This window comes from Xanthobacter lutulentifluminis, assembly GCF_043194675.2.
GTDB lineage: Bacteria > Pseudomonadota > Alphaproteobacteria > Rhizobiales > Xanthobacteraceae > Xanthobacter.
This window is the reverse complement of the sequence record NZ_CM195525.1, coordinates 287318-342611: the sequence shown is the minus strand read 5'-3', so window position 1 is coordinate 342611 and position 55294 is coordinate 287318. Positions and strand designations below refer to the sequence as shown.

Here is a 55294-nt window from a genome sequence, read left to right as displayed (position 1 = left end):
GCGGCCGGGGAAGATGATCAGGTCCCGCCGCGCCCGGCGGTGTGGCCGCGACGTGTCGCCCGCGCCTCAGCGCAGCGCGTCGTAGCCCGGCCCGAAGCCATTGAGGCTGAGGGGCACGCCGATGCCTTCCTCGGGCGTCTGGAAGATGATGAAGGTGGCGAGCTTGCCGGACTTGAGGCGGGAGATGAGCGAATCGTCCATCACCACCTCCGCGACGCACCCGTTCGGCAGGCAGCGCACGAAGCCGGCGCGGCCCACGTCCTGGTCGTCGATCTTGAGCCCGAGCCCCGCCGGCAGCAGCACGCCGAGCGGCGCCAGCACGCGCAGCAGGCGGCTCTTCTGGTCGGCGGTCTTGAGCACGATGACGGTGAGGCCGACGTTCGTGCGATCCTCGGCCTGCACCGATTGCAGCAGCACGCACTGCTCGCTCTGCGCGCCGGGAGGCGTGTCGCAGCGGATCTGCCATTCGCCGTGCACCGACTTCACCACGCCCTGCGCGGCGGCGGGCGTGGCGGCGGCGACGAGCATGGTCAGGAGGGCACCGGCGGCGCCGGCGAGCACGCGGAGCGCGCGGCCCCCGTTCGCGCGCCACCGGCCGGCGGCGCGACCAGCGGCACGGCCTTGGGGGGCGAGACGGCGGGCAGAAGACGTCAGGACCATCGCAAGCTCCGGCAGGGACCCGGTGCGCGCCCGGGCAAATGCTGCCTTATCCGATTTTTTGAACCAATGCCTTAATGGACGGGGCATCCTGTCAACAATGCGGCAGCGGCGTGTCCTCCGGGCCGCGCGGGCAGATTCTCCTCAGGTCGCTTCCGGATGCCCGCCCGGCGGCCTTCCGGAGGTACCTGCGCGGCGATTCCGGCGCGCCATTTTGTCTCGCTTCCGTAGCGTAATTTAATCCGATCGGCCGTTGCCGGAGCGGGACCGTTCCGCCCCGAAGCCTGCCCCCGCGCGGGCTTGCCGCGCGGCACTGCGGCAGAACTCCGCAGGGGGCCCGAGTGAGCCGGCTTATTGTCGCACAGGTGGCAAACCCCGGGCGATTGCAAGGCGAACCCAATTGTGTTTGATGAAAGCTAGGGAGAGTGGCTGCCTGGAAAAACCAAGGCACATGCCGGCGGCAATGCCGAGCAGGCTGCACACTTCGTTCGTGGGCCGGTTCGGCACGCCGCGAAGCGTGCCGGGCAGTCCGAAGACGGCGGATGCGATCCGCCGGGCCAGGGAGAGCCGTTGAAGATGATGTCGTTCCTCCGCTCCGTTGCCCTTGCCGCGGGCACCTGCGCCGCAACGGCGCTCGCGAGCGTGGCCGCCCGCGCCGAGACCGGCCAGCCGAGTCCCTGGCAGATCAACCTGCAGGGCGCCGCGACGCCGGTGATGGACAAGATCCACGACTTCAACTGGCTCCTGCTCGTCATCATCACGTCCATCGTGCTGTTCGTGCTGGTGCTTCTGGCCATCGTGGTGCTGCGCTTCAACGAGCGCGCCAATCCGGTGCCCTCCAAGACCAGCCACAACACGCTGATCGAGGTGGCGTGGACCGTGGTGCCGGTGCTCATCCTGGTGCTGATCGCCATCCCGTCGTTCCGGCTGCTGCATCTGGAGCTGAACATCCCGAAGCCGGACATCACGGTGAAGGTGACGGGCCACCAGTGGTACTGGTCCTATGAATATCCGGACAACGGCGGCTTCGGCTTCGATTCCTACCTCGTGCCCGAGAAGGACCTGAAGCCCGGCCAGCCGCGCCTCCTCGCGGTGGACAACGAGGTGGTGGTGCCGATCAACAAGGTGGTGCGGATCCAGGTGACCGCCGCCGACGTGATCCATTCCTTCGCCGTGCCCTCGTTCGGCGTGAAGATCGACGCCATGCCGGGCCGCCTCAACGAGAGCTGGTTCAAGGTCACCCGCGAGGGCGTCTATTACGGCCAGTGCTCGGAGCTCTGCGGGCGCGACCACGCCTTCATGCCGATCGCCGTGCGCGCCGTGAGCGAGGCCGATTTCGAGGCCTGGCTGGCGCAGGCCAAGGCCAAGTTCGCCTCGGCCGCCGACGCCAGGGGCAAGCTCGCCGACGCCGCGGCGCGGTGAGGGCGCGCCGGCTGCACGCCGGCGCCATCCGGGAATTTCGCCATCCGCAGCGGCCGGTGGCGGTGAAGCAAGCGGCGATGCGGCGAGACGGGCGCCGGCATCGCAAGATCTTAAGGATAGCGGGAATGGCCAGCGAGGCAGTCACCCATACCCACGGCACCCATGACGCGGCCCACGGCGCCGGGTCCTACGGGTCGGCGCACGAGGACGCGCACATCCCCACGGGATGGAAGCGCTGGGTCTTCTCCACCAATCACAAGGACATCGGCATCATGTACCTGGTCTTCGCCATCGTGGCGGGGATCGTGGGCGGCGCCCTGTCCATCGGCATCCGCATGGAGCTCCAGCAGCCCGGGATGCAGATCTTCTCCGACCCGCAGACCTTCAACGTGTTCACCACGGCCCACGGCCTCATCATGATCTTCTTCATGGTGATGCCCGCGCTCATCGGCGGCTATGGCAACTACTTCGCCCCGCTGATGATCGGCGCGCCGGACACCGCGTTCCCGCGCATCAACAACATCGCCTTCTGGCTGCTTCCGCCGGCCTTCATCCTGGCGGTGTCGTCCCTGTTCGTGGAAGGTGCGGCCGGGTCCAACGGCTTCGGCGGCGGCTGGACCATCTATCCCCCGCTGTCGTCCAAGCTCGGCCACCCCGGCCCGGCCATGGACCTGCTGATCTTCTCCCTGCACATCGCCGGCGCGTCCTCGCTGCTCGGCGCCATCAACCTCATCACCACCATCTTCAACATGCGCGCCCCGGGCATGACGCTGCACAAGATGCCGCTGTTCGCTTGGGCCCAGCTGATCACCGGCTTCCTGCTGCTGCTGTCGCTGCCTGTGCTGGCCGGCGCCATCACCATGCTGCTGACCGACCGCAACTTCGGCACCACCTTCTTCGACCCCGCCGGCGGCGGCGACCCGATCCTGTTCCAGCACCTGTTCTGGTTCTTCGGTCACCCCGAGGTGTACATCCTGATCCTGCCCGGGTTCGGCCTGATCTCCCACATCGTGTCCACCTTCTCCCGCAAGCCCGTGTTCGGCTATCTCGGCATGGCCTACGCCATGGTCGCCATCGGCGTGGTGGGCTTCGTGGTGTGGGCGCACCACATGTACACGGTGGGCCTGTCCACCGGCACCCAGTCCTACTTCGTGGCCGCGACCATGATCATCGCGGTGCCCACAGGCGTGAAGATCTTCTCGTGGATCGCCACCATGTGGGGCGGCTCCATCCAGTTCCGCACCCCCATGCTGTGGGCGATCGGCTTCATCTTCCTGTTCACGGTCGGTGGCGTCACCGGCGTGGTGCTGTCGAATGCGGGCATCGACCGCTCGCTGCACGACACCTACTATGTGGTGGCGCACTTCCACTACGTGCTGTCGCTCGGCGCCGTGTTCGCCATCTTCGCCGGCTGGTACTACTGGTTCCCGAAGATGAGCGGCTACATGATCCCCGAGTTCTGGGGCAAGCTGCACTTCTGGGTCACCTTCATCGGCGTGAACCTGGTGTTCTTCCCGCAGCACTTCCTGGGCCTCGCCGGCATGCCGCGCCGCTATGCCGACTATCCGGACGCGTTCGCCGGCTGGAACTTCGTGTCCTCCATCGGCTCGTACATCTCCGGCGTCGCGGTGCTGATCTTCCTCACCGGCACGGCCATCGCCTTCATCCGCAAGGAGAAGGCCGGTGACAATCCGTGGGGTCCCGGCGCCACCACCCTGGAGTGGACCCTGTCGTCCCCGCCGCCGTTCCACCAGTTCGAGGTGCTGCCCCGCATCAAGTGAGGGCAGGGCACGGGTCGTGACCCCGAAGCCGCGGGCAACCGCGGCTTCATCCGCCTCCGGAGCGGTCGGCTCCGGCGGCAGGCAAGGCGCCCGCAGAGGCGCGTGAGCCATCTCCCGCCCGCCGTCGTACGGGGAACGGGAGGGTCCGGCGCAAGCCCGAGGCACAATCGGGGCGGCGTCGGACGGGCGGCAGGAAGCAGGCGCGAAATGCGCGCGCAAGGGAGTTCGGGAATGAGTGACGAGCGGGCAGGTCTGGGCGGTTCCGAGCCGTACGCCTTCGCGGCGGCGGGCGAAGGGCTGGCCGCGCCGCGCGATTATTTCGAGCTGCTGAAGCCGCGCGTGATGTCGCTCGTCATCTTCACGGCGCTGGTGGGCCTCGTGCGCGCGCCCGGCGACGTGCACCCCGTCATCGCCTTCACCGCGCTGCTGTGCATCGCCGTCGGCGCGGGTGCCGCGGGCGCGCTCAACATGTGGTGGGACGCGGACATCGACGCGGTCATGTCGCGCACCCGCAAGCGGCCGGTGCCCTCCGGCCGCGTGACGCCGCAGGAGGCGCTCGCCTTCGGCCTCACCCTGTCCGCCTTCTCGGTGGTGGTGCTGGGCCTTCTGGTGAACGCGCTCGCCGGCGCGCTGCTCGCCTTCACCATCTTCTTCTACGTGGTCATCTACACCATGTGGCTGAAGCGCTCGACGCCGCAGAACATCGTCATCGGTGGCGCGGCCGGCGCCTTCCCGCCGCTGGTGGCCTGGGCCGCCGCTTCGGGCTCCGTGTCGCTGGAGCCGGTGCTGCTGGTGGCCATCATCTTCTTCTGGACCCCGCCGCACTTCTGGGCGCTGGCGCTGTTTCGCGCCGACGACTACGCCCGCGCCGGCGTGCCCATGCTGCCGGTGACCGCCGGGCCTGACGAGACGCGGCTCCAGATCCTGCTCTACACGCTGTTCCTGGTGCCGCTCGCCGCCTCGCCGACCGTGCTCGGCTATGCCGGCTGGGCCTATGGCGCGGTAGCGGTGCTCGCCGGCGGCTGGATGATCCACCTCGCCTGGCGTGTCTTCCGCCGCCGCGAGGGCGAGACGGCGGTGAAGGCGGCCAAGGCGCTGTTCGGCTTCTCCATCGTCTATCTGTTCGCGCTGTTCGCCACCCTGCTCGGCGAAGCTGTCATCGGCGGGCTGATGCGATGAGCGGGGACGAGAAGTCGCCGCCGCCTCCGCAGGAGGGCGTGGTCCTGACGCCGGAGCAGCTGAAGCGGCGGCGGGCGCGCAACATCGCGATCGCCGGCCTGCTCGGGTTCCTGGCGGTGCTGTTCTATGTGGTCACCATCGTCAAGCTGGGGCCGAACGTTCTGAACCGTCCGCTCTAGGGCGGCGGTCGGGTCCGGGGGGCAAACGGACCGCGAGGCGGAGCAATGGGTGAGGCGCACGTGAAAGAGGCGGATGCGGCACAGGGTGCACGACGCGCGGGCTCCCGGCACATGCTGGTGGCGTCGGCGTGCGCGGCCTTCATTGCCGCCATGGTGGGCGTCACCTATGCCTCGGTGCCGCTCTACGCCATGTTCTGCGCGCTCACCGGTTTTGGTGGCGCCACGCGCGTGAGCGCGACGCCATCGGCGGCCATCGACCGGGACATCACCGTCCATTTCGACGCCAACGTTGCGCCCGGCCTGCCGTGGCAGTTCGCGCCCGCCCAGCGCAACCTGACGGTGAAGATCGGCGCCACCAGCCTTGCCCACTACACCGCGGCCAACCGCTCGGCGGTGGAGACGCGCGGCAACGCCACCTACAACGTCTCGCCCCCGCAGGCCGGCGCGTATTTCGTGAAGATGCAGTGCTTCTGCTTCAACGAGCAGGCGCTGGGCGCGAACGAGACCATGGACATGCCGGTGGTCTTCTTCGTGGATCCCGCCATCGCGGATGATCCCGACCTGAAGACGCTGACCGACATCACGCTCTCCTACACCTTCTTCCCCGCGCCTTCGGACAAGCCGGTGGCACGGGTGGGGGAGAAGGCGGGCAAGCCCGCGCAGGGCGGCTAGAATCCGCGCGGGCTTGCCCGCGCACATGATCAGGCGGCCGGGAACGGCCGGGCAACAGGCAACCGGATGCCCCGATGCGGGCGGTTCCGGGCGAGACAGGGGAAGGGAGGCCGCTCACCATGGCCGAGGCACACGTCAAGCAGCACGACTACCACGTGGTGGACCCGAGCCCGTGGCCGATCATCGGCTCGGTCTCCGCCCTCATCCTCACCTCGGGCGCCGTGGTGTGGATGCACGGCGGCACCGCGCTCATCATGATGGCCGGCTTCCTCGGCGTGCTCTACACCATGTTCGGCTGGTGGCGCGATGTGGTGCACGAGAGCCGCGAGGGCTTCCACACCCGCGTGGTGGTGCTGGGCCTGCGCTACGGCGTCATCCTGTTCATCGCCTCCGAGGTGATGTTCTTCGTCGCCTGGTTCTGGGCCTTCTTCGACGCTTCGCTGTTCTCGGGCGAGGCGATCAACTTCCAGCGGCTGGAGTTCACTGGCGGCCATTGGCCCCCGAAGGGCATCGAGACGCTCGATCCGTGGCACCTGCCGCTGCTGAACACGCTGATCCTGCTCACCTCCGGCACCACCGTCACCTGGGCGCACCATGCGCTCGTGCACGGCGACCGGCAGGGCCTCAAGTGGGGCCTGTGGTGCACGGTGATCCTCGGCGTGCTGTTCTCGCTGACCCAGGCCTATGAGTACATGCACGCGCACTTCGCGTTCGCGGGCAGCATCTATGGCTCCACCTTCTACATGGCCACCGGCTTCCACGGCTTCCATGTGATCGTCGGCACCATCTTCCTGGCGGTGTGCCTCATCCGCGCCTACCAGGGCGATTTCACCCCCCAGAAGCATTTCGGCTTCGAGGCGGCGGCCTGGTACTGGCACTTCGTCGACGTGGTGTGGCTGTTCCTGTTCACGTTCATCTACGTGTGGGGCTCCGGCGGCGCCGGCGGCCACTGACGCTGAACCGGCGGGGCCGGTCGCCGGCCCCGTCTTCCGCCCGCCGGGCGCCATCCTGCGATGGCGCCGTTCCGGCCGGCACCGAGGAACCTGCCGATGCCCGTTGAGCCCTATTACGAGCCGGTTTCGCCCCTGGCGGCGGGCCTCGGCTGCAAGTGCCCCCGCTGCGGGCGCGGGCCGCTGTTCAAGGGCTTCCTCGATCTTGCTCCCTCCTGCACCGCCTGCGGCCTCGACTACGGCTTCGCCGATTCCGGCGACGGGCCTGCGGTGTTCGTCATCCTGTTTGCCGGCCTCGTGGTGGTGGCCGGCGCATTCTGGGTCGAGGCGGCCTATGAGCCGCCGCTGTGGGTGCACGCCCTGCTGTGGGTGCCGGCGGTCCTCATCGTGACGCTCGGCCTGCTGCGCCCGCTGAAGGCGATGATGGTGTCGCTGCAATACCGTCACAAGGCCGCCGAGGGGCGGCTCGACCAGCGCGCTCCGTGACCGATCGCGACGACACCGCCCTGTCCGGCGTGCGGGCGCGCGGCGGGGCAGGGGTGCTCGTGCTGCTGGCCGTGGCCGGAATCGCCTTCCTGATCCTTATCGGCCTCGGCACCTGGCAGCTGGAACGGCTCGCCTGGAAGGAGGAGCTGCTGGTACGGGTGGCGGCGCGCATCCATGCCGCCCCGGTGCCCCCGCCGCCGCCCGCCGGCTGGCCGGCGCTGACGCGTGAGGCGGATGAATACCGCCGCATCCGTGCGCGCGGCACGTTCGACCACGCCCGCGAGGTGCTGGTCTACACGGTGCGCGGCGAGGATGCGCCGGGGCCCTTCAAGGGGCAGGGCTTCCTCGTGGTGACGCCGCTCGTGCGCACCGATGGCCCGCCGATTCTCATCAACCGCGGCTTCGTGCCTGCTGATCGGCGCGATCCCGCGACGCGGCGGGAGGGGCAGGTGTCAGGGGAGGTGGAGGTGACGGGCCTGCTGCGCTTCCCGGAGGAGGCGAGCTGGTTCGTGCCCGCCAATGATGCCGCCCGCGGTGCCTTCTATCGCATGGACCCGACTGGCATCGCAGCGGCGGCGGGCCTCACCGGCGCCGCGCCGTTCGTGCTCGACGCCGAGGCGGGCGAGGCGCCGGGCGGCCTTCCCGCGGGCGGTGCGACCCGCATCGCCTTTCCGAACCGTCATCTGGAATATGCGCTGACATGGTACGGGCTTGCCGCCGCGCTGGTGGGCGTGACGGCGGCCTTCCTGTGGTCCCGGCGCCGGCGCGCGCAATGAGGGCGGGCGGTTCTGGCGGACGTTGCGCTTTTGCCACGCCCGTCGGCGATCGCCCGGCGCGGCCTTGACGCAACGGGTCGTTAGCCATCTCTTGGTGACGATGTTGCGCGCTGCGCCGCATTGGGAATTTTGCAAACGGCCCGGCTGCAGGATGGCCGAGGTTCCGGTTCAGAGGTCATCCATGCTTCGGTCGCTGCGTTTCGCCCTGCTCGCCGCCGTGTTCTCGGCGGGTGGTTTCCTGCCCGCAGGGGCGGCGGACCTGTTTTCCCCGCCGCCGCCGACGCCCGTCGCGCCGTCCGCGAACGAGGATTGGTACCTCACCCTCGGCGCCTCCGGCCAGGTCGAGCCGACCTATCCGGGCGCCGACGGCTACTCGGTGCGCCCCGGCCTCATCTTCTCCATCCGCAAGGCGAGCCAGCTCAACGTCTTCCGCAGCGTGGACGACAACCCGTCCATCGCCCTGTTCGATACCGGCACCTTCCGGGTCGGCGCCGTGGGCCGCATCGACTGGGGCCGCAACGAGGACGACGCCTTCCGCCTCACCGGCACCGGTGACGTCGGGATTGCGGTCGAGGCCGGCGGCTTCGCCGAATGGTACGTGACCGACTGGCTGCGCACCCGCGCCGAGCTGCGCTACGGCGTGGGCGGATTCGAGGGCATCCGCGGCCTGCTGGGCGCGGACGTCATCATTCCCGCCGGCCAGTGGCGCTTCGCTGTCGGTCCGCGCCTGACCTATGGCGGGTCGGGCTATATGGAAACCTATTTCGGCGTCACGCCGGTGCAGTCGGCCCTGGGGATCGTGCAGGGCAACCTCCTGCCGGTGTACAACGCGGGCGCAGGCTTCGATCTCGTCGGCGCCACCGCGCAGCTGACCTACAATTTCCGCAACGGCTTCGAGGCTGGTGTCTATGGCACCTACGGCCGCCTGCTGGGCGATGCCGCCTCCTCGCCGCTGACCTCGGACGCCAACCAGTTCATGGCCGGCGTTTCGCTGAGCTACACCTTCAACATCGGCAAGGCCTGGTGGTGAGCCGCGCGGCGCGCTCCGCCCCGGTCTCCCCCATGAAGTCTCCGGAAGCAGGCGCCTCGGCGCCTGTTTTCTTTTGTGCGCAAAACGGTGTGGGCCGGGGGCAGGTCGCATCGCAGCGCGCTTGAGCCCACCGGGAGAGCAGAGCTCGCGGACGGGCACTGGCCGGCCAACGTGGATCGCGGCGCCACTGTCGGGGCCGGCCGCTTCCGGGCGCCGGGCGCGGGTGCAACCCGCCTAGGTTCTGAACCCATAAAGGTTGCGGAATGCTGGCGTCGCTGATTCAAGGTTCCCGGGAGGAGCCTTTGGATGGCGCGTTACGATTTGAGCGAAGGGGAATGGCGGTTGGTCGCGCCGCTGTTGCCGAACAAGCCGCGCGGGGTCGCCCGCGTGGACGATCGACGGGTGATCAACGGGATCTTCTACGTGCTGCGGACCGGCTCGCCCTGGCGCGACCTGCCCGCGCGCTACGGCCCGCACACCACGGTCTACAACCGCTACAACCGTTGGGCGAAGGCGGGCGTGTGGCTGAAGGTCTTCGAGGCGCTGGCGGCCGCCTCGCCCCAATCCCTGCACCTGATCGACAGCTCCATCATCCGCGCCCACCAGCACGCTGCCGGCGGAAAAAAGGGGGCCCGGATCACGCCATCGGCCGGTCTCGTGGAGGACTGAGCACCAAGATCAACGCCCTGGTGAACCAGGACGGCCTGCCGCTGAGGATCGTGCTCTCCGCCGGCCAGGCCTCCGACAAGGCGGCGGTCGCCGCGCTGCTGGAAGGTGTTCCGCCGGCCCCGGCGCTCGTCGCCGACCGCGGCTATGACGCCAAAGCCATCGTCGACCTGGTCGCCGACCACGGCGGGTGCGCCCACATCCCGACCCAGAAGGACCGCAAGGTCCAGCGCTCCGTCGACCCGGCGATCTACCGCCAGCGCAACCAGATCGAGCGCTTCTTCTGCAAGCTCAAACACTTCCGACGCATCGCCACGCGCTTCGACAAGCTCGCGCGAAACTTCCTCGCAGCCGTCCTCATCGCCTCAACCCGCATATGGCTCAGAGCTTATGAGTCCACGCCCTAGTCGCCGCCACCTCCCGCGCCACCCCCGCCGTCGCCATCCCCGCCGCCGCCATCGCCGGAGCCGGGCCCGTCGCCGCCATGGCCGATTCCGGCCTGGGGCGATTCGCCTCCGCCCTCGCCGGCGTGCTGGCGCGCCGCGCCCACCGCCAAAATGAAGGCGCCGCCGGCCGCGGCGGCGGTCGCGTTGAGCGCCGCGCTGCTGGAGGCCTCGGCATCGGGCTGAGCGGCAGCGGGGCCTTCGGCGTGCTCGCGCGCCATGCCGAAATCATCCGGCGGACGCCGTCCGTCCGCGGGTGGCGGCACCTGCCCTGCCGTCCGGCCGGGCCGGCGCATGGCGAGAAACAGGGCGACGGGCGCGCCGACGACCAGCAGCATCACCAGGAAGCCGGACATCTCCATGGGCTGGCGCGGCTCCTGTCAGCGCTGCTCGCGCCGGGCCAGGAAGGCGAGGCGCTCGAACAGGTGCACGTCCTGCTCGTTCTTCAGCAGCGCGCCGTGCAGCGGGGGAATCGCCTTGCGCACGTCCTTCTCGCGCAGGGTCTCCACCTCGATATCCTCGGCCAGCAGCAGCTTCAGCCAGTCGATCAGCTCGGAGGTGGACGGCTTCTTCTTCAGGCCGGGCACATCGCGCACCTCGTAGAACAGGCGCAGCGCCTCCGAAACCAGCCGCTGCTTGATGCCGGGGAAGTGGACTTCCACGATGTCGCGCATGGTTTCCGCGTCGGGAAAGCGGATGTAATGGAAGAAGCAGCGGCGCAGGAAGGCGTCCGGCAGCTCCTTTTCATTGTTGGAGGTGATGATGACCACCGGGCGCTGGTGCGCCTTCACCTGCTCGCCTGTCTCGTAGACATGGAATTCCATGCGGTCGAGCTCCTGCAGCAGGTCGTTGGGGAACTCGATGTCCGCCTTGTCCACCTCGTCGATCAGCAGCACCGGCCGCTCGCCGGCGGTGAAGGCGGCCCAGAGCTTTCCCTTGCGGATGTAGTTGGCGATGTCGTGGACCTTGGGGTCGCCGAGCTGGCTGTCGCGCAGGCGGGCCACGGCGTCATATTCATAAAGGCCCTGCTGGGCCTTGGTGGTGGACTTCACGTGCCACTCGATGAGGGGCGCGCCGAGCGCCTTGGCCACTTCCTGCGCCAGCACGGTCTTGCCGGTGCCCGGCTCGCCCTTCACCAGCAGCGGGCGTTCCAGCACGATGGCGGCGTTCACCGCCACCTTCAGGTCGTCGGTGGCCACATAGCTGCGCGTACCCTCGAACCGCATCGAACCCGTCCCTCCGAGCGGCCGTCTCGCCGCGCCGCAGCAGGGTCAAGGGCGGGACAGCCGGCGTCAAGCCCTGCCGCGGCGCCGCAATGGCTGTTGTCGCGGACCTGCGGCGTGGATATAAGGCCCGCGACCATGGAGCGTCGTTCCTGACCGGAGGGCTTGGCTCCGCCGCCCGACGGGCAGAACCGCCGCTTCAGTTCGTTGACGGGGCACGGCGCGCCCCGCCCGGCGGCATCCCCGGATGGCCCGGACCTCGCGCGTCGCTGCGTCAGGGTTCAGCGCGCTTATTGAGGACCTTGCTGATGTCGATCCAAATCGACGAGGACTATCGGCCCCGCGAGGACGAGCCTTTCATGAACGACAGGCAGCGCGAATATTTCCGCGTGAAGCTGTTGCGCTGGAAGGAGGACATCCTGAAGGAGGCTCGGGAGACCCTGCAGCACCTTCAGGACGAGAACCAGAACCACCCCGATCTCGCCGATCGGGCCTCGTCCGAAACCGACCGCTCCATCGAGCTGCGCGCCCGGGATCGCCAGCGCAAGCTGATCGCCAAGATCGACGCGGCGCTGCAGCGGATCGAGGATGGCAGCTACGGCTATTGCGAGGACACGGGCGAGCCCATCTCGCTCAAGCGCCTCGAGGCCCGGCCCATCGCCACCCTCTCGGTCGAGGCACAGGAGCGTCACGAGCGCCGCGAGCGCGTGTATCGCGACGACTGAGAACGACGCCTGCGGGTCGTTTCCACCGGTTCGCAGACAGAAAAAGGGCCGGCGACGGATCACGTCGCCGGCCCTTTTCGTTTGTGCGCTCAGCGACCGCGGGCGGAGGAGCGGCCGAGCAGGTTGGCCATCTCGGCGTCGAAATCGTCCAGCGGGTCCTTGGCGTCGACCGTGGGGGCCGGCGCCGGATCCACGGCCGGCTGCGGCTCGGGTGCGACGGCGGTGACGACCGGTGCAGCTTCCTCAGCGGCAGGCACCTCGGCGGCCGCCTCGCGGGCGATGTCCTTGAGGGCCGGCGGCTCGCGACGCGGGGCATCGAGGGCCGGCGCCTCGCGCGGGGTGGGCTCGAACGGGCGGAACGAGAACTCGCGCGGCCGCAGCGACGGCTCGGCACGGGCCGGGCGGGCGGTGTCCTCGCCTCCGGTCCGCTCCGGCCGCACGACCGGATCGAGACGCGGCCGCTCGGCGGCGGGTCGGATCTCGGGGCGGGTGCTCTCGGGGCGGGTGCTTTCGGCACGGGAACGCGAGGACTGGTAGACGAAGCGCGCCGGCGCACGTTCCGGAGCGGGCGCCGCCGGCTCGGGCGCTGCGGGCTCGACGGCCTCGGGCTCGGGCTTGGTCTCGCTCCGCGGCTCGGGCTTCAGCTCGGGCGCCTTCGCCTCCTCGCGGGAGGCGGCGGGCTCGCCGAGCAGGTCGGCGAGGCTCAGCTCAGGCGCGCGGGTGGGGGCCGCCGGCGGGTTCAGGGCGGCGTCGAGGCGATGAGCCATCTCCTCCAGCCGGCTCTCGGCGGCGGAGGCGACGGGCTCGGACCGGGCCTCCACACGGGGCTCCGGCTTGGGCGCGCCATAGCGGGCCGCGGGCTCGGCGCGGGGCGTGTCGAGCCGGGGCGGCGCATCGAACTTCGGAGCGTCGAACTTCGGAGCGTCGCCCCTGGCGGCCTCGATCTTGGGCGGCTCGAATTTCGCAATGTCGGCCCGGGGGGCATCGACCTTGGGCGCGGAATCGAGGCGGGGCGCAGCCTCAAGCCGAGCAGCGGGCTCCGGGCGCAGGTCGAAGTCCGGGGCGCGGCGGGGCTCAAGCGGCGACGGGCGGGTGTCCGGCTCGGCGGCGGGCGTCTCGGCCTCGGCGGAGCGCAGCATCGGACGGGCGGGAGGCACAGCCTCGGCGCGGGCCGGCGCGCGGCGGCCGAGGAAGGAACGACGCTCGGGGCGCGCCTCGGCGGCGGCGGGCTCGGGCGCGGGGGGGATGACCGCAGCGGCAGCGCCGATCACCGGCGCGGCTGTGAGCGCCGCCGCAAGGGCCGGCTCGGGAGCGGGAAGGGGGGCGGCAGGCTCGGCCGCCGGGGCGAGAGCCGCCGGAGCGGGCGCCGCGGCAATGGGGCGGCGGGCGGCCGGACGCTGCAGCGCCGGGGCTTCGCGGGTGGCGGCAAGCGCCGGGCCTGCCGCCGGCTCCTCGGCCGTGGCGGCGGTGGCGATCTGGTGCTCCACCACGATATCGCTGCTGCCGCCCACGAGCAGCAGGTGCTCCACCTCGTCGCGGCGGACCAGAACCAGCCGGCGGCGCTGATCCACCGCCACGCTGTCGAGAACGGCCAGGCGCGGACCGCCCCGGCCACGGGCGATGCCGCCGCGGTTGCGCGCACCGAGGCGTCGCATGACCAGCGCGGTCACGCCCAGCAGCGCGCCGATCACGACGAGGGCAATGGCCACTCGCATGGGGAGCGGGAGCTGGGAACCGAACAACTGCTGTAGCATCATGCCTCCGCTCAGTTGGAAAGCGCTGCGGGTGCTATGGACCACGAAGGCGTTTCCGGAAAGGTCTCCGCGTCGCACCCTGCGCGCGGGGAACCGGAGCCGCAGCTGCCAGACCCGCAAGGCGGACTGGCGACACCGCGTCCGCACGGCGGCGGACGGATGATGATCCTGAAGCTCGAGCCCTAAGGTTTTGTTGATAATCGTGGCAGGATTTAAGTCGCCAGCGAATCTGCCGGCGGCATGTCCGCGCAGGCGTGTGGATGATGGCGGAGCGGGACGGCGGCAATGAGCGGCAGGCGACGGACGGAAATGAGCGCTGGCAAGCCGGCGCAGCGGAGCCGGGCGCGGCGCTTCTCCTCTGGCAGGGTGCTTGGCCTCGCGGCGGCGCTGGTCGGCGGTTTCGCCGCCGCGACGGTGCTGGGGGAGGGGACAGGCGGCCTTTTGTCCGCGCTGGTGGCGGCGATGGCCGTGGTTGGCGCCGTGGAGCTGGTGCTTGCCGCACGGCGTGGCCTCGGCTCCGGGGCCGAGGCTGGCGATCCGCTGGGCGCCGCCGCGCTTGCGGCCTCCGGCGATGCCATGGCGGTCGTGGAGGACGGGGAGCGGGTGGCGCACTGCAACGACGCCTATCTGCGCATGTGCCGTGGCGCCGGCGCGGAAACCCCTGTCCCAGAGCGGTTCCTGGCCCGCGTGCCGGGCAGCCAGCCGATGGTGGGGGAGCTGCTGGGGGCTGTGGCCGCCAATGCCGCGCTTGATCGCGCCGTGCGCTTCGCCACCGGGCCCCAGGGCCGGCGGCTGGAGGTGGGCGTGCGGCCGCTGGGAAGTTCCCGCCGCGTGCTCTGGACTCTGCGCATGGTGGACGAGGCGCCTGCCGTCGCGGCCACCGCGCCCGTTCCGCCTTCCATGCCGCAGGCCGCCGCCGCAACGGCCACCGCCGCACCGGAGCCGCCCGCCGGAGCGGACCTGCTGGCGGCCTGGGAAGCCGCGCCCGCCGGCCTGTTCCGCATCGCCGGTGGCCGGGTGACCGATCTCAACCTCACCGCCTGCCGCCTGCTCGGCTATGCGCTGGCGGACGTGGGTCCCGATGGTCTTCCCTTGCGTGAGATGGTGGCGCCGGAGGATCTCGACCGGGTGCAGAAGGCGTTGGCCGGCAGCGATCCGCAGACGCTCAGCCTCGGCCTGACCCGGAGGGATGGCACCGCAGTGCAAGCGCTGCTGCGCCTCGCGCCTGCCGAGGCACCGCTGGCCGGCGCGGTTGCGGCGGTGCTGCCCGGCGAGGCGCTCGCCCTCCTCGCAATGGTGCCGGCCGCGACGCCTGCCGTCGCTCCACTGGCGGCGGAGCAGGCCCAGCACGCGGAGCCGGTGGGCGAGCCGTCCATCGACAGCGCCGCGCCTGCCGCCGCTTCCGATCTGTTCTTCCTGCGCGCGCCTCTGGCGCTGGCGCTGGTGGACCAGGCCGGGCGCATCCGCGCGGCGAACGGCGCCTTCGGCCGGCTGTTCGGGCCGGAGGCGGCAGGGCGGCCGCTCTCGGCGCTGGTGGCCGACATGGCCGGCGTGGAGGGCCTGCTGGAGACCGCCCGGCGCGGCGGCGAGCCGCCCGCCCCCTGCGATGTGGCGCTCACCGGTCCTTCCGGGCGCTCGGCGCGGCTCTATGCGGCCTCGCTGGGGCAGGGCGGGGCGGCCGACATCGCCCTGTGCGCCATCGACACCACCGAGCAGAAGCAGCTGGAGACCCAGTTCGCCGAATCCCAGAAGCTGCAGGCGGTGGGCCACCTCGCCGGGGGCGTGGCGCATGACTTCAACAACATGCTCACCGCCATCATCGGCTATTGCGACCTGCTGCTCGTTCGCCACCGGCAGAGCGATCCCTCGTTCCCGGACATCATGCAGATCAAGCAGAACGCCAACCGGGCGGCGGGGCTGGTGCGCCAGCTCCTCGCCTTCTCCCGGCGGCAGACCCTGCGCCCGCAGGTGATCGAGCTGACCGACGTGATCTCGGACGTCACCGCCCTGCTGCGCCGCCTCATCGGCGAGCGGATCACGCTCGAGGTCCAGCACGCGCGGGAGCTGTGGCCGGTGAAGGTGGACGTGAACCAGTTCGAGCAGGTGATCATCAACCTCGCCGTCAACGCCCGCGATGCCATGCCGGATGGCGGCACGCTCACCCTCTCCACCGCCAACGTGGCCGCCGAGGCGTGCGCCGCCTACGGCCAGCGTCTGCCGGAAGGCGACTATGTGCTGGTGGAGGTGACCGACACCGGTACCGGCATCCCGCCGGAGATCATGGGCAAGATCTTCGAGCCGTTCTTCTCCACCAAGGAGGTGGGCAAGGGCACCGGGCTCGGCCTCTCCACCGTCTACGGCATCGTGCAGCAGACCGGCGGCACCATCCTGGCGGAGAGCGAGCTCGGGCACGGCACCACCTTCCGCGTCTTCCTGCCGCGCCATCAGGCCACGCAGGAGGCCGAGGAGGAGGCGCCGCCGCCGGCCGAGCCGGAACCGCGCTCCGCCGACCTCACCGGGCAGGGGCGGGTGCTGCTGGTGGAGGACGAGGACGCCGTGCGCGCCTTCGCCAGTCGCGCCCTCGCCAACCGCGGCTACGAGGTGCTGACCGCGGCGAGCGGCGTCGAGGCGCTGGAGGTGATGGAGACGGCCGGCAAGGTGGATCTCGTGGTCTCCGACGTGGTGATGCCGGAGATGGACGGGCCGACCCTGCTGCGCGAGCTTCGGGCGCGCGATCCGTCGCTGAAGGTCATCTTCATCTCCGGCTATGCGGAAGAGGCGTTCGCGCGGAACCTGCCGCCCACCGAGCGGTTCTCCTTCCTGCCGAAGCCGTTCTCGCTCAAGCAGTTGGTCGCGGCGGTGGCGGACGCCCTGCGGCCAGTGGGCCTGTAGACGCCGGCGCGCCGGCGGCGCATGCTCTGCCGTGTCGGGGGCCCCGCCCGATGCCGGCCGGGATCTTCTCCCGGCCAAGTCCTGAAGTCCGCCGCTGCCGGCTCACCCGGCGCGGGAAAAGAAACGGAGACGGGCATGAGGCAGCACGGGCGTCACCGGGAACTCGCCGGCTGGTCGCGCATCGCCATGGCGCTGGCCTTCGGCTGGAGCACATCGGTCTATCCGGCGCTGGCGCAGACGCCGCCCCCGCCCGACACCACCCAGACGCCTCCGCCGCCGGCCGTCGCCCCGGTCGCGCCGCCCCCGGTCGCGCCAATCCCGGTCGCGCCCCCGCCCGCAGCCGTGGTTCCCCCGGCCTCGGTCATGCCCTCGGCGGCCGATGCCAACGCGGCCGTGCCGCCGGAAGCCTACCAGCAGCAGGGCTACCAGCAGCAGGCCGGGCAGACCTTCACGCTGGAGGAGCTGGAGACACTGCTGGCGCCCTATGCGCTCTATCCCGACACGCTGCTGGCCCAGATGCTCCCGTCCACCGCCTATCCGCTGGAGCTGGTGCAGGCGCAGCGCTGGATCGAGCGCAACCGGACGGCGGTGAAGAACGGCAACTTCTCCGGCGTCGACGGCCAGAAATGGGACCCGGCGGTTAAGGCGATGGTGCGCTTCCCCACCGTGGTCGCGAAGCTGAACGAGGATCTGGACGCCACCTCGAACATCGGCGCCGCCTTCATCAGCCAGCCGGAGGACGTCTCGGCCGCCATCCAGGCGCTGCGGCTGAAGGCCGAGCAGGTTGGCTCGCTCAAGTCCAACGACAGGCAGGTGGTGACGACCCGCAGCGAGGGCGGGCGGAACGTGGTGTACATCACTCCGGCCGACCCCGACGTCGTCTATGTCCCGCAGTACGACTACTCGAACATCTACACCGCGGCCGGCGTGGGCCTTCTGGCGTTCGGCGCCGGCGTGCTGGTGGGCAACGCCTGGAACAATTCGTGGAACTGGGGCCCCGGCTGGGTCTATCCGCCGGTGTGGCCCGGCTATCCCGGCTGGCGCCCGCCGCCGCCGCGTCCGCCGTGGCCCGGTCCCGGTCCCCGGCCTCCCGGTCCGGGTCCCTGGCCAGGTCCTGGTCCCGGCCCCGGCCCATGGCCCGGCCCCGGCCCGCGCCCGCCGGGTCCTCCCGGTCCCGGCGCCGGCCAGCCGTGGAAGCCGAATCCCGGTAAGCCGTTCCCCGGCGGTCCGGGCGGAATTGGTGGACCCGGCAAGCCCGGCGGCCCCGGCGGCATCGTGGGTCCCGGACGGCCGGGCGGCCCCGGCGGCATTGGTGGCCCGGGCAGGCCCGGTGGTCCCGGAGGAATCGGTGGCCCGGGCAAGCCGGGTGGTCCCGGCGGAATCGGTGGGCCGGGCGGCGTCGGCGGTCCCGGCAAGCCGGGTGGCCCCGGAACCATCGGCGGAGCCGGCAAGCCGGGCGGTCCCGGTGGTGCGCAGGGGTTTAGGCCGGGTGGTGCCGGCGGTCCCGGTGGCCCGCAGGGCCTCAAGCCCGGCGGGCAGGTGCAGGGCTTCAAGCCGGGCAATGTGAAGCCGGGTGGCGCGGCCGGACTGAAGAAGGGGCCGGGCGGTGGCACGTCCCAGTACAAGCGTTCCGGCAACGTCCGTCCGCCGGTGCGCAGCCAGCAGATCCGCCCCGGCGGCGGCGCCAAGGTCTATGGCGGCGCCAAATCCTACGGAGCCAAATCGTACGGAGCCAAATCCTTCGGGGCCAAATCGTACGGGGCCCGCTCCTATGGCGGTGCCAAGTTCCACGGCGGAGCGCAGATGCGCAGCGCGCCGCGGTTCCAGGGCGGCGGTGGCGGCGCCAAGTTCCGCGGTCGCCGCTGAGCCGCCCCGCGGGTGCAGGAATGCGGAGCCGGCGCGACTCGCGCGCGCCGGCCTTTTTGCCGGCTTGGAACGAGTGCTGTTCCCGTAGGGGGAAAGCGCTGCCGCATGTCATTCTGTCGCACGCGCATGGATCAGCCTTTCGGAGGGGGCACGCCACCGTGAACCTTCAGCGCGGCAGGCGCCGGTGGCCCTCCGGGAGCCCGGCGGGCACTTGCGGCGCCTAGCGCGCGGGGTCGGTCCGGGGCATGCGGGACGAAGGTTGTGGGATGCCGCCGCCCCCGGTGGCCCCAGCCTGCCCCCACCTTCACCAAACCGCGCACTTGCCTCGCATCTGGCGCTGCGATAAGGCTCACGCGTCGTTTCGAATTCCTCTAGCCGGACGGCGCGGTAACGCTTCAAGCGCATCGCCCGCGCGCGCCGTTCACGGCGCCGAATGTGCGCCCCGAGGTGCGAGCAAGATGAACGCGTTGCTCATGGATTATCTGCCGGTGGTGATCTTCATCGGCGTGTCGCTGGTGATCGGGCTTGCACTGCTCGTGTCGCCCTTCATCGTGGCCTACCAGAATCCGGATCCGGAGAAGCTGTCGGCCTACGAATGCGGCTTCAACGCGTTCGACGATGCGCGCATGACGTTCGACGTGCGCTTCTACCTCGTCTCGATTCTCTTCATCATCTTCGACCTGGAGGTCGCCTTCCTGTTTCCGTGGGCGGTGACCTTCGGAGGCTTGGGCGATCTCGGCTTCTGGTCGATGATGCTCTTCCTCGGTGTTCTCACCGTCGGCTTCATCTACGAATGGCGCAAGGGAGCTCTGGAATGGGACTGACCCCCTCGGCGACCAAGCCCGAGATCGCGCCCGCCCCCAAGGGCATCGTCGATCCCTCCACCGGCCGCCCCGTGGGCGCTGACGATCCCTTCTTCAAGGAGATCAATGCCGAGCTGGCGGACAAGGGCTTCATCCTGACCACCGCCGACGACCTCATCACCTGGGCGCGCACCGGCTCGCTCATGTGGATGACGTTCGGCCTCGCCTGCTGCGCCGTGGAGATGATGCAGGTCTCCATGCCGCGCTATGACGTGGAGCGCTTCGGCTTCGCCCCGCGCGCCTCGCCGCGCCAGTCGGACGTGATGATCGTCGCCGGCACGCTGACCAACAAGATGGCCCCGGCCCTGCGCAAGGTCTACGACCAGATGCCGGAGCCGCGCTACGTCATCTCCATGGGGTCGTGCGCCAACGGCGGCGGCTACTACCACTTCTCCTATGCGGTGGTGCGCGGCTGCGATCGGATCGTCCCCGTGGACATCTACGTGCCCGGCTGCCCGCCCACGGCGGAAGCGCTGCTCTACGGCGTGCTGCTGCTGCAGAAGAAGATCCGCCGCATCGGCACCATCGAGCGCTGAGCCTGGAGCCAACCGATGGACGAGACCCTCAAAGACCTCGCGGCGCACGTCACGGCGGCCCTCTCCGGCGCGGTGCTCGGCTCGCAGATCGCCTATGGCGAGCTGACGCTTGAGATCGACCCGGCGCAGATCGTGGCGGTGACCACCTTCCTGCGTGACGATCCGGCCTGCCTGTTCAAGTGCATCGTGGACGTGTGCGGCGTCGACTATCCGGCCCGCGAGAAGCGGTTCGACGTGGTCTACCACCTGCTGTCGCTGAAGCAGAACGTGCGCATCCGCCTGAAGGTCGCCACCGACGAGGACACGACGGTGCCCTCCATCACGGGCGTCTTCCCCGGTGCCAACTGGTTCGAGCGCGAGGCGTACGACCTTTACGGCATCCTGTTCACGGGCCACCCCGAGCTGCGCCGCCTGCTGACGGACTACGGCTTCGACGGCCATCCGCTGCGCAAGGACTTCCCGACCACGGGCTTCGTGGAGGTGCGCTACGACGACGAGCAGAAGCGCGTGGTCTACGAGCCGGTGCGCCTGCCGCAGGAGTTCCGCAACTTCGACTTCCTCTCTCCCTGGGAGGGCGTTGAATACGTCCTGCCGGGTGACGAGAAGGCCTCGGGCCAGCCGCCCGTTCCCCCGAAGGCCGGCTGAGGAGGCGCGCCATGGCTGACATCGCCGACGACATGAAGCCGGCGGACAAGGTCCGCAACTTCCAGATCAATTTCGGCCCGCAGCATCCCGCCGCCCACGGCGTGCTCCGCCTCGTGCTGGAGCTGGACGGCGAGGTGGTGGAGCGGGTGGATCCGCATATCGGCCTGCTGCACCGCGGCACCGAGAAGCTGATCGAGGCCAAGACCTATCTTCAGGCCGTGCCCTATTTCGACCGGCTCGACTATTGCGCGCCGATGAACCAGGAGCATGCCTACTGCCTCGCGGTGGAGAAGCTGCTGGGCATCGAGGTGCCGCGGCGCGGCCAGCTGATCCGCGTGCTCTATTCCGAGATCGGGCGCCTGCTCTCCCACCTCCTCAACGTCACCACGTTCGCCATGGACGTGGGCGCGCTGACCCCGCCGCTGTGGGGCTTCGAGGAGCGCGAGAAGCTCATGATCTTCTATGAGCGCGCCTCGGGCAGCCGCATGCACGCGGCCTATTTCCGTCCCGGCGGCGTCCATCAGGACCTGCCGCGCCAGCTGGTCGAGGACATCGGCGCCTTCTGCGACCCGTTCATCACGCTGCTGGATTCGCTGGACGGCCTCGTCACCGAGAACCGCATCTTCAAGCAGCGCACCGTGGACATCGGCGTGGTCTCGCTCGAGGACGCGCTGGCGTGGGGCTTCTCCGGCCCGGTGCTGCGCGGCTCCGGCGCGGCGTGGGACCTGCGTCGCGCGCAGCCCTACGAGTGCTATTCCGAGTTCGATTTCGACATCCCGATCGGCCGCCACGGCGACTGCTACGACCGCTACGTGGTCCGCATGGAAGAGATGCGGCAGTCGGTCAAGATCATGCGCCAGTGCGTGGAACGCCTGCTGAAGGAGACGGGCCCCGTCTCCACCGACGACCACAAGGTGTCGCCGCCCAAGCGGGGAGAGATGAAGCGCTCCATGGAGGCGCTCATCCACCACTTCAAGCTCTATACCGAGGGCTTCCACGTGCCCGAGGGCGACGTCTACGCGGCCGTCGAGGCGCCCAAGGGCGAGTTCGGCGTCTATCTGGTCTCGGACGGCACCAACAAGCCGTACCGGTGCAAGATCCGCGCTCCGGGCTTCGCCCACCTTCAGGCGATGGATTTCCTGAACCGCGGCCACATGCTCGCCGACGTCTCGGCGGTGCTGGGCTCGCTCGACATCGTGTTCGGCGAGGTGGACCGCTGATGGCCCGCCTCACCGCTTCCTTCCGCCCGATGCCTGCGCGCGGCCCGCGCGCGGCTTGTTCCGGGATTTGACCCCATGTCCGTCCGCCGCCTCGCCGCAGAGCAGCCCGACAGCTTCGCCTTCACGCCGGAGCTGGAGGCCATCGCGCAGAAGCTGATCGCGAAGTATCCGGAAGGCCGCCAGGCCAGCGCCGTGGTCCCGCTGCTGTGGGAGACCCAGAAGGCCGCCGGCGGCTGGCTGCCGGAGCCGGCCATCCGCGCGGTGGCGGACCGCCTCGGCATGGCGCACATCCGCGTGCTGGAGGTGGCCACCTTCTACACCATGTTCAACCTGGAGCCCGTGGGCACCTATTTCGTGCAGCTGTGCGGCACCACTCCCTGCATGCTGCGCGGCTCCGAGGGCATCGCCGAGGTCTGCCGCAAGAAGATCGGCCCCGAGCGCCACGTGAGCGCCGACGGCAAGTTCTCCTGGCTCGAGGTGGAATGCCTCGGCGCCTGCACCAATGCCCCCATGGTGCAGATCAACGACGATTACTACGAGGACCTGACCCCCGAGAACTTCGCGGCCCTGCTCGATGATCTCGCCGCCGGTCGTCCCGTGAAGGTGGGTCCGCAGAACACGCGCAAGGGCTCCGAGCCCGAGGGCGGGCTGCGGGTGCTCACCGATCCTTCGCTTTACACGCGCGGAGCGTCCCAGCCGGCCGAGGCGCCGGCCGCCGACCCCGCCGCGCCGACCGCCGGGGAGTGAGGCCCATGCTCGCCGACAAGGATCGCATCTTCACCAACCTCTACGGTTTCCACGACTTCGGCCTCGAAGGCGCGCTGAAGCGCGGCAACTGGGATGGCACCAAGGCCATCCTGGAGAAGGGCCGCGACTGGATCATCAACGAGATGAAGGCGTCCGGCCTGCGTGGTCGCGGCGGCGCCGGTTTCTCCACCGGCATGAAGTGGTCCTTCATGCCCAAGCAGTCCGACGGGCGCCCCCACTATCTGGTGGTGAACGCCGACGAATCCGAGCCCGGCACCTGCAAGGACCGGGAGATCATGCGCAACGATCCGCACACGCTGATCGAGGGCTGCCTGATCGCCTCCTTCGCCATGGGCGCCAACGCCGCCTACATCTATGTGCGCGGCGAGTACATCTTCGAGCGCGAGCGCCTGCAGGCGGCGGTGGACCAGGCCTATGAGGCGCGGCTCATCGGCAAGGACAATGTCCACGGCTGGCCGTTCGACCTTTACGTGCACCACGGCGCCGGCGCCTATATCTGCGGCGAGGAGACCGCGCTGCTGGAGAGCCTCGAGGGCAAGAAGGGCATGCCGCGCCTGAAGCCCCCGTTCCCGGCGAACATGGGCCTCTACGGCTGCCCCACCACGGTCAACAACGTGGAGAGCATCGCTGTCGCGCCGACCATCCTGCGCCGTGGCGCCGCCTGGTTCTCCTCCATCGGCCGCCCCAACAACGTGGGCACCAAGCTGTTCTCCCTCGCCGGGCACGTGAACACGCCCTGCGTGGTGGAAGACGCCATGAGCATCCCGTTCAAGGAGCTGGTGGAAAAGCATGGCGGCGGCGTGCGCGGCGGCTGGGACAACCTGCTCGCGATCATCCCCGGTGGCGCCTCCTGCCCGGTCATCCCGGCCGAGCAGTGCGAGGACCTCATCATGGACTTCGACGGCACCCGCGCGGTGAAGTCGTCGTTCGGCACGGCCGGCGTGCTGGTGATGGACAAGTCCACCGACATCATCAAGGCCATCGCCCGCATCTCGGCCTTCTTCAAGCACGAGAGCTGCGGCCAGTGCACGCCGTGCCGCGAAGGCACCGGCTGGATGTGGCGCGTGGTCTCCCGCATGGCCGAGGGCCGCGCCCAGAAGCGCGAGATCGACCTGCTGCTGGAAGTCACCACCCAGATCGAGGGCCACACCATCTGCGCGCTCGGCGACGCGGCGGCGTGGCCGGTGCAGGGGCTGATCCGGCACTATCGTCATGTGATCGAGGCGCGCATCGACCAGTATGCCGCCAACCCGCATCCGGACCCGGTGGTCCCGGTGGCGGCGGAGTGAGAGCACCCCGCCGGGCGCGCTGACGCGACGGGCGGGGAGGGGAGTTGTCTTGAGGAGCGGGCGCGGTGCGTCCTGCTCCGGCCGCGCCCGGCGCGGCGCAATATGAGGTGGAAGTGATGGCGAAGATCGTCGTCGACGGAACCGAGGTCGATGTCCCCGCCGAATACACGCTGCTCCAGGCGTGCGAGGCGGCGGGCGTCGAGATTCCGCGCTTCTGCTTCCATGAGCGACTGTCCATCGCGGGCAACTGCCGCATGTGCCTTGTCGAGGTGAAGGGCGGCCCGCCCAAGCCCACCGCGTCCTGCGCCATGGCGGTGAAGGACCTGCGCCCCGGCCCGAACGGCGAGCCGCCGGTGGTGCTCACCAAGAGCCCCATGGTGAAGAAGGCCCGCGAGGGCGTGATGGAGTTCCTGCTGGTCAACCACCCGCTGGACTGCCCCATCTGCGACCAGGGCGGCGAGTGCGACCTGCAGGACCAGGCCATGGCCTATGGCGCGGACACCTCGCGCTTCGCCGAGAACAAGCGCGCCGTCGAGGACAAGTACATCGGCCCGCTGGTGCGGACCTCCATGAACCGGTGCATCCACTGCACCCGCTGCGTGCGCTTCTCGACCGAGGTGGCGGGCGTGCCGGACCTCGGCGCCATCGGCCGCGGCGAGGACATGGAGATCACCACCTATCTCGAGCACGCCATGCGCTCGGAGATGCAGGGCAACGTGGCGGACCTGTGCCCGGTTGGCGCGCTGACCCACAAGCCCTACCAGTTCCACGCCCGGCCGTGGGAGCTGGTGAAGACCGAGTCCATCGACGTGATGGACGCGGTCGGCTCCAACATCCGCGTCGACACCCGCGGTCGCGAGGTCATGCGCATCCTGCCGCGCAACAACGACCTCGTGAACGAGGAGTGGATCTCCGACAAGTCCCGCTATGTGTGGGACGGCCTGAAGACCCAGCGCCTCGACCGCCCCTATGTCCGCAAGGGCGACCGGCTGGTGCCGGCGTCGTGGACCGAGGCGTTCGCCGCCATCGCAGCCAAGGTGAAGGCCACCACCCCCGCCCGCGTGGGCGCCATCGTCGGCGACCTTGCGAACGTGGAAGAGGTGTTCGCGCTCAAGACCCTGATGGGCAAGCTCGGCTCTGCCAACATCGATGCGCGCCAGGACGGCGCCGCGATCGATCCCGCCCTCGGCCGCGCGACCTATGTGTTCAACCCGGGCATCGCCGGCATCGAGCAGGCGGACGCCATCCTGCTGGTGGGCACCGATCCTCGCCACGAGGCGTCCGTCATCAACGCGCGCATCCGCAAGCGCTGGCGGCAGGGCGGCCTGAAGGTGGGTCTGATCGGTGCCAAGGTGGACCTGACCTACACCTACGACTATCTCGGCGCGGGCCCCGACAGCCTCGCCGATCTGGCCACCGGGTCCGCCTTCGGCGACGTGCTGCGCAAGGCCGAGCGGCCGGTCGTCATCGTCGGTCAGGGCGCGCTCGCCCGTCCGGACGGCGCGGCGGTGCTGTCGCTCGCGGCCCGCGTGGCCGTGGCGGTGGGCGCGGTGAAGGACGGCTGGAACGGCTTTGCGGTGCTCCACACCGCCGCCGCCCGCGTGGGCGCGCTGGACGTGGGCGCGGTGCCGGGCGAGGGCGGCCTTTCCACCGCCGCCATGGCCGCTCCCGGCGGTCTCGATGTCGCCTTCCTGCTGGGCGCGGACGAGGTGGAGGTCGCCCCCGGCGCCTTCGTCGTCTATCTCGGCACCCACGGCGACAAGGGCGCCCACCGGGCGGATGTCATCCTGCCCGGCGCGGCCTATCCCGAGAAGAGCGGCATCTACGTGAACACGGAGGGCCGGGTGCAGTTCGCCAACCGCGCCGCCTTCCCGCCGGGCGAAGCCCGCGAGGACTGGGCGATCCTGCGCGCCCTCTCCGAGGTGCTGGGCAAGACCCTGCCGTTCGACAGCATGACCGCGCTGCGCGCCCAGCTGGCGGCGGCGCATCCGCACCTCGGCCATATCGACGAGGTGGCTGCTGCCGATCCGGCGGCGGTGACCGCGCTGGCCCAGGCCGGCGGCAGCGTGGAGAAGGCGCCGTTCGCGCCGGTGATCGAGGACTTCTTCCTCACCAACTCCATCGCCCGCGCCTCCGCGGTGATGGCCGAATGCTCCGCGCTGCGCCTCGCCGCGCAGGCCGTGGCGGCGGAGTGACGCGATGCGGGCGCTGAACCGGACCGACAGCAAGGGCCAGGGACGAGATAAGGGGCTTTTCACATGAACTGGCAGGACACCCTTATCCAGGTGCTCATCATCCTCGGGCAGAGCCTCGCTCTGCTCGTGGCCCTGCTGATCTTCATCGCCTTCATCCTGCTGGCCGACCGCAAGATCTGGGCGGCGGTGCAGCTGCGGCGCGGCCCCAACGTGGTGGGGCCGTTCGGCCTGTTCCAATCCTTCGCGGACCTGCTGAAGTTCGTGCTGAAGGAGCCGACCATCCCGGCGGGCTCCAACAAGGCGATCTTCCTCCTCGCCCCGCTGGTCACCTGCGTGCTGGCGCTCGCCGCCTGGGCGGTGGTGCCGCTGGCCGACGGCTGGGTCATCGCCGACCTGAACGTTGGCGTGCTCTACATCTTCGCCATCTCGTCGCTGGGCGTGTACGGCGTGATCATGGGCGGCTGGGCGTCCAACTCCAAATACCCGTTCCTCGCCTCGCTGCGCTCCGCGGCGCAGATGGTGTCCTACGAGGTCTCCATCGGCTTCGTCATCATCACGGTGCTGATGTGCGCGGGCTCGCTGAACCTCACCGCCATCGTCGAGGCGCAGAACGGCCGGTTCGGCTTCCTGAACTGGTATGTCCTGCCGCTGCTGCCCATGTTCGTCATCTTCTTCATCTCGGCGCTGGCCGAGACGAACCGGCCCCCCTTCGATCTGGTCGAGGCGGAGTCGGAGCTGGTGGCGGGCTTCATGACCGAGTACGGCTCCACGCCGTACCTGCTGTTCATGCTGGGCGAGTACGTGGCGATCATGACCATGTGCGCCGTGGCGACCATCCTGTTCCTCGGCGGCTGGCTCTCGCCGCTGCCGTTCCCGCCCTTCACCTGGGTGCCTGGGCTGGTGTGGTTCGTCATCAAGCTGTGCTTCATGTTCTTCCTCTTCGCCATGGCGAAGGCGATGGTGCCGCGCTATCGCTACGACCAGCTGATGCGGCTGGGCTGGAAGGTGTTCCTGCCCATCTCGCTCGTGGCCGTGGTCGTGGTCGCCGGCTTCCTGCACTTCACCGGGATGGCGCCGCGATGATCCGCGAACCCGCCCCGACCTGCCCCCATCCGCACCGCCTTCCGGGAGAGCGCAAATGAAGCTCGATCAGGCCGCGCGCGCCCTGTTCCTGACGGAGTTCCTCTCGGGCTTCGTCCTCGCCATGCGCTTCTTCTTCAAGCCGAAGCCGACGCTGAACTACCCCTTCGAGAAGGGGCCGCTGTCACCGCGCTTCCGGGGAGAGCACGCCCTGCGGCGCTACCCCAACGGCGAGGAGCGCTGCATCGCGTGCAAGCTGTGCGAGGCCATCTGCCCCGCCCAGGCCATCACCATCGAGGCCGGCCCGCGCCGCAACGATGGCACGCGCCGCACCACGCGCTACGACATCGACATGGTGAAGTGCATCTATTGCGGCTTCTGCCAGGAGGCGTGCCCGGTGGATGCCATCGTCGAGGGGCCGAACTTCGAGTTCGCGACCGAGACGCGCGAAGAGCTCTACTACGACAAGGAAAAGCTGCTGGCGAACGGCGACCGGTGGGAGCGCGAGATCGCGCGCTCCATCGCCATGGATGCGCCGTACCGGTGAGCCGTCCGGTCCCTTCGGGGGCCGTTCGCGGGTGAAGGTTGCGCTGATCGGGAGGGGGCCATTCGGGCCCGTCCGGGTCGGCAGACGAGGGGACTGGGCGGGGACGGGGGCGCTGGCGCCCGTCTGAGCCACGACAGTGGACTTTTGGGATGCGTCAAGGCAATCGACAGGCCGGCGGCCATAAGGCTCCGGACATGACCGGCGCGGGCGCGCCGCGGGGAGGGGGGCTTCGCGCATGAGCGTCGCGGCAGCGTTTTTCTATCTCTTCGCCTTCGTGCTGGTGGCGTCCGCCTTCATGGTGATCTCCTCCCGCAATCCGGTGCAGTCCGTCCTGTTCCTGATCCTCGCCTTCGTGAACGCGGCGGGCCTCTTCATCCTGATCGGCGCGGAGTTCCTCGCGCTGATCCTGGTGGTGGTCTACGTGGGCGCGGTGGCGGTGCTCTTCCTCTTCGTCGTGATGATGCTCGACGTGGACTTCGTGGAGCTGCGCCAGGGCTTCCTGCAGTACCTGCCCGTGGGCATCGTGGTCGGCTTGATCTTCCTTGCCGAGCTGGTGCTGGTGGTGGGCGCCTGGGCGACCGGGCCGGGGGTTGCGTCCGCGGTGAAGTCCGCGCCGCCCACCGCAGGCAACGTGAGCAACGTGGTCGCGCTGGGGCAGGTGCTCTACACCGACTACATCTACTTCTTCCAGGCCGCGGGCTTCGTGCTCCTCGTCGCCATGATCGGCGCCATCGTGCTCACGCTGCGCCACAAGGCCAACGTGAAGCGGCAGAACATCTCGGCCCAGGTGGCCCGCACCGCCAAGACCGCCATCGAGGTGGTCAAGGTGCGGCCCGGCCAGGGCCTGTGAGGGGGGCGGGCATGGACATCGGTCTCTCTCACTATCTCACCGTCGCGGCCATCCTGTTCACGCTGGGCACGCTCGGCATCTTCCTCAACCGGAAGAACGTGATCGTCATCCTCATGTCGATCGAGCTGATCCTGTTGTCGGTGAACATCAACCTCGTGTCGTTCTCGGCCTTCCTCGGGAACCTCACCGGTCAGGTCTTCGCGCTCCTGGTGCTGACCGTCGCCGCGGCCGAAGCCGCCATCGGCCTCGCCATCCTCGTGGTGTTCTACCGCAACCGCGGTTCGATCGCCGTCGAGGACATCAACGCCATGAAGGGCTGAGGCCATGTATCAGGCGATCGTCTTCCTGCCGCTCCTCGGCTTCCTCATCGCCGGCCTGTTCGGCCGCGCCATCGGCGCCCGGGCGAGCGAGGTGGTGACCACCTCCTTCCTCTTCATCGCGTGCCTGCTGGCCTGGATCGCGTTCTTCTCCGTGGGCTTCGGCGACCACGACACGCGCGTGCAGGTGATGAAGTGGATCTATGTGGGCGACCTCAAGGTCGACTGGGCGTTCCGCGTGGACACCATGACGGTGATCATGCTGATCGTCGTGACCTCGGTGTCGTCGCTGGTGCACCTCTACTCCATCGGCTACATGCACGAGGATCCGAGCCGCCCGCGCTTCTTCGCCTACCTGTCGCTGTTCACCTTCGCCATGCTGATGCTGGTGACGGCGGACAACCTGCTCCAGCTGTTCTTCGGCTGGGAGGGCGTGGGCCTCGCCTCCTACCTGCTCATCGGCTTCTGGTACGAGAAGCCCTCGGCCAACGCCGCGGCCATGAAGGCCTTCGTGGTCAACCGCGTCGGTGACTTCGGCTTCATGCTGGGCATCTTCGCCATCTTCGTGATGACCGGCTCGGTGGCGTTCGAGCAGGTGTTCGCGGCGGCGCCGTCTCTTGCCGGCAAGACCATCAACTTCCTCGGCCATCACTGGGATGCGCCGACCGTGATCGCGCTGCTGCTGTTCATCGGCGCGTGCGGCAAGTCGGCCCAGTTCCTGCTGCACACCTGGCTGCCCGACGCCATGGAGGGCCCGACCCCGGTGTCCGCCCTCATCCACGCCGCCACCATGGTGACCGCCGGCGTGTTCATGGTGGCGCGCATGTCGCCCATCTTCGAGCTGTCGCAGACCGCGCTGAACGTTGTGATGCTGGTGGGCGCGACCACCGCCTTCTTCGCTGCGACGATCGGCCTGGTGCAGAACGACATCAAGAAGGTGATCGCCTACTCCACCTGCTCCCAGCTCGGCTACATGTTCGTGGCCATGGGCGCGGGCGCCTATTCCATCGGCATGTTCCACCTGCTCACGCACGCCTTCTTCAAGGCGCTGCTGTTCCTCGGTGCCGGCTCGGTCATCCATGCGATGCACCACGAGCAGGACATGCGGAACATGGGCGGCCTTCGGAAGAAGATCCCCTTCACCTACGGGGTGATGCTGGTCGGCACCCTCGCCATCACCGGCGTGCCGCCGCTGGCGGGCTACTACTCGAAGGACGCCATCATCGAGTCGGCCTTCGCGAGCCACAACTACTTCCACACCTACGGGTTCTGGATGACCGTGATCGCCGCGGCGCTCACCTCGTTCTACTCGTGGCGCCTGATCTTCCTCACCTTCCACGGCCACCCGCACGACCATCATCACTATGACCACGCCCACGAGGGGCCGATGGTGATGAAGATCCCGCTGGCGGCGCTCTCGGTCGGCGCCATCTTCGCCGGTCTCGCGTTCCAGAACGTGTTCGTGGGCGAGGGTGTGGAGCACTTCTTCCGCCACTCCATCTTCATGGGTGCGGAGAACCACATCCTCCACGCCATCCACGACACCCCGTTCTGGGCGGCGAAGCTGCCGACGCTGATGATGATCATCGGCTTCGTCATCGCCTACTGGTTCTACATCGTGGACCGCAAGGTGCCGGCGGCGCTCGCCAAGTCGCAGGACGCGCTCTACCAGTTCCTGCTCAACAAGTGGTACTTCGACGAGCTCTATGACCGGATCTTCGTCCGGCCCGCCATGTGGATCGGCCGGGTGCTGTGGAAGGTCGGCGACGGCCGCATCATCGACGGCCTCGGGCCGGATGGTGTCTCCGCCCGCGTGCTCGACGTGACCGGCCGCGTGGTCCGCCTGCAGTCCGGCTACCTCTACCACTACGCCTTCGTGATGCTGATCGGCGTCGCGGCCTTCATCACCTGGTTCATGTTCGCCGGAGTGTGACGATGACCGACTGGCCCATCCTCTCCGTCGTCACCTTCCTGCCGCTGGTCGGCGCGCTCTTCATCCTTCTGGTGCGGGGCGACGACGAGGTCTCTGCCCGCAACGCCCGCTGGGTGGCGCTGTGGACGACGCTTGTCACCTTCGTGGTGTCGCTGCTGCTGCTGCCCGGCTTCGACGCCGCGCAGCCCGGCTTCCAGTTCGTCGAGAAGAAGCCCTGGCTGGGCGATATCGCCGCCTACCACATGGGCGTGGACGGCATCTCCCTGCCGTTCGTGCTTTTGACGACCTTCCTCATGCCCTTCTGCATCCTCGCCTCGTGGGAGAGCGTGCATAAGCGCGTGCGGGAGTACATGATCGCGTTCCTGGTGCTCGAGACCATGATGCTCGGCACCTTCACCGCGCTTGATCTCGTCCTCTTCTACTTCTTCTTCGAGGGCGGCCTGATCCCGATGTTCCTCATCATCGGCATCTGGGGTGGTCCGCGGCGCATCTACGCGGCGTTCAAGTTCTTCCTCTACACGCTTGCCGGCTCCGTGCTGATGATGCTCGCCATCATGGCCATGTTCTGGCAGGCCGGCACCACCGACATTCCAACCCTGCTGACCCACGGCTTCCCCGTGCACATGCAGACGTGGCTGTGGCTGGCCTTCTTCGCCTCGTTCGCGGTGAAGATGCCCATGTGGCCCGTGCACACCTGGCTGCCCGACGCCCACGTGGAGGCGCCCACCGCGGGCTCCGTCATCCTGGCCGGCGTGCTGCTGAAGATGGGCGGCTACGGCTTCCTGCGCTTCTCCCTGCCCATGTTCCCGGAGGCGAGCCACTTCTTCGCCCCTATGGTGTTCACCCTCTCGGTGGTGGCCATCATCTACACCTCGCTGGTCGCGCTGGTGCAGGAGGACATCAAGAAGCTGATCGCCTATTCGTCGGTCGCCCACATGGGCTTCGTGACGCTCGGCATCTTCGCCATGAACGAGCAGGGCCTGCAGGGCGCCATGTTCCTCATGATCTCCCACGGCTTCGTTTCGGGGGCGCTGTTCCTGTGCGTCGGCGTGATCTACGACCGGCTGCACACCCGCGAGATCGCCGCCTATGGCGGCCTCGTCCACCGCATGCCGCTCTACGCCACGGTGTTCATGGTCTTCACCATGGCCAACGTGGGCCTGCCGGGCACCTCGGGCTTCATCGGCGAGTTCCTCACCATGCTGGCCGCGTTCGAGCGCAACACCTGGGTCGCCTTCTTCGCGGCGACCGGCGTGATCCTCTCGGCGGCCTATGCGCTCTACCTCTACCTGCGGGTCATCTTCGGCCCGCTGGAGAAGGAGAAGCTGAAGACGATGATGGACCTCTCGCCCCGCGAGATCGCCATCATGGTCCCGCTGGTGATCCTCACCATCCTGTTCGGCGTGTGGCCCGCGCCCATCCTCAACATGACATCCCATGCGGTGAACGCGGTCGTCGCGCGCACCGATTCCGTGGCCGGTGCGGTGAAGACCGCCCTGCTGCTGAGCTTCTGATCTCGAGGACGCCTCATGTCGCAGCTCCTGCCTCCACTCGGCGCGGTCCTGCCCGAACTGGTGCTGGCCCTCTCGGCCATCGTCCTCGTCCTCATCGGCGCGTTCCGGGGGGAGGGTTCGGCGAACCTCGTGACCGGCCTCGCCATCGCGGTGCTCGCGGCGGCCGGGGTGCTGGTGCTGCTGCAGCCGTCGGGGGAGGTCTCGGCCTTCCACGGCTCGCTGGTGGTGGACGCCTTCGGCCGCTTCATGAAGGTGCTGGCGGTGCTCGGCGCCCTCGTGTCGCTGGTGATGGCGGTGGACTGGCAGGCGCGGGAGAAGCAGGCCAAGTTCGAATATGCGGTGCTGATCGTGATCTCCACGCTCGGCATGTTCATGCTCATCTCTGCGGGTGACCTGATCGCCCTCTATCTCGGCCTCGAGCTGATGAGCCTGCCGCTCTATGTGGTCGCGGCCATCAACCGGGATTCGGTGCGCTCCACGGAATCCGGCCTGAAGTACTTCGTGCTCGGCTCGCTCTCGTCCGGCATGCTGCTGTACGGCGCCTCGCTGATCTACGGCTTCACCGGCACGGTGAACTTCCTCGGCATTGCCGCGGTGGCCAAGGAGCCGTCCATCGGCCTCATCTTCGGCCTCGTGTTCCTCATCGCCGGCATGTGCTTCAAGGTGTCGGCGGTGCCGTTCCACATGTGGACGCCCGACGTGTACGAAGGCGCGCCCACCCCGGTCACCGCCTTCTTCGCCTCTGCCCCGAAGGTGGCGGCCATGGCCATCTTCGTGCGCGTGGTGATCGAGGCGTTCCCGCACGTGACCCACCAGTGGCAGCAGATCGTGGCGTTCGTGTCGCTCGCCTCGATGGTGCTCGGCGCCTTCGCCGCCATCGGCCAGCGCAACATCAAGCGCCTGCTTGCCTATTCCTCCATCGGCCACATGGGCTTCGCGCTGGTCGGCCTTGCCGCCGGCACGACGGAGGGCGTGCGTGGCGTGCTGGTGTACATGGCGATCTACGTGGTGATGACGCTCGGCACCTTCGCCTGCGTGCTCACCATGCGCCGCAAGGGTCAGGCGGTGGAGACCATCGACGACCTCGCCGGCCTCGCCCGCCGCAGCCCGGTGATGGCTCTGCTGCTCGGCGCGCTCATGTTCTCGCTGGCCGGCATCCCGCCGCTCGCGGGCTTCCTCGCCAAGTACTACGTGTTCATCGCCGCCATCCAGGCGGGCCTCTATGCCCTCGCCGTGGTGGGCGTGCTGGCCTCCGTGGTCGGCGCCTTCTACTACCTGCGCGTCGTCAAGATCATCTATTTCGACGAGCCGGCCGAGGCGTTCGACCCCATGCCGACCGAGCTGAAGGCGGTGCTGGCGCTGAGCGGGCTTTTCACGATCTTCTATTTCGTCTATCCCGCTCCTCTCATCGAGGCGGCGGGTGCCGCTGCCCGTTCGCTCTTCTGAACGATGGCTCATTACGAATTCCAGGGTTCCACGGTTCCCATCGTCCGCTTCACCCAGATCGGCTCCACCAACGCCGAGGGGATGGCGCGACTCGGCCGCGGCGAGACCTTCCCGGTCTGGCTGGTGGCCGACATCCAGACCGCCGGGCGCGGGCGGCGGGGACGGCCCTGGACGTCTGAGCTCGGCAACCTGTTCGCCTCGCTGGTGCTGCCCAATCCGGCGCCGGTGGCGAATCTCGCCCAGCTGTGCTTCGTCGCCGGGCTCGCCCTGCGCGACGCGGTGCTGGCGGCTGCGCCGCAGATCCGTGCTGAATCGCTGAAGCTCAAGTGGCCGAACGATTTGCTGCTCGACGGCGGCAAGGTGGCCGGCATCCTGGTGGAGGGTGGCACCGATGCCAATGGTCGCCCTGCGGCGGTCATCGGCTTCGGCGTGAACTGCCTGCACCATCCCGAGGACCTGCCCTACCGTGCCACCAGCCTTGAGGAATCAGGTGCTCCCACCGCGCCGGACAGGCTGCTGGAGGCGCTCGACCTCGCCATGGCGGTGCGCCTCAATCAGTGGAACGCGGGCGCCGGCTTCCCGGTCATCCGCACCGACTGGATGAAGTACGCGCTCGGCATGGGCGATCAGGTGAGCGTCAAGATCGGCGAGCGCGAGGTGGTGGGGCGGTTCGAGAATATCGACACCCGCGGTGCCATGATGCTGCGCCGACGGGACGGCATCGCCGAGATCATCACCGCCGGCGACGTGTCCCTCGGCAAGCCGGAGTGAGCCCGCAAGGCTTGCATTGCGGCGCGCGGACAGCTTCATTGTAGGTCATACCTCCGGCCGGTCCCCCGGTCATCGCGCGTCGCCGCGAGGCGATCCCGTTCTCTTTTCAGCATGCGCCCCGCCGCGCTCCCCTGCCGGCGCGGGCGTCGGCGCGGCGCGTCCGCCGCATTTGGAAGATTTTTGATGGCACCCACGGACGAACTGGTCTTCGCGCCCCTCGGCGGCGTCGGCGAGATCGGCATGAATCTCGGCCTTTACGGCCTCGGGCCGAAGAAGGCGCGCACCTGGCTGGTGATGGACCTCGGCATGAGCTTCGCCGGCGAGGAGGCGCCCGGCGTCGATCTCGTCCTGCCGGACATCCGCTTCCTCGAAGCCGAGCGCAAGAACATCGCCGGCCTGGTGCTCACCCACGGCCATGAGGACCATATCGGCGCCGTGCTGGACCTGTGGCCGCGCCTCAAGTGCCCCATCTACACCACGCGCTTCACCGCCGGCCTGCTGGAGGCCAAGCGCGCCGGAGAGCCGGGGGCGCCGGCGGAACTGCCCATCACCGTGGTGCGCTCGCGCCAGCCGGTGGAGGTGGGGCCGTTCTCGGTGGAGTTCATCCCGGTCTCCCACTCCATCCCGGACAGCCACGCGGTCGCCATCCGCACCCGGGCCGGCTTGGTGCTGCACACCGGCGACTGGAAGCTCGACCCGACGCCGGTGGTGGGCGAGGCCACCGACACCGCCCGCCTCACCGCGCTGGGCGACGAGGGCGTGCGCGCCATCATCTGCGATTCCACCAACGCCATCCGCGAGGGCATCTCGCCCTCCGAGGCGGACGTGGCGGCCTCCCTGCGGCAGGTGGTGGCCAAGGCGAAGCACCGGGTCGCCTTCACCACTTTCTCCTCCAACGTGGCGCGCATCCGCGGCATCGCCGAGGCGGCCCACGCCAACGGCCGCGAGGTGGTGGTGGTGGGCCGGGCATTGGAGCGGGTCATCGGCGTCGCCCGCGAGCAGGGCCTGCTGGACGGCGTGCCGGCCTTCCGTTCCGCCGAGGCCTACGGCTACCTGCCCCGCGACAAGGTGGTGGCCATCCTCACCGGCAGCCAGGGCGAGCCGCGCGCCGCGCTGCGCCGCATCGCCGATGACGATCACCCGGAGATCGCCCTGTCGCCCGGTGACCTCGTGGTGTTCTCGTCCCGCACCATTCCCGGCAACGAGAAGGTGGTGAACCACATCGTCAACGCGCTCATCAAGCGCGGTGTGGAGGTGCTCACCGACCGCACGGCGCTGGTCCACGTATCCGGCCATCCGCGCCGCGACGAGCTGGCGCAGATGTACCGCATGGTGCGCCCGCAGGTGGCGGTGCCGGTCCATGGCGAGGCGCTGCACCTACACGAGCATGCGCTGCTCGCCCGCAGCCTCGGCGTGCCGGAGGTGGTGAACTGCTACGACGGCCACGTCATCCGCCTCGCGCCCGGCCCGGCCGAACGGGTGGACGACCTGCCGTTCGGCCGCCTGTTCAAGGACGGGCGGCTGCTGGTGCCCGATGGCGGGCGCACCATCCCAGAGCGGCGCAAGCTCGGCTATGTGGGCGCGGTCTCGGTGGCGGTGGCTGTGGACCGGCAGGGCGGCCTCGCCGGCGATCCGTCGGTGGAGATCACCGGCGTGCCCGAGCGCGGGGAGGGCGGCGTCGACATGCTCGACCACGTGCTCGACACGGTGGTGGCCACGCTCGACGGCCTGCCCAGGGCGCGCCGCCGCGATCCCGAGGCGCTGGCGGAATCGCTGGAGCGGGCGGTGCGCAGCGCGGTCAACGCGGTGTGGGGCAAGAAGCCGGTGTGCCACGTGCACATTCTCGAGGTGTGACGCGGCGCCGTCCGGCCTGACGCCGGCGGAGGCCGCCTTTCGCCGAGTTCCGCCGCGGCGCGGCATGCGCTATGGATCGCACACGAACCGGAGGGGAACATGATCGGACGTCTCAACCACGTGGCAATCGCGGTGCGCGACATCGCCGCCGCTTCCGCGCTGTATCGCGACACCCTGGGCGCGGATGTCTCCGCCGCCGAGCCGCAGGAAGAGCACGGCGTGACCACGGTGTTCGTGACCCTGCCCAACACCAAGATCGAGTTCCTGGAGCCGCTCGGCGAGAACTCGCCCATCGCCAAGTTCCTGGAGCGCAATCCGGACGGCGGCATCCACCACATCTGCTACGAGGTGGACGACATCATCGTCGCCCGCGACCAGCTGAAGGCCAAGGGCGCGCGCGTGCTCGGCTCGGGCGATCCGAAGATCGGCGCCCACGGCAAGCCGGTGCTGTTCCTGCACCCCAAGGACTTCAACGGCACCCTGGTGGAGCTGGAGCAGGCCTGAGCCGCCCTTGCCCCGCCCCGCCGCACGGCCGGGGCGGGCTTCTTCCCGAACAATGCCCGCTCCCTGAAGGGCGGCTACAGCGAGGAAACGCCGCGTGTCGATCGGTGCGATCGTCGCCATCTATTTCATCGTGTGGTGGACCTCGCTGTTCGCCGTGCTGCCGTGGGGCGTGCGCTCGCAGGCGGAGAGCGCCGACATCACCCCCGGCACCGATCCCGGCGCGCCGGTGCGGCCGGGCCTGCGCAACAAGCTCCTCGCCACCACCCTTCTTGCCGCCGTCATCACGGCGGGCATCGTCTATCTGATGACCAGCGGCATCGTCTCGCTGGAAGACCTGCCCATGCCGTTCGACACCAAGGACGACTGAACCGCCCGCCCCGTACGTCGGCGCGCCATACCCCCGCACCCGCGGGCCTTGTGGCGCGCCGCCTCATCCTCCATTTATGGGGGGATGGCCCGCCGTCCTTGAAACGGCGCGGCCGGGAGAGAGTTCATGACCGCAGGCACCGATACCCCGGCGAAGGCCGCGCCCCGGCGCAGCCCGCCGCCCGTCATCCGCATCACCGACGCCGCCGCCGAACGGCTGCGCGAGATCCTCGCCTCTTCCGAGGCGCCCGGCACGGCCGTCCGCGTGGGCGTGGAGAACGGCGGCTGCGCCGGCATGTCCTACAAGATGGACTACACCACCGACATCAGCCCGCTCGACATGGTGGTCGAGGACAAGGGCGTGAAGGTGGTGGTGGACCAGAAGGCGGTGCTGTTCCTGCTCGGCACCGAGATGGATTTCCGCACCGACCGCGTGTCCTCCCAGTTCGTGTTCAACAATCCGAACCAGACCTCGGCCTGCGGCTGCGGCGAATCGGTGGCTATCACTCCCGCCTCGGCGGAAGCGGTCGGCGGCTGAGAGACGCTCGGCTTAAGCTGCGGATGGCTTGGGGCGCGGGGTGCTGGGGAGGTGGCTTGGGCCACCAGGCGCCCGCACGCGGCTGATGCCAGCGGCTGAGGGCTTTGCGGCGCATCGGTTCAGGTGCCGTTCAGGCGCGCCGGGTCAAGAGGGTGGCGCGGTTCGGCGCCGGGCAGGTCATGGGCCCGGCGCGACGCATCGTCGACACAGCAAACAGGTGCCATCTTGACCCCATCCATCCTCGCCGGGCTTCTGGCGAGCCCCGTCTTCGGCGTCTTCGCCCGCATCCTGCTCACCTTCGTCTTCTGGAGCGCCGGCCTCGGCATGGCCGCGGATTACTCCGGCACGCTGGGCGTGATGGCGCATTTCGGGCTTCAGCCCGCCGCCGTGTTCGCGCCTCTCGTCATCGTCGTGCTGCTGGTGGGCTCCGCCCTGGTCATCTTCAATCGCTCCGCCTGGCTGGGCTTCGGCATGCTCGCGGTGTTCACCGCGCTGACCATTTTCATCGCCCATCCGTTCTGGACCATGGAGGGCGAGCTCCGGATGGCGGAATTCCATGTGGTCATGGAGCACATCACCGTCATCGGCGCGCTGATGGTCGGCGCCATCCTGTGCCGCAAGCTCGAGCTGGAGCGCGCCGCGCGCAACGGTTGACGACGGCGGCCGCCGCGTTGCCGGCGGCTGTCATCTTGCCTAAAGTCCCGCTCCCCGACGGCCCGCCATGCGGCCCGGCCCCGGGCGGATCCAGCCCGGGCGGACGTGGCGAAACCGGTAGACGCACGAGACTTAAAATCTTGCGCCGCAAGGCGTGCGGGTTCGAGTCCCGCCGTCCGCACCAGTTTCCGGGACTTGTGATCCGCCCCGCCGGACGCGGGCGGCCGGCCCTTCCGCGAGGCCCCGATCATGACCGAACCCCTTCCCCTGCGCTCCGGCGGCGAGATCCTCGTTGAGGCCCTGCGGATCAACGGGGTGGATACGGCCTATTGCCTGCCGGGGGAGAGCTTCCTGCCGGTGGTGGACGCGTTGGGCGGCGCGGCCGACAGCATCCGCACCATCGTCACCCGGCACGAGGCAGCGGCCGCCAACATGGCGGAGGCCTACGGCAAGCTCACCGGCCGGCCGGGCATCTGCCTCGTCACGCGCGGGCCGGGCGCGAGCCATGCGGCCATCGGCATCCACACCGCCGCGCAGGATTCCACGCCGCTGATCCTGTTCGTGGGACAGGTGGACAGCGCCACCCGCGGCCGCGAGGCGTGGCAGGAGGTGGACTACCCCTCCATGTTCGGCGGCATGGCCAAGTGGGTGTGCGAGATCGACCGGCCCGAGCGCATTCCCGAGCTGGTGGCGCGCGCGTTCCATGTGGCGGTCTCCGGCCGGCCCGGCCCGGTGGTGGTGGCGCTGCCGGAGGATGTGCTGTCCGCCCGCGTTGCGGTGCCGGATGCGGGGCCGAGCCAGCGCGTCGCCGCAGCCCCCGGCGCGGCGCAGATGGAAGCGCTCGCAGGGATGCTCGCGGCCGCCGCGCGCCCGCTGGTGCTGGTGGGCGGCGGCGGATGGGACGCGGCCGCCTGCGCCGCCTTCCGCGCCTTCGTGGAGGCCTATGACCTGCCGGTGGCGGCGGCGTTCCGGCGCCAGGACATCCTGGACAACCATCATCCGAACTATGTGGGCCATGCCGGACTCGGGCCCGACGCGCGCCTCCTCGCCCGCATCCGCGCATCGGACCTGATCCTCGCGGTCGGCCCGCGCCTCGGCGAGACGACGACGGGCGCCTACACCCTGTTCGAGATCCCGCGCCCGCGGCAGACGCTGGTGCATGTGCATGCGGATGCGCTGGAGCTCGGCCGCGTCTATCAGGCCGACCTGCCCATCAATGCCGGCGTGCGCGAGTTCGCCGCCGCAGCCGCCGCGCTCACCCCGCCGTTCGGCGTCGGCGGCGCGCCCTGGAGCGCGGATGTCCACGCGGCACGGGCGGATTTCCTCGCCAGCCAGACGCCGGGCGCCATGCCGGGACCGCTGGATCTCGGGGCGGTGATGGTTCACCTGCGCGAGACCCTGCCGCACGATGCGATCCTCACCAACGGGGCGGGCAACTACGCCATCTGGGTCCACCGCTTCCACCGCTACGGCGGCTTCCGCACCCAGCTGGCGCCCACCTCCGGCGCCATGGGCTATGGCCTGCCGGCGGCGATCGCCGCCAAGCTGCACCACCCCGAGCGGGATGTGATCTGCTTTGCCGGAGACGGCTGCTTCCTCATGAGCGCGCAGGAGCTGGCGACCGCCGCGCAGTTCCGCGCCGGCGTGGTGGTGGTGCTGGTGAACAACAACATGTACGGCTCGATCCGCATGCACCAGGAGCGGGAGTATCCCGGCCGCGTGTTCGCGACGACGCTGGAGAATCCGGATTTTCCTGCCCTGGCACGGGCCTATGGCGCGTTCGGGGAGCGGGTGGAGGAGACCGCGGCCTTCGCCGCCGCCTTCGCCCGCGCGCAGGCCTTTGCGCGGGAGGAGCGCCGGCCGGCGCTGCTGGAGTTGGTGGTGGACCCGGAGGCCATCACCCCCACCGCCACCCTCAGCGGCCTGCGCGCTGCGGCCGAGGCCGCCGGACGGTGACGTCGCCGGCGCTGGCAATGCAACGGGCGCGCCTTGTGTGGCGCGCCCGGCGATGATGTCGTCTGATGATGTCGTCTCAGGCGGCGCGCTGGAACGGGGCGGTCGGGTCCTGCGGCACCGCCTGCGCGGCGTTGAGGAGGCGGCTCTGCACCAGCTCCGCCACCTCAAGCCATTCGTTGCTCCAGGCCAGCGCCGACTGCTGCAGGAAGGCGGCCTCGCGGGTGAGGGCGGCCTGCGGGTTCTGCTCCTTGGCGAGCTCGCCCATCAGGGTCACCTGCTCCTGCATCTGGCGGCCGACGAACTGCTGGAGATGGGCGGAAGCCGCCATCGGGCAGTCGACGAACAGGTTCTTCCACATGGCCATCGGCCACGCGACGGGCGGAGTACCGGTGGTGAAGGCGCGAGCAAGGCCTTGAAACATCGCTGAATCATTCATTCTCGTCTCTCCCGGTTCGGCGGATCCCCGATTGCCCGACCTTGTCTTTGCAATCCTGCGGACGCTGTTTGTGAATTATCGGCCGGGTGGCGCCTGCGGCCTTGCGCGAAGTCAAATGACTTGCGCACGTGATGCGGGAAAATCACATTTCTCGCATCGTCCTCCCCGCAGGGGGACGAGACCATCTTCGCACCCCACGGCCGCCATGCAAGCGCGGCCGTTGCTTCCTTCGGGGCGCGGGGCAGAATGAGGATTGAAGTCACCGCATCGTGATACCGTGGCTGGTGCCGCGATGCCGCAGCATTCGCCAGACAACCCGCTTGATCGGGGGGAGAAACGCATGTCCCAGTTGCCGCACGGCTTCCGTCAGGTCCGCATGGAGCTCGCCCGCGAGAAGGGGCACCCGGAAGGCTCGCGCAATTTCGGGTACCGCTTCGTGGCGCCGCTCGACGAGACCGGCCACATCGATCCGGCCCTGTGGGCCAAGCACCGCGATTCCTGCCGCGTGGTGCGCTTCCGCCCGGACGAGCCGGACGAGGTGGGCCATCTGGTGCGCCGCCCCGGCGGCAGCTGGGCCTTCCGCTATGACATCACCGGCACGGACGACGACGAGGCGGGCTACCGCTTCGCCAACGAGCGTTTCGTGGTGGGCGAGTACATCTCGGTTCGCGAGGACGACGAGATGCACACCTTCCGCGTGGTCTCGGTGGAGCAGGTCTGAGCAGCGCCCACGGTGCGAGGCATTGGCGGCGGCCCGTCCCTCCGGGGGCGGGCCGCCTGCCGTTTCAGGAGCTGCCGTCTCAGTAGCTCTTGTACTCGGCCGTGCCCTTGGAGAGGGCGAACTCCTCCTCCGGCGAGAGCACCAGCTTGTGCCGCCCGAACGCCGCGAAATAGGCGATGCCCACCGCGAACCAGATGGCCACCCCGATCACGCCGTTGCGGTAGATGGGGTCTGACAGCTGGAAGTAGATGGTCACCAGCGCGATCACGATGGTGAGCACCGCCCCCGGGATGCCGAACGGGCTGCGGTAGGGCCGCTCGATCTGCGGCATGTTCCGGCGCATCAGGATGAAGGACAGGGCCTGCATGACGTAGGACAGCATGGCGCCGAACACCGCCATGTTGAGCAGCGTGCCGCCGATCGCCGCCGCGCCCGCCTCCGCCCCCAGCGCGAACCAGATGGCCAGCATGATGACGAGCCCCACCACCGCGCCGGCCACCATGGCCACGTGCGGCGTCTTGCGCCCGCCGTGGGTGACGGACAGACTGCGGGGGAAGTAGCCGGCGCGCGACAGGGAATAGATCTGCCGGCCCTGGGCGTAGATGATGGTGTGGAACGAGGCCACCAGCCCGATCACCGCCACCAGCGCCAGCAGCCTGGCGAGGCCGTCGCCATAGATGGCCTTGAAGCCGTCCAGCAGCGGCTCCAGCGAGGTGGAGAGGCCGAACGCGCCGTTCGCCACCGAGGAATTGAGCCACAGGATCATGAAGGCGGAGACGATCAGCGTCGCCATGCCGGCCATGATGCCCTTCGGCATGTCGGTCTTCGGGTCCACCGATTCCTCGGCCGCCAGCGGCAGCTGCTCGATGGCGAGGAACAGCCACACCGCGAACGGCAGCGCCGCCAGCGCGCCGCCGATGCCGAACGGCAGGAACGGCCCGCCGCCGTTGGGCAGCTCCACCGCCGTGCCATCCGGGCCGACCCCGATGTTCAGCGCCCAGCGGGAGAAGTCCGCAACCGGCAGCGCGCTCACCCAAAAGGCAACGAGGCAGGCAAGTGCCGCAAGCGTGACCACCAGCGTCACCCGGAACGACAGCTCCACGCCGGCGATGTTGAGCCCGACGAAGATGATGTAGCCGAAGATCCAGTACACCGGCTGGAAGGCGGGTGGCGTGCCGAAGATGGAGCCCATGTAGGAGCCGATGAAGGACACCACCACCGCCGGGGTGATGACGTATTCCACGTTCTCGCACAGGCCGGTGACGAAGCCGCCCCACGGCCCCATGGTGGTGCGGGCGAAGGAATAGGCCGCGCCGGTGTGGGGCAGGGCGGGGGACATCTCGGCGATGGAGAAGGTCAGCCCGAGGTACATGATGGCGATGATGACCGCGGCGATGAACATGCCGCCCCAGCCGCCGGAGGCGATGCCGAGGTTCCAGCCCGAGAAGTGGCCGGAGATCACCGCGCCCACCCCCAGCGCCCACAGGGACCAGACCCGCGCGTGACGCTTCAGGGCCCGCTGCTCGAAATAGGCGACATCGACGGTCGTGTACGTCACGCCCGAATTACTGCCTTTTGACATGGTGCTGAGCCCTCCGAGATCCCGGGCGCCGGCATGCTGCGCGCCGCCCCGCCTTGCCCCAGAGGCAACTTCTTTGCCACCATGATACCTTCCGCAACGGCATCCCGGCGGATTTCTTCAACCGGCGGCAAGCGCCGCCGGCGGCTTGCCACCTTCCAGCAGCAGGTCGCTCTCGTCCTTCAGGTCCACGCCGGTGAGGCCGAGGCGCAGCGCCTCGCGGATGTGCCAGGCGAGCTTGAAGGCGGCGGCGGCGTGGCTGAGGCCCTCCGGTCGCACGTTGGAGATGCAGTTGCGCTCGGCATCGCTGCGGCCGGGGAGCGGATCGAAGGTGAGGTAGAGGCCGAGGCTGTCCGGCGAGGAGAGGCCCGGCCGCTCGCCCACCATCAGCACGCAGGCGCGCGCCCTGAGCCGCGCGGCCGCCTCGTCGCCCAGCGCCACCCGCGCCTGGGTGGCGATCACCACCGGCGCAAGGCTCCAGCCCTGCCGGGCGATCCATGGTTGGAACGCCGCAAGGAAGGGGACCGCCTGGGCGTGGATGGCGGCGGAGGAGAGGCCATCGGCGATGACGAGCGCGAGATCCACCTCCGCCCCTGCGGCGGCGGCGAGCGTCGCCCGGCTCTCCTCGCTCAGGCGGCGGCCGAGATCGGGCCGGCGCAGGTAGACGTCGCGGGCCGGCGCCGCGCTCGAGGCGCGCAGGGTGTCGAAGCCCAGCGCCCGCACCTGCGCCTCCACCGTATCGGCGTCGAACGGAGTGTGGACCGCATCGCGCGCCTGGGCATGGGCGAGGGCGAAGCGCAGCACCTCGTCGGTGGGCAGGCTCGCGCCGGTGCGGCCGAGGGCGATGCGGGCGGGGGTGTGGCCGGCGAGCCCGAGCCAGGGATCGCGCGCGATCACGCCGCCTGCTCCGTCACATAGCCGAGCAGGGGGTGGTGGGCGTTGGCCGGCAGCAGCCGGCCGTCCGCCCCGGTGATGCCCATGCGCTCCAGCCAGGCCTCGAACTCGGGCGCGCGCTTCAGGCCCAGCACCTCGCGCACGTACAGCGCGTCGTGGAATGAGGTGGACTGATAGTTCAGCATCACGTCGTCGGCGCCGGGAATGCCCATCACATAGGTCACGCCGGCCGCGCCCAGCAGGGTGAGCAGGGTATCCATGTCATCCTGGTCGGCCTCGGCGTGGTTGGTGTAGCAGACGTCCACGCCCAGCGGCACGCCGAGCAGCTTGCCGCAGAAATGATCCTCCAGCCCGGCGCGGATGATCTGCTTGCCGTCATAGAGATACTCGGGGCCGATGAAGCCGACGACCGTGTTCACCAGCAGCGGCTCGAACGCGCGGGCGACGCCGTAGGCGCGGGCTTCCAGCGTCTGCTGGTCCACCCCGTGGTGCGCGCCGGCGGAGAGGGCGGAGCCCTGGCCGGTCTCGAAATACATGGCGTTCTGCCCCACCGTGCCACGGGCGAGGCTGCGGGCGGCAGCGGTGCCTTCCGCCAGCAGCTGCAGGTCGATGCCGAAGGAGCGGTTGGCGCCCTCGGTGCCGGCGATGGACTGGAACACGAGGTCCACCGGCGCCCCGCGCTCCATCAGGCCGATGGAGGTGGTGACATGGGTGAGCACGCAGCTCTGCGTGGGGATCTCGAAGCGGGTGATGACATCGTCCATCAGGCGCAGCAGCCGGTCGATGACGGGCAGGCTGTCGGACGCCGGGTTGATGCCGATCACCGCGTCGCCGCAGCCGTAGAGCAGCCCGTCGAGGATGGCGGCGGAGACGCCGGCCGCATCGTCGGTGGGATGGTTGGGCTGCAGCCGCACCGCCATGGTGCCGGGCAGGCCGATGGTGTTGCGGAAGCGCGTGACCACCCGGCACTTGCGCGCCACCAGGATGAGGTCCTGGTTGCGCATGATCTTGGAGACCGCCGCCGCCATCTCCGGCGTCAGCCCCGGGGCGAGGGCGGCGAGCACCTGCGGCGTTGCCCGCTCCGACAGCAGGAAATCACGGAAGTCGCCTACCGTTAGGGCAGAGACCGGGGCGAAGGCGGCTGCGGCATGGCTGTCGATGATGAGGCGCGTCACCTCGTCGGTCTCGTACGGCACCACGGCCTCGGAGAGGAACGCCTTCAGCGGCACCTCGGCGAGGCACATGCGGGCGGCGACATTCTCCTCGGCACTGGCGGCGGCGATGCCGGCCAGCATGTCGCCGGAACGCGGCGGCGTCGCCTTTGCCATCAGGTCCTTCAGGTCCGCGAAGGCGAAGGACTTGGCGCCGATGCGATGCACGTAGGCCATGGCGGGGCTCCTTCACTGTACCGGCGGGGCGGGTGCCCCGGTAAGGTGGGCCCCCGCTCTTGCAGCAAACATGCCAGCGGCGGGAATTCCGTCCGGCGCGCCCCTGGCCGGCGCGCTATTTCGGCACGCCGTTGATGATGAAGAGCGCGTTCAGGAACTGGTCCGGCGGGAACTTCCCGAAGCTGCGGGCATAGATGTCGCGGATGCGGTCGGTGCGGTAGAGGTCGGCCAGGGTGGTGTCCACCACAAGGCGGAACGCCTGGTCGCCGCGCGGCAGGGCCAGGGCGTAGGTCTCGAAGGTGAAATACTGGTCCGACAGGCTCAGCCGGTTGCCGAACGGGCTGTTGGCGATCAGATAGTTGAGGATGCCACGGTCGCCGAAATAGGCGTCGAGCTTGCCGTCGGCGAGCTGGCGCAGCCCGTCGGGATGATCGGTGACGGTGACGATCTCCACCGGCACGCGCATCTGCCCGAGGGTCGCGCGCAGGTTCTCCTCGGTGGTGGTGCCGCGCAGCACGCCCACCTTCTTGCCCTTCAGCTCCTCCAGCCCCTTCACCGGCGCGCCGCGAGTCACGACGCCGGCGCCGTCGAGGAAGGTGGGCAGCGAGAAATCCACCAGCGCGCGGCGCGACATGGTCATGGATGTCGGCTCGCACAGCACGTCGATGCGTCCGTCCCGCACCGCCTCGAAGCGGTCCTCGGCGGTCACCTTCACGTATTCCACCGGCATGGCCGGCAGCTTCATGGCGCGCTTCACGCCGTCCGCCACCTCGCGGCACAGGTCGACGATGTAGCCGGCGGCCTGGCCGTTGGCGCCGGCATAGGAATAGGGCGGGGCGAACTGCCGGTAGCCGATGCGGAACGCCTCGCCCCGCGCCACGCGGTCCAGCGTCTGCGCGCCGGCCGGCGCAGCGACGGCGACGAGGGCCGCCGCGAGCAGGGCCGCGCCCCTGATGATTGCACTCAAACCGGCCCTGTACGCCCCACCCATCGCGGCCCCCTGCGGTCCGTTTGGCGTGATCTTGCCCCGCGCACGATGCCGGGCCAAGGGATTCGGCACCCATGGGCGGACGCGGGGCGCATATTGTGGCGCGAAAGCAACCCCCGGCGATTGCGCCGCAGCCGTCCGGCTTTGTCGCGGAGCCGGAATACTATATCTATTCGGATATAGCTTTTCCGGCCGCACTGGCTTTTTGGGGCGGGGATTTCGATATGACGATTTTGCTCAACCGGCGCCGCATGCTGGGCGCCATGGCTGCCACCACCGCCGCTGCGGGCGGGTTCGCCCTGCCGAGGGGCCCGGCACTCGCTGCTCCTGCGAAGGGGCTGGATATCCTCGGGGCACCCAACGGCTCCACCATCGTGCTGCTGCGGCTTCTCCAGTCGGGAGCCCTCAACGCGACCGCGCCCGACGCCTCCTTCCGCCTCTGGCGGGACACGGACGAGCTGCGCGCCGCCATCGTCTCCGGCCGCACCAGCCTGTTCACGACGCCCACCCACGTTCCGGCGAACCTCGCCAACCGCGGCCTGCCGCTGAAGCTGTTCGCGATCCTGTCCATGGGCCATCTGTTCGTCGTCTCCGCAGACGCCGGCATCACCTCGTTCAAGGATCTCGCCGGCAAGGAGCTGGTGGGCTTCTTCAGGAACGACATGCCCGACCTCGTCTTCCGCTCCATCGCCCGCGGCCATGGCATGGACCCCGACAAGGACATGACCATCACCTATGTGCGCACCCCCATGGAGGCGGCACAGATGCTCGCCGCCGGCCGCGCCACCACCGCCATCCTCTCCGAGCCGCCGGCCACCGCCGCCATCATGATGGCGCGGAAGGAGGGCCGCACGCTCAATCGCGCCATCAGCCTGCAGGAGGAATGGAAGCAGCAGCACGGCGGCCTCGGCCTGCCCATGGCCGGCATCGCCGTGCACGAGCGGCTGATCGAGGAGAGCCCGGAGCTGATGAAAGCTCTTGCTGCCGGCCTGCCCGGCGCGCGCGACTGGGTGATGGCCAACAAGGCTGAGGCAGGCCAGCTCGCCGAGGAGAAGATGGACGTGAAGGCGCACATGTTCGCCAACGCCCTCGACCATTTCAACGTGGTGGCCGAGCCGGCGGCGAAGCTGAAGCCGGGCCTTGTCGCCTTCTACGAGACCCTGCTCTCGTTCCAGCCCGAGGCGCTGGCCGGCAAGCTGCCGCCCGACAGCTTCTATCTCGACTTCTGACCATGGACGCCCGCGCGTCCGGCATCCCGGTCCGCTCCGCGCTGTGGGGCGCGGCCGGGCTCGGCCTGCTGGCGGCGGCGTGGCAGTGGGGCGCCATCGCCTTCGGCCCGTTCGTGCTGCCGAGCCTTGCGGAGACGGCGGCGGCCATCGGCGGCCTCGTTTCGTCCGGCAAGGCCGCGCCGGCCCTCCTCGCGACCCTCGTGCACGCGCTCGCCGGTTGCGCCGCAGGGGGCGCCGCCGGCTTCGTGCTGGGGGTCGCGGGGGGACTGGCGCTGCCGGCGGGCGCCATGTCCTATCCCGTGTTCACCGCGCTCCTCGGCACGCCGCCCATCGCCTGGGTGGTGCTGGCGCTGCTGTGGTTCGGTCCGGGCGGCGCCGCCGCCACCTTCACGGTGGCGATCACGGCCGCGCCCATCGTGTTCATCGCCGCGCTGCAGGGCGTGCGCAGCCGCGACCCCTCGCTGGCCGAGATGGCGGCGCTGTACCGGGCGCCGGCGGTGATGCGGCTGACCGATCTGGTCCTGCCCGCGCTCGCCGATTTCCTCATTCCCGCCCTCGCCACGGCGCTGGCCTTCTCCTTCAAGGTGGCGGTGATGGCCGAGGTGCTGAGCGGCGCGGACGGGGTGGGCGGCGGCATCGCCATTGCCCGCGCCCATTTCGACCTGCCGCAGACCATGGCCTGGATCGTGCTCGCGGTGGCGACGCTGATCGCCGCCGACGCCCTCCTGCTGGCCCCGCTGCGGCGCTGGCGCACGGGCGCGGGCGGGCCGGCTGCGGCGGAAGGTTGACGATGCTCACCCTCAACAACCTTGCGCTCCGGTTCGGGGAGGCGGAGATCCTTGGCGGCATCGACCTTCGGGTGCGCGCCGGCGAGCTCGTGGTGCTGCTCGGGCCCTCGGGCTGCGGCAAGACCAGCCTCCTGCGCATCGCCGCCGGCGCGGTGGCGCCCACGGCGGGCCGGGTGGAGAACGGCTTTCGCCGCATGGCCATGGTGTTTCAGGACCCACGTCTGCTGCCGTGGGCCGATGCGCGCGACAATGCCGCCTTCGGCCTCAAGGCCGCCGGCGTCCGCAGGGCGGAGCGCCGTGACCGGGCCGGGGCCATGCTGATGCGGCTGGGCTTTGCCGCCGGCGACCTGCGCAAGCGCCCGGCCCAGCTCTCGGGTGGGATGCTGCAGCGGGTGGCGATCGCCCGCGCCTTCGCTTTGTCGCCGGATCTGGTGCTGATGGACGAGCCGTTCTCGGCCCTGGACGTGGGGCTGCGGCACGACCTGCAGGCGCTGCTGCGGGCGGAGGTGGAGGGTGCGGGTGCCGCGGTGCTGTTCGTCACCCATGACGTGACCGAGGCGGTGCGGCTGGCGGACCGGATCGTGGTGTTCTCGCCGCGCCCCGCCCGCGTGGTGGCGGACCTGCCGCAGACGCCCATGGTGGCGTCGATCGGTGCCGCCTACGAAGCCTCCGCCGCGCTGCTGCGCCGGCCGGAGGTCGCCGCTGCCCTCGCGCCGCCGGCGCCACCGCGCCCTTCAAGCGCCGGCGCGGGCCCGGACCGGCTCTCGCTCGCGGGGAAGCCGCACGCGGCGGCTCGCTGAGGGGGCAGGGACGAGAGCGGCGGACGCGATGCGTCGCCGACGCCGCTCAGCCCCGCACCGGATCGCTGGCGGCGCGGCGGACCCGTTCGGCGAAGCGGGCCACGGCGTCCTGCTCCAGCGTGCGCTGGATGGCCTTCGCCGCCACCACCCCGTCGGCCATGGAGGTGACGCAGCACGGATGCATCCGCTGGGCGATCTCGCCGATGGCGTAGAGGTCCGGCACCGAGGTCTCGCAATCCCGGCTGGTCTCCACGAAGCCGCGCGGGTCGCGGGCGAGGTTGAGGTGGAGCGCGTAGGGCAGGTAGGGCTCCCAGCCGTAGAGCACCACGAAGCGGTCGAAGGCGAGCCCCGCCACCTCCGGGATCTCGGGCGCCACATGATAGGGGCCGACGCGCACGTCGGCCGGCGGCACCTTCTCCAGGAATTCGCGTCGCGCGCGGATGCTGCGGGCGTAGATGGTCACCTCGGCCGCGCCGCGCTTGCGCACGAAGATGTAATTCTCGAACGCATTGTCGCCGCCGCCGAGGATGGCGACGCTCTGGCCCTCGAAGCCGGCGTTGAACATGGTCCGGCCGGGCCCGACGATGACCCGCTCGGAGGCGGTGAACCCGCCGCGCACCGGCCGCACGCCGGTGGCGAGCACGCAGGTGCGGCCATGGACGATCTCGCCCGTGGCGGTGGTGACGCGGAAGCCGCCCTCCACCACGTCCAGCGCGCTCACCGCCTCGCCGAGGCGGCAGACGATGTCGTGCTCCACCAGATGGGCGTGGATGTCGGCGGCGATGTCGAGGCCGGTCTTGTCGCGGACGGGAGCGATCCACTGGTTGGGGTAGGGATTGTCGTTCTGCAGCCCGCCCAGCGTGGTGCGGCGCTCGATGATGCACGGGCGGAAGCCGAGCATCTTCAGCCATAGCGCGCAGGATGCGCCGGCCGGCCCCCCACCCAGGATCACCGCGTCGAACATGTCGCCTTCGTTCCTGCCTGCCCTTGCGTGGAGTACGGAACTTTAGGCGAGCCGGATCAGCCCGGCTAGGCGGGGGGTGCGCCTGCGCGTGGACCCCTCGCATTCGACCGGGGTCGACGCCGGCGCCCGGCCCGTGCCAGATGGGCGCGAAGGTCCGCCGGGCGGCCGGCGCCGGCCTGAAGGAGCGTCCCCATGCCCCCGGATCCCGCCTCGCCCGTCGCTCCGCCGCTTCCGCTGCCCGCCCGGGTGCTCGCCTCGCTGAAGGCGTCCATCGGCGATGTGGTGTTCGGCATGGAGGATGGCACCGTCTCCATCTTCGGCCTGGTGTTCGGCGTGGCCATGAGCACGGACGATCCGCGCACCGTGCTCATCGCCGGCGCCACCGGCGCGGCGGCGGCCGCCGTTTCCATGATGGCGGGCAGCTATCTCGACGCCGAATCCGTGCGCGACGCCCGAGCGGTGAGCCGCGCGGCGCCGGTGGACCCGGCGGCGGCGCGGGCCGAGGCGCAGGCCATCACCGCCGCGCTCGCGCGGGCCGGCATGGCGGCGGAGGATGTGCGGCAGGTGGGCGACGCGCTCGCCCGCTCGCCCCGCGCGGCCCTCGGCCTGAAAGCCGAGTTCGCCGATGCGGACGATGGCGCGAGCCCCGCCTCGCACGCCTTCTGGATGTTCGTGTCGGACCTGTTCGCCGGCTTCACGCCGGTGCTGCCCTTCGCCTTCCTGCCCATGGACAGCGCGCGCATCGTCTCGCTGGTGCTGACGACGATCCTGCTGGTGGCGCTGGGCATCGGGCGCGGCGTGGTGGCGCGCAAGTCCATTTTCCGCTCCACGCTGGAGACGCTCTCCATCGCCGCCTCCGCCGCGGTGGCAGGCGTGGTGGTGGGGCGCCTGCTGTCCTGAGTGGCGGTGCCGGGCCGCCTGCGGCTCGTGGGGCCTGCGCCGGTTGGGGCAGTGGACGGCGGCCCCGGCCTTTGGCGGCGGACCTCCGGGCGCATGGAACAGGTCCCGGACCGGAGCGGATGTGGATCGCGGCAGGGAAAGGCCATGCCGGGCGCGGCCTGTGTCGCCGAACCACGCCGGACATGAGTCGCGACCGGTTCCCGCCTGCTCACATGGTCAGCACGCGTGCGCGGACGGTCCGGGACCTATCGGGCCGCAGACGTCCGCAGCTCGCGGCAGACGGCGATGAGGTGGTCCATCACCGCGCGCACCCGCGCCGCGCGGCGCACGTCCGGATGCACCAGCAGCCAGAGCTCGCGCGGCAGGCTCCCGGCCTCGCGCACGCAGACGAGATCGCCCGCCGCCTGCGCGATCACGTGCGGCACGGCGGCGAGCCCCATGCCGGCGCGCGCCGCCGAGACGAGACTGGACAGATCGTTGCTCATGAAGGCGACGGGCCGGTCCCCGGCCATGGCCCGCAGCCAGACTTCCTGGGGCGAGCGGGCCAGTTCCTCGTCGTAGCCGACGAAGCTCCAGCGCGCCTCGGGCGTTGCCTCCACATACGCGCGTGAGCCGTAGAGCCCGTAGGCGATGGCGCCGAGCCGGCGGGCGACGAGGCCGCTCTCGCGTGGCCGCGACAGGCGCAGCGCCAGGTCCGCCTCGCCACGGGACAGGCGGACGGCCGAGGCGGTGCCGGTCACGTCCAGCACCAGCGCCGGGTGACGGGCGAGCAGCGGGGCGAGGCGCGGCACCAGCCAGTGGCTCGCCAGCGCCGGCGGCGCGCTGATCCGCACCCGCCCCTCGATCTCCGCTCCGGCGCCGGCGGCGAGGCGGGCGATGCCCAGCACCTCCCGCTCCACCGCGCCCGCACGCTCCAGCAGCTGCTCCCCTTCGCGGGTCAGCGCGTAGCCCCGGGGCAGGCGGTCGAACAGCTTCAGGGAAAGGTCGGCCTCGAGCCCGGCGATGCGGCGGGCGACGGTGGAATGGTCCGTACCCAGCCGCCGCGCCGTCTCCGACAGGCTGCCGCAGCGCGCCAGCCCCACGAAGAAGCGCAGGTCGTCCCAGTCGCGCATGTCGCCTCTGCGCAAAAACACCCAGATGATGTGAGCTTATCTTGAATTCACGCCCAGCAACAGCCCACCTAGGGTCGCGCCAGTTCACAGGAGGCATTCCATGACCGGCGCGACCACCACATTCGCCATCGAGCTTGCCGGCTCCGGCGGCATCGAACAGTTCCGTCCGGCCGAGCGGCCGCTGCTCCAGCCCGGCGCGGGCGAGGCGCAGATCCTGCACACGGCCATCGGCGTCAATTTCGTCGACATCTATCACCGCACCGGCCTCTATCCGGCCGGCCCGCTGCCCGCCGTCCTGGGGGTCGAGGGCGCGGGCGTGGTGACGGCGGTGGGGCCGGGGGTCGAGGGCCTGTCCGCCGGCATGCGCGTCGCCTACGCCGGCCTGCCCGTGGGCGGCTATGCGCAGGCGCGCAACATCGCCGCCGCGCGGCTGGTGCCGGTGCCGGACGCCATCGACGATCGCACCGCCGCCGCCGCCATGTTGCGCGGCATCACCGCCCACATGCTGCTGCGCCGGGTGCGCCCGGTGGGGCCGGGCAGCACCGTGCTGGTCCATGCGGCGGCGGGCGGTCTTGGACTGGTGCTCACCGCCTGGGCCAGCCGCCTCGGCGCCCGTGTCATCGGCACGGCGGGCTCCTCCGCGAAGGCGGACCTTGCCCGCGCCCGCGGCGCCGAGCACGTGATCCTCTACAAGGAGGAGGATTTCGTCGCCGAGGTCCGTCGCCTCACGCAGGGTGTGGGCGTGGACGTGGCCTATGACGGGATCGGCGGCGACACGCTGCTGCGCACCCTGGATGCGGTGCGCCCCTTCGGCATGGTGGCGAGCATTGGCCAGGCGGCGGGTTCGCTGCCGCAGATCGCCCTGACGGATCTCGGCCCGCGCCGCTCGCTCGCGCTCAGCCGGCCCAGCGTCTTCGCCTATGCCAATGATCCGGTGGCCTACCGGCAGGCGGCGCAGGATCTGTTCGAGGAGATCGCCCGCGGCCTGCCCGTCACCATCGGCGCCGAGCTGCCGCTCGTCCGCGTGGCGGATGCCCACGTCATGCTGGAGCGGGGCGAGACCACCGGCTCCCTGCTGCTCGTGCCCTGACCATGTGCCGGCTTCCCGGGGGCTGCAAAGGCCCCGGGGGGCAGGCGGGGCGACCGGTCGGGCGCGTGGCGGTGGCTCGCCGGCGGGGAGGGCGATCGCCAGCGCCTGAGGCCGGGCACAGGCCGGTTCTCCGGCTGGGAGAGGGGCTTGTTAGCGAGCGCTGCCCCTGATGCACGGGGCAGGGGATCGGGCCGGATGGTCCCGCGCGCGGCGCCGGACGCCGTGTCCGCACAGCCCGCATCGCTGCGACCGCACGACCCTGCACGGCGACGACCGGTGCGCCGGTCAGCCCCACCGCGCGGCAGCGTCGGCCGCGACCTTTTCGGTCCCTTCGGACGGCGGTTCCGCGACATCCAGGAAGGCCGTGAGCGCCGGGGAGACATAGACCCGCGCCGGCCGGATGAAGAGCGTCTCCACCCGCGCTTCTTCCTCGGGCAGGGTTAGAATGGAGACGGCGTGGTTGCGCGCGTGGGCGGCGATGAGGTCCGCCGGCAGCAGTGTCAGCCCCATGCCGGCGGAGACGCAGGCGAGGATGGCGTCGAGGCTGCCGTATTCCAGCGTGCGCGCCACCGCAATGTTGCGCCGGGCGAGCAGCTGCTCCAGCCGCTGGCGGTAGGAGCAGCCGCGGCGGAAGACGAAGATGTTGGCCTGCCCGCGCTCGGCGAAGTCATCCAGCGAGCGCACCTCCGGACCTGCCACCACGGCCAGCTCTTCCAGGAAGGCGCGGCGGGCGACCAGCCGGGGGTGGGCCACCGGCCCGCAGATATAGGCCCCCTCCAGTTCCTGCTGCAGCACCTGCTCCGTCAGCTCGGCGGTGGTGCCGGTGCGCAGGGTCAGGTCCACGTCGGGATAAAGGCCGGAAAAGCTCACCAGCCGCTCGCTGAGGCGCAGCGCCATGGTGGTTTCCATGGCGCCGATCAAAAGCGGCCCGCGCGGCTTGTCCGATGCGGTCACCGACAGCCGCGCCTCGCGCAGCAGCCGTCCAACCTCGGCGGCGAAGGGCAGGAGCCGTTCTCCGGCCGTGGTCAGCTTCACACCACGCGAATGGCGGTCGAACAGGGTGACGCCGAGGTCGGCCTCGAGCTTCTTGATGCGGTTGGTGACGTTGGACTGGGCGGTGTTGAGGCGCGTCGCCGCCCCGCCGATGGAGGCTTCCCGGCTCACCGCGATGAAGAACTCAAGGTCGGTGCTGTGCATCAGCCATCTCATTTTCAGATGACTATGATCAAATCAAACCATTTCTGGAATGTCAAAGCCGCTGTTAGCCTCGAAAATGGTCAGGGCAAGATCCTGATTGAAAATGAGGCAGTCGGCGGCCGGAGCCCTTCCCAACCGCGACGCCGCATTCCGTGACGCGCGTGCGCTCCGCATCGGAGGACGGGTGCCGCCGGGCGTCGGCCATCCAGAGAAGGGAATAAAAATGACCTCCCAGACCAGACCGCACCGCCCCGCCGGGGACGAGGGAGCCGCCCTCGGCCTCACGGCAACCGCCATCCTCGCCTGCTGCTATCTCGCCTTCACCGCCCTCGGGGCGTTCGCCCCGGCCCTGCTGGCGCTGCCGGTCACGCCCGGTGGCGCCATCACCTGGGCCTTCGCGCTCGGGCTCGGCGTCATCGGCCTCGGCTTCGTGCTCACCGTGGTCTACGCGGTGGCCGCGAACCGGCGGGAGAACGCCGCGACCGCCCGGCCCGCCATCCTGCCTGCGGAAGGGGTGGCGCGATGAACTTGATCGCCATCTCCTGCTTCCTCGCCATCGTGGTGCTGTCGCTCGCCATCACCTGGTGGGCGGCCCGAAACACCAAGGGCACCAATGATTTCTATGCAGCCGGCGGCAATGTCACGAGCCTGCAGAACGGCC

Annotated in this window: 54 protein-coding genes and 1 tRNA gene (1 of these 55 only partly in view); 43 read left to right on the top strand and 12 right to left on the bottom strand. The window is 69.9% G+C overall.

From position 1 onward, the window contains the following. Positions 1–66: 66 nt before the first annotated feature. A complete protein-coding gene (locus tag V5F49_RS01540; protein ID WP_394118468.1) occupies positions 67–528 on the bottom strand; it encodes an invasion associated locus B family protein in 462 nt (153 codons plus the stop codon). A 705-nt stretch (positions 529–1233) separates the two neighbouring features. Here V5F49_RS01540 and coxB point away from each other — a divergent pair. From coxB to V5F49_RS01490, 10 genes are all read left to right on the top strand, one after another. After that, positions 1234–2079, top strand: coding sequence for a cytochrome c oxidase subunit II (gene coxB / locus V5F49_RS01535; RefSeq protein WP_394118418.1), 846 nt, complete (start codon positions 1234–1236; stop codon positions 2077–2079). 125 nt (positions 2080–2204) lie between these two features. Beyond that, positions 2205–3860 carry a cytochrome c oxidase subunit I gene (gene ctaD, locus V5F49_RS01530; RefSeq protein WP_394118417.1) on the top strand — a complete coding sequence of 552 codons (1656 nt, stop codon included), beginning with the start codon at positions 2205–2207 and terminating at the stop codon, positions 3858–3860. A 231-nt stretch (positions 3861–4091) separates the two neighbouring features. Further along, positions 4092–5039, top strand: a complete 948-nt coding sequence (gene cyoE / locus V5F49_RS01525) for a heme o synthase (RefSeq protein ID WP_394118416.1) — start codon at positions 4092–4094, stop codon at positions 5037–5039. Continuing rightward, positions 5036–5218, top strand: a complete 183-nt coding sequence (locus V5F49_RS01520) for a cytochrome c oxidase system small membrane protein (protein ID WP_394118415.1) — start codon at positions 5036–5038, stop codon at positions 5216–5218. The genes cyoE and V5F49_RS01520 overlap by 4 nt, the downstream gene beginning before the upstream one ends. A 111-nt stretch (positions 5219–5329) precedes the next feature. Further along, on the top strand, positions 5330–5890 hold the full coding sequence (locus V5F49_RS01515; protein ID WP_394118414.1) for a cytochrome c oxidase assembly protein: 561 nt from the start codon (positions 5330–5332) through the stop codon (positions 5888–5890). A gap of 119 nt (positions 5891–6009) precedes the next feature. Then, positions 6010–6843: a cytochrome c oxidase subunit 3 gene (locus V5F49_RS01510; protein ID WP_394118413.1), complete on the top strand. Its 834-nt coding sequence runs from the start codon at positions 6010–6012 to the stop codon at positions 6841–6843. A 96-nt stretch (positions 6844–6939) separates the two neighbouring features. Next, a complete protein-coding gene (locus V5F49_RS01505; RefSeq protein WP_394118412.1) occupies positions 6940–7326 on the top strand; it encodes a DUF983 domain-containing protein in 387 nt (128 codons plus the stop codon). Beyond that, complete coding sequence (locus V5F49_RS01500) at positions 7323–8102, top strand: SURF1 family protein (protein ID WP_394118411.1); 780 nt, start codon at positions 7323–7325, stop codon at positions 8100–8102. Before V5F49_RS01505 ends, V5F49_RS01500 begins: the two co-directional genes overlap by 4 nt. 181 nt (positions 8103–8283) lie before the next feature. Then, on the top strand, positions 8284–9132 hold the full coding sequence (locus V5F49_RS01495) for a MipA/OmpV family protein (RefSeq protein WP_394118410.1): 849 nt from the start codon (positions 8284–8286) through the stop codon (positions 9130–9132). A gap of 306 nt (positions 9133–9438) precedes the next feature. Then, a protein-coding gene (locus V5F49_RS01490) for an IS5 family transposase (RefSeq protein ID WP_394118573.1) occupies positions 9439–10205 on the top strand; the annotation gives its coding sequence in 2 pieces (ribosomal slippage) (positions 9439–9748 and positions 9748–10205; 768 coding nt in all). Here the strand turns inward: V5F49_RS01490 and V5F49_RS01485 are convergent. Both V5F49_RS01485 and V5F49_RS01480 read right to left on the bottom strand, forming a co-directional pair. Then, the gene (locus V5F49_RS01485) at positions 10202–10603 is read right to left on the bottom strand and encodes a hypothetical protein (RefSeq protein ID WP_394116295.1); all 402 of its coding nucleotides are present in this window, start codon (positions 10601–10603) and stop codon (positions 10202–10204) included. The genes V5F49_RS01490 and V5F49_RS01485 overlap by 4 nt on opposite strands. 18 nt (positions 10604–10621) lie before the next feature. Further along, positions 10622–11467: an AAA family ATPase gene (locus V5F49_RS01480; RefSeq protein WP_394116296.1), complete on the bottom strand. Its 846-nt coding sequence runs from the start codon at positions 11465–11467 to the stop codon at positions 10622–10624. A 305-nt stretch (positions 11468–11772) separates the two neighbouring features. Between V5F49_RS01480 and dksA the strand changes: the two genes are divergently transcribed. After that, the gene (dksA, locus tag V5F49_RS01475; protein ID WP_394116297.1) at positions 11773–12189 is read left to right on the top strand and encodes an RNA polymerase-binding protein DksA; all 417 of its coding nucleotides are present in this window, start codon (positions 11773–11775) and stop codon (positions 12187–12189) included. A gap of 89 nt (positions 12190–12278) precedes the next feature. Here dksA and V5F49_RS01470 read toward each other — a convergent pair whose 3' ends face one another. Beyond that, the gene (locus V5F49_RS01470; protein WP_394116298.1) at positions 12279–13946 is read right to left on the bottom strand and encodes a flagellar biosynthetic protein FliO; all 1668 of its coding nucleotides are present in this window, start codon (positions 13944–13946) and stop codon (positions 12279–12281) included. A 306-nt stretch (positions 13947–14252) separates the two neighbouring features. On the opposite strand from V5F49_RS01470, the gene V5F49_RS01465 reads away from it, so the two are divergent. The 24 genes from V5F49_RS01465 to V5F49_RS01350 all read left to right on the top strand — a co-directional run bounded on the left by V5F49_RS01465 (position 14253) and on the right by V5F49_RS01350 (position 40547). Further along, positions 14253–16835: a hybrid sensor histidine kinase/response regulator gene (locus V5F49_RS01465; RefSeq protein WP_394116299.1), complete on the top strand. Its 2583-nt coding sequence runs from the start codon at positions 14253–14255 to the stop codon at positions 16833–16835. Between the two features lie 135 nt (positions 16836–16970). Continuing rightward, positions 16971–18701, top strand: a complete 1731-nt coding sequence (locus V5F49_RS01460; RefSeq protein WP_394116300.1) for a DUF3300 domain-containing protein — start codon at positions 16971–16973, stop codon at positions 18699–18701. A 458-nt stretch (positions 18702–19159) separates the two neighbouring features. Then, positions 19160–19525 carry an NADH-quinone oxidoreductase subunit A gene (locus V5F49_RS01455; protein ID WP_394116301.1) on the top strand — a complete coding sequence of 122 codons (366 nt, stop codon included), beginning with the start codon at positions 19160–19162 and terminating at the stop codon, positions 19523–19525. Beyond that, positions 19516–20100 (top strand): NuoB/complex I 20 kDa subunit family protein, encoded by a 585-nt coding sequence (locus tag V5F49_RS01450; RefSeq protein WP_170218789.1) that lies wholly within the window; start codon positions 19516–19518, stop codon positions 20098–20100. The genes V5F49_RS01455 and V5F49_RS01450 overlap by 10 nt, the downstream gene beginning before the upstream one ends. A gap of 15 nt (positions 20101–20115) precedes the next feature. Continuing rightward, on the top strand, positions 20116–20745 hold the full coding sequence (locus V5F49_RS01445; RefSeq protein ID WP_394116302.1) for an NADH-quinone oxidoreductase subunit C: 630 nt from the start codon (positions 20116–20118) through the stop codon (positions 20743–20745). 32 nt (positions 20746–20777) lie between these two features. Next, on the top strand, positions 20778–21965 hold the full coding sequence (locus V5F49_RS01440; protein ID WP_394116664.1) for an NADH-quinone oxidoreductase subunit D: 1188 nt from the start codon (positions 20778–20780) through the stop codon (positions 21963–21965). Positions 21966–22040: 75 nt separating this feature from the next. Then, the gene (gene nuoE, locus V5F49_RS01435; protein WP_394116303.1) at positions 22041–22712 is read left to right on the top strand and encodes an NADH-quinone oxidoreductase subunit NuoE; all 672 of its coding nucleotides are present in this window, start codon (positions 22041–22043) and stop codon (positions 22710–22712) included. A gap of 5 nt (positions 22713–22717) precedes the next feature. Then, positions 22718–24022, top strand: a complete 1305-nt coding sequence (gene nuoF / locus V5F49_RS01430; RefSeq protein ID WP_394116304.1) for an NADH-quinone oxidoreductase subunit NuoF — start codon at positions 22718–22720, stop codon at positions 24020–24022. 116 nt (positions 24023–24138) lie between these two features. Continuing rightward, positions 24139–26217 (top strand): NADH-quinone oxidoreductase subunit NuoG, encoded by a 2079-nt coding sequence (gene nuoG, locus V5F49_RS01425; RefSeq protein WP_394116665.1) that lies wholly within the window; start codon positions 24139–24141, stop codon positions 26215–26217. 63 nt (positions 26218–26280) lie between these two features. Beyond that, positions 26281–27300, top strand: coding sequence for an NADH-quinone oxidoreductase subunit NuoH (nuoH, locus tag V5F49_RS01420; RefSeq protein ID WP_394116305.1), 1020 nt, complete (start codon positions 26281–26283; stop codon positions 27298–27300). 55 nt (positions 27301–27355) lie between these two features. Then, a complete protein-coding gene (gene nuoI, locus V5F49_RS01415) occupies positions 27356–27844 on the top strand; it encodes an NADH-quinone oxidoreductase subunit NuoI (protein WP_394116306.1) in 489 nt (162 codons plus the stop codon). Positions 27845–28079: 235 nt separating this feature from the next. After that, positions 28080–28694: an NADH-quinone oxidoreductase subunit J gene (locus V5F49_RS01410; protein ID WP_394116307.1), complete on the top strand. Its 615-nt coding sequence runs from the start codon at positions 28080–28082 to the stop codon at positions 28692–28694. Positions 28695–28705: 11 nt separating this feature from the next. Next, entirely contained in the window at positions 28706–29014 is a 309-nt protein-coding gene (gene nuoK / locus V5F49_RS01405) for an NADH-quinone oxidoreductase subunit NuoK (RefSeq protein ID WP_394116308.1), read from the top strand. 4 nt (positions 29015–29018) lie between these two features. Beyond that, entirely contained in the window at positions 29019–30944 is a 1926-nt protein-coding gene (gene nuoL, locus V5F49_RS01400) for an NADH-quinone oxidoreductase subunit L (RefSeq protein ID WP_394116309.1), read from the top strand. Between the two features lie 2 nt (positions 30945–30946). Beyond that, a complete protein-coding gene (locus V5F49_RS01395) occupies positions 30947–32458 on the top strand; it encodes an NADH-quinone oxidoreductase subunit M (protein ID WP_394116310.1) in 1512 nt (503 codons plus the stop codon). 15 nt (positions 32459–32473) lie between these two features. Continuing rightward, entirely contained in the window at positions 32474–33904 is a 1431-nt protein-coding gene (gene nuoN / locus V5F49_RS01390) for an NADH-quinone oxidoreductase subunit NuoN (RefSeq protein ID WP_394116311.1), read from the top strand. A 3-nt stretch (positions 33905–33907) separates the two neighbouring features. Further along, a complete protein-coding gene (locus V5F49_RS01385) occupies positions 33908–34675 on the top strand; it encodes a biotin--[acetyl-CoA-carboxylase] ligase (protein WP_394116312.1) in 768 nt (255 codons plus the stop codon). Positions 34676–34858: 183 nt separating this feature from the next. Then, positions 34859–36529 (top strand): ribonuclease J, encoded by a 1671-nt coding sequence (locus tag V5F49_RS01380; RefSeq protein ID WP_394116313.1) that lies wholly within the window; start codon positions 34859–34861, stop codon positions 36527–36529. Between the two features lie 99 nt (positions 36530–36628). Next, positions 36629–37033: a methylmalonyl-CoA epimerase gene (gene mce / locus V5F49_RS01375; protein WP_394116314.1), complete on the top strand. Its 405-nt coding sequence runs from the start codon at positions 36629–36631 to the stop codon at positions 37031–37033. A 94-nt stretch (positions 37034–37127) separates the two neighbouring features. Beyond that, entirely contained in the window at positions 37128–37400 is a 273-nt protein-coding gene (locus V5F49_RS01370; RefSeq protein ID WP_394116315.1) for a DUF1467 family protein, read from the top strand. Positions 37401–37526: 126 nt separating this feature from the next. Beyond that, positions 37527–37937 carry a HesB/IscA family protein gene (locus V5F49_RS01365; RefSeq protein ID WP_394116316.1) on the top strand — a complete coding sequence of 137 codons (411 nt, stop codon included), beginning with the start codon at positions 37527–37529 and terminating at the stop codon, positions 37935–37937. 225 nt (positions 37938–38162) lie between these two features. Beyond that, positions 38163–38591, top strand: a complete 429-nt coding sequence (locus tag V5F49_RS01360) for a DoxX family protein (protein ID WP_394116317.1) — start codon at positions 38163–38165, stop codon at positions 38589–38591. A 99-nt stretch (positions 38592–38690) separates the two neighbouring features. Continuing rightward, a tRNA-Leu gene (locus V5F49_RS01355) sits at positions 38691–38775 on the top strand. A gap of 65 nt (positions 38776–38840) precedes the next feature. After that, positions 38841–40547, top strand: coding sequence for a thiamine pyrophosphate-binding protein (locus V5F49_RS01350; RefSeq protein ID WP_394116318.1), 1707 nt, complete (start codon positions 38841–38843; stop codon positions 40545–40547). A gap of 76 nt (positions 40548–40623) precedes the next feature. On the opposite strand, the gene V5F49_RS01345 is transcribed toward V5F49_RS01350, so the two are convergent. Further along, positions 40624–40983, bottom strand: coding sequence for a hypothetical protein (locus tag V5F49_RS01345; RefSeq protein WP_509210728.1), 360 nt, complete (start codon positions 40981–40983; stop codon positions 40624–40626). A 340-nt stretch (positions 40984–41323) separates the two neighbouring features. Between V5F49_RS01345 and V5F49_RS01340 the strand changes: the two genes are divergently transcribed. Then, the gene (locus V5F49_RS01340) at positions 41324–41704 is read left to right on the top strand and encodes a hypothetical protein (protein ID WP_394116320.1); all 381 of its coding nucleotides are present in this window, start codon (positions 41324–41326) and stop codon (positions 41702–41704) included. Between the two features lie 79 nt (positions 41705–41783). Here V5F49_RS01340 and V5F49_RS01335 read toward each other — a convergent pair whose 3' ends face one another. From V5F49_RS01335 to V5F49_RS01320, 4 genes are all read right to left on the bottom strand, one after another. Beyond that, positions 41784–43286, bottom strand: coding sequence for an amino acid permease (locus V5F49_RS01335; protein ID WP_394116321.1), 1503 nt, complete (start codon positions 43284–43286; stop codon positions 41784–41786). A gap of 117 nt (positions 43287–43403) precedes the next feature. Continuing rightward, positions 43404–44180: an ethanolamine ammonia-lyase subunit EutC gene (eutC, locus tag V5F49_RS01330; RefSeq protein ID WP_394116322.1), complete on the bottom strand. Its 777-nt coding sequence runs from the start codon at positions 44178–44180 to the stop codon at positions 43404–43406. Further along, positions 44177–45565, bottom strand: a complete 1389-nt coding sequence (locus V5F49_RS01325; protein ID WP_394116323.1) for an ethanolamine ammonia-lyase subunit EutB — start codon at positions 45563–45565, stop codon at positions 44177–44179. The genes eutC and V5F49_RS01325 overlap by 4 nt, the downstream gene beginning before the upstream one ends. A 115-nt stretch (positions 45566–45680) precedes the next feature. Beyond that, positions 45681–46532 carry an amino acid ABC transporter substrate-binding protein gene (locus V5F49_RS01320; RefSeq protein ID WP_394116324.1) on the bottom strand — a complete coding sequence of 284 codons (852 nt, stop codon included), beginning with the start codon at positions 46530–46532 and terminating at the stop codon, positions 45681–45683. Positions 46533–46777: 245 nt separating this feature from the next. Between V5F49_RS01320 and V5F49_RS01315 the strand changes: the two genes are divergently transcribed. From V5F49_RS01315 to V5F49_RS01305, 3 genes are read left to right on the top strand one after another with little or no spacing between them, the layout of a single operon-like run. Next, the gene (locus V5F49_RS01315) at positions 46778–47782 is read left to right on the top strand and encodes an ABC transporter substrate-binding protein (RefSeq protein WP_394116325.1); all 1005 of its coding nucleotides are present in this window, start codon (positions 46778–46780) and stop codon (positions 47780–47782) included. Positions 47783–47784: 2 nt separating this feature from the next. Then, the gene (locus tag V5F49_RS01310; RefSeq protein ID WP_394116326.1) at positions 47785–48570 is read left to right on the top strand and encodes an ABC transporter permease; all 786 of its coding nucleotides are present in this window, start codon (positions 47785–47787) and stop codon (positions 48568–48570) included. Between the two features lie 2 nt (positions 48571–48572). Then, complete coding sequence (locus V5F49_RS01305) at positions 48573–49370, top strand: ABC transporter ATP-binding protein (RefSeq protein WP_394116327.1); 798 nt, start codon at positions 48573–48575, stop codon at positions 49368–49370. Positions 49371–49416: 46 nt separating this feature from the next. On the opposite strand, the gene V5F49_RS01300 is transcribed toward V5F49_RS01305, so the two are convergent. After that, on the bottom strand, positions 49417–50334 hold the full coding sequence (locus V5F49_RS01300) for an NAD(P)/FAD-dependent oxidoreductase (protein ID WP_394116328.1): 918 nt from the start codon (positions 50332–50334) through the stop codon (positions 49417–49419). 192 nt (positions 50335–50526) lie between these two features. On the opposite strand from V5F49_RS01300, the gene V5F49_RS01295 reads away from it, so the two are divergent. After that, entirely contained in the window at positions 50527–51234 is a 708-nt protein-coding gene (locus V5F49_RS01295) for a VIT1/CCC1 transporter family protein (RefSeq protein ID WP_394116329.1), read from the top strand. Positions 51235–51479: 245 nt separating this feature from the next. Here the strand turns inward: V5F49_RS01295 and V5F49_RS01290 are convergent, their stop codons facing one another. Continuing rightward, complete coding sequence (locus V5F49_RS01290) at positions 51480–52346, bottom strand: LysR family transcriptional regulator (RefSeq protein ID WP_394116330.1); 867 nt, start codon at positions 52344–52346, stop codon at positions 51480–51482. 100 nt (positions 52347–52446) lie between these two features. Between V5F49_RS01290 and V5F49_RS01285 the strand changes: the two genes are divergently transcribed. Next, on the top strand, positions 52447–53436 hold the full coding sequence (locus tag V5F49_RS01285) for a quinone oxidoreductase family protein (RefSeq protein WP_394116331.1): 990 nt from the start codon (positions 52447–52449) through the stop codon (positions 53434–53436). Positions 53437–53721: 285 nt separating this feature from the next. Here V5F49_RS01285 and V5F49_RS01280 read toward each other — a convergent pair whose 3' ends face one another. Continuing rightward, positions 53722–54633, bottom strand: coding sequence for a LysR family transcriptional regulator (locus V5F49_RS01280; RefSeq protein ID WP_394116332.1), 912 nt, complete (start codon positions 54631–54633; stop codon positions 53722–53724). Between the two features lie 223 nt (positions 54634–54856). On the opposite strand from V5F49_RS01280, the gene V5F49_RS01275 reads away from it, so the two are divergent. Then, positions 54857–55159, top strand: a complete 303-nt coding sequence (locus V5F49_RS01275) for a DUF485 domain-containing protein (protein ID WP_394116333.1) — start codon at positions 54857–54859, stop codon at positions 55157–55159. Next, positions 55156–55294, top strand: partial view of a sodium:solute symporter family transporter gene (locus V5F49_RS01270; RefSeq protein WP_394116334.1) — the 5' end (the start) only. Its footprint extends 1364 nt past the window's final position; the window shows 139 of its 1503 coding nt (coding positions 1–139); the start codon lies at positions 55156–55158; the stop codon falls past the right edge of the window. The genes V5F49_RS01275 and V5F49_RS01270 overlap by 4 nt, the downstream gene beginning before the upstream one ends.

Excerpts from the sequence above, each read along its gene's own strand:
- V5F49_RS01440 (WP_394116664.1), top strand. The coding sequence starts at position 20,778 with ATGAAGCCGGCGGACAAGGTCCGCAACTTCCAGATCAATTTCGGCCCG.
- V5F49_RS01365 (WP_394116316.1), top strand. The coding sequence starts at position 37,527 with ATGACCGCAGGCACCGATACCCCGGCGAAGGCCGCGCCCCGGCGCAGC.
- dksA (WP_394116297.1), top strand. The coding sequence starts at position 11,773 with ATGTCGATCCAAATCGACGAGGACTATCGGCCCCGCGAGGACGAGCCT.
- V5F49_RS01520 (WP_394118415.1), top strand. The coding sequence starts at position 5,036 with ATGAGCGGGGACGAGAAGTCGCCGCCGCCTCCGCAGGAGGGCGTGGTC.
- V5F49_RS01445 (WP_394116302.1), top strand. The coding sequence starts at position 20,116 with ATGGACGAGACCCTCAAAGACCTCGCGGCGCACGTCACGGCGGCCCTC.
- V5F49_RS01485 (WP_394116295.1), bottom strand. The coding sequence starts at position 10,603 with ATGGAGATGTCCGGCTTCCTGGTGATGCTGCTGGTCGTCGGCGCGCCC.
- V5F49_RS01345 (WP_509210728.1), bottom strand. The coding sequence starts at position 40,983 with ATGAATGATTCAGCGATGTTTCAAGGCCTTGCTCGCGCCTTCACCACC.
- V5F49_RS01295 (WP_394116329.1), top strand. The coding sequence starts at position 50,527 with ATGCCCCCGGATCCCGCCTCGCCCGTCGCTCCGCCGCTTCCGCTGCCC.
- nuoL (WP_394116309.1), top strand. The coding sequence starts at position 29,019 with ATGTATCAGGCGATCGTCTTCCTGCCGCTCCTCGGCTTCCTCATCGCC.
- mce (WP_394116314.1), top strand. The coding sequence starts at position 36,629 with ATGATCGGACGTCTCAACCACGTGGCAATCGCGGTGCGCGACATCGCC.
- V5F49_RS01340 (WP_394116320.1), top strand. The coding sequence starts at position 41,324 with ATGTCCCAGTTGCCGCACGGCTTCCGTCAGGTCCGCATGGAGCTCGCC.
- V5F49_RS01470 (WP_394116298.1), bottom strand. The coding sequence starts at position 13,946 with ATGATGCTACAGCAGTTGTTCGGTTCCCAGCTCCCGCTCCCCATGCGA.
- V5F49_RS01510 (WP_394118413.1), top strand. The coding sequence starts at position 6,010 with ATGGCCGAGGCACACGTCAAGCAGCACGACTACCACGTGGTGGACCCG.
- V5F49_RS01450 (WP_170218789.1), top strand. The coding sequence starts at position 19,516 with ATGGGACTGACCCCCTCGGCGACCAAGCCCGAGATCGCGCCCGCCCCC.
- nuoH (WP_394116305.1), top strand. The coding sequence starts at position 26,281 with ATGAACTGGCAGGACACCCTTATCCAGGTGCTCATCATCCTCGGGCAG.
- nuoK (WP_394116308.1), top strand. The coding sequence starts at position 28,706 with ATGGACATCGGTCTCTCTCACTATCTCACCGTCGCGGCCATCCTGTTC.
- coxB (WP_394118418.1), top strand. The coding sequence starts at position 1,234 with ATGATGTCGTTCCTCCGCTCCGTTGCCCTTGCCGCGGGCACCTGCGCC.
- nuoN (WP_394116311.1), top strand. The coding sequence starts at position 32,474 with ATGTCGCAGCTCCTGCCTCCACTCGGCGCGGTCCTGCCCGAACTGGTG.
- V5F49_RS01395 (WP_394116310.1), top strand. The coding sequence starts at position 30,947 with ATGACCGACTGGCCCATCCTCTCCGTCGTCACCTTCCTGCCGCTGGTC.
- V5F49_RS01540 (WP_394118468.1), bottom strand. The coding sequence starts at position 528 with ATGCTCGTCGCCGCCGCCACGCCCGCCGCCGCGCAGGGCGTGGTGAAG.
- nuoI (WP_394116306.1), top strand. The coding sequence starts at position 27,356 with ATGAAGCTCGATCAGGCCGCGCGCGCCCTGTTCCTGACGGAGTTCCTC.
- V5F49_RS01505 (WP_394118412.1), top strand. The coding sequence starts at position 6,940 with ATGCCCGTTGAGCCCTATTACGAGCCGGTTTCGCCCCTGGCGGCGGGC.
- V5F49_RS01495 (WP_394118410.1), top strand. The coding sequence starts at position 8,284 with ATGCTTCGGTCGCTGCGTTTCGCCCTGCTCGCCGCCGTGTTCTCGGCG.
- nuoF (WP_394116304.1), top strand. The coding sequence starts at position 22,718 with ATGCTCGCCGACAAGGATCGCATCTTCACCAACCTCTACGGTTTCCAC.
- nuoE (WP_394116303.1), top strand. The coding sequence starts at position 22,041 with ATGTCCGTCCGCCGCCTCGCCGCAGAGCAGCCCGACAGCTTCGCCTTC.
- V5F49_RS01455 (WP_394116301.1), top strand. The coding sequence starts at position 19,160 with ATGAACGCGTTGCTCATGGATTATCTGCCGGTGGTGATCTTCATCGGC.
- V5F49_RS01315 (WP_394116325.1), top strand. The coding sequence starts at position 46,778 with ATGACGATTTTGCTCAACCGGCGCCGCATGCTGGGCGCCATGGCTGCC.
- V5F49_RS01465 (WP_394116299.1), top strand. The coding sequence starts at position 14,253 with ATGAGCGCTGGCAAGCCGGCGCAGCGGAGCCGGGCGCGGCGCTTCTCC.
- V5F49_RS01410 (WP_394116307.1), top strand. The coding sequence starts at position 28,080 with ATGAGCGTCGCGGCAGCGTTTTTCTATCTCTTCGCCTTCGTGCTGGTG.
- V5F49_RS01300 (WP_394116328.1), bottom strand. The coding sequence starts at position 50,334 with ATGTTCGACGCGGTGATCCTGGGTGGGGGGCCGGCCGGCGCATCCTGC.
- V5F49_RS01335 (WP_394116321.1), bottom strand. The coding sequence starts at position 43,286 with ATGTCAAAAGGCAGTAATTCGGGCGTGACGTACACGACCGTCGATGTC.
- V5F49_RS01275 (WP_394116333.1), top strand. The coding sequence starts at position 54,857 with ATGACCTCCCAGACCAGACCGCACCGCCCCGCCGGGGACGAGGGAGCC.
- V5F49_RS01305 (WP_394116327.1), top strand. The coding sequence starts at position 48,573 with ATGCTCACCCTCAACAACCTTGCGCTCCGGTTCGGGGAGGCGGAGATC.
- V5F49_RS01280 (WP_394116332.1), bottom strand. The coding sequence starts at position 54,633 with ATGCACAGCACCGACCTTGAGTTCTTCATCGCGGTGAGCCGGGAAGCC.
- V5F49_RS01310 (WP_394116326.1), top strand. The coding sequence starts at position 47,785 with ATGGACGCCCGCGCGTCCGGCATCCCGGTCCGCTCCGCGCTGTGGGGC.
- V5F49_RS01460 (WP_394116300.1), top strand. The coding sequence starts at position 16,971 with ATGAGGCAGCACGGGCGTCACCGGGAACTCGCCGGCTGGTCGCGCATC.
- V5F49_RS01480 (WP_394116296.1), bottom strand. The coding sequence starts at position 11,467 with ATGCGGTTCGAGGGTACGCGCAGCTATGTGGCCACCGACGACCTGAAG.
- V5F49_RS01285 (WP_394116331.1), top strand. The coding sequence starts at position 52,447 with ATGACCGGCGCGACCACCACATTCGCCATCGAGCTTGCCGGCTCCGGC.
- ctaD (WP_394118417.1), top strand. The coding sequence starts at position 2,205 with ATGGCCAGCGAGGCAGTCACCCATACCCACGGCACCCATGACGCGGCC.
- V5F49_RS01385 (WP_394116312.1), top strand. The coding sequence starts at position 33,908 with ATGGCTCATTACGAATTCCAGGGTTCCACGGTTCCCATCGTCCGCTTC.
- V5F49_RS01290 (WP_394116330.1), bottom strand. The coding sequence starts at position 52,346 with ATGCGCGACTGGGACGACCTGCGCTTCTTCGTGGGGCTGGCGCGCTGC.
- cyoE (WP_394118416.1), top strand. The coding sequence starts at position 4,092 with ATGAGTGACGAGCGGGCAGGTCTGGGCGGTTCCGAGCCGTACGCCTTC.
- nuoG (WP_394116665.1), top strand. The coding sequence starts at position 24,139 with ATGGCGAAGATCGTCGTCGACGGAACCGAGGTCGATGTCCCCGCCGAA.
- V5F49_RS01350 (WP_394116318.1), top strand. The coding sequence starts at position 38,841 with ATGACCGAACCCCTTCCCCTGCGCTCCGGCGGCGAGATCCTCGTTGAG.
- V5F49_RS01515 (WP_394118414.1), top strand. The coding sequence starts at position 5,330 with ATGCTGGTGGCGTCGGCGTGCGCGGCCTTCATTGCCGCCATGGTGGGC.
- V5F49_RS01325 (WP_394116323.1), bottom strand. The coding sequence starts at position 45,565 with ATGGCCTACGTGCATCGCATCGGCGCCAAGTCCTTCGCCTTCGCGGAC.
- V5F49_RS01380 (WP_394116313.1), top strand. The coding sequence starts at position 34,859 with ATGGCACCCACGGACGAACTGGTCTTCGCGCCCCTCGGCGGCGTCGGC.